This window comes from Pseudoalteromonas sp. MB47 (assembly GCF_011319765.1).
Classification (GTDB): domain Bacteria; phylum Pseudomonadota; class Gammaproteobacteria; order Enterobacterales; family Alteromonadaceae; genus Pseudoalteromonas; species Pseudoalteromonas simplex.
The window spans coordinates 1-57,671 of record NZ_VFBD01000003.1; the positions used below are offsets into that span (position 1 = coordinate 1).

46 protein-coding genes and 1 rRNA gene (1 of these 47 running past the window's edge) are annotated in these 57,671 nt (G+C 41.5%); 18 read left to right on the forward strand and 29 right to left on the reverse strand.

Annotation, left to right across the window (positions count from 1 at the left end; all coding sequences use genetic code 11):
* Positions 1-307 (reverse strand): 16S ribosomal RNA (locus IMPJCBKJ_RS00300); the annotation flags it as partial.
* 599 nt (positions 308-906) lie between these two features.
* Positions 907-1,764: a tetratricopeptide repeat protein gene (locus IMPJCBKJ_RS00305; RefSeq protein ID WP_166338109.1), complete on the reverse strand. Its 858-nt coding sequence runs from the start codon at positions 1,762-1,764 to the stop codon at positions 907-909.
* A gap of 83 nt (positions 1,765-1,847) precedes the next feature.
* Here IMPJCBKJ_RS00305 and IMPJCBKJ_RS00310 point away from each other — a divergent pair, with 83 nt between their 5' ends.
* Positions 1,848-3,161: an amidohydrolase gene (locus IMPJCBKJ_RS00310; RefSeq protein WP_166338111.1), complete on the forward strand. Its 1,314-nt coding sequence runs from the start codon at positions 1,848-1,850 to the stop codon at positions 3,159-3,161.
* A gap of 1 nt (position 3,162) precedes the next feature.
* Here the strand turns inward: IMPJCBKJ_RS00310 and IMPJCBKJ_RS00315 are convergent, their stop codons facing one another.
* From IMPJCBKJ_RS00315 to pomA, 4 genes are all read right to left on the reverse strand, one after another.
* Positions 3,163-5,073: a DNA topoisomerase III gene (locus IMPJCBKJ_RS00315; RefSeq protein ID WP_166338113.1), complete on the reverse strand. Its 1,911-nt coding sequence runs from the start codon at positions 5,071-5,073 to the stop codon at positions 3,163-3,165.
* A gap of 66 nt (positions 5,074-5,139) precedes the next feature.
* Entirely contained in the window at positions 5,140-5,616 is a 477-nt protein-coding gene (locus tag IMPJCBKJ_RS00320) for a hypothetical protein (RefSeq protein WP_138600416.1), read from the reverse strand.
* A 130-nt stretch (positions 5,617-5,746) separates the two neighbouring features.
* Entirely contained in the window at positions 5,747-6,670 is a 924-nt protein-coding gene (locus tag IMPJCBKJ_RS00325) for a flagellar motor protein MotB (protein WP_054552563.1), read from the reverse strand.
* A gap of 3 nt (positions 6,671-6,673) precedes the next feature.
* Positions 6,674-7,441 (reverse strand): flagellar motor protein PomA, encoded by a 768-nt coding sequence (gene pomA, locus IMPJCBKJ_RS00330; RefSeq protein WP_054552564.1) that lies wholly within the window; start codon positions 7,439-7,441, stop codon positions 6,674-6,676.
* A gap of 272 nt (positions 7,442-7,713) precedes the next feature.
* On the opposite strand from pomA, the gene xseB reads away from it, so the two are divergent.
* From xseB to IMPJCBKJ_RS00350, 4 genes are all read left to right on the forward strand, one after another.
* Positions 7,714-7,956, forward strand: a complete 243-nt coding sequence (gene xseB / locus IMPJCBKJ_RS00335; protein WP_054552565.1) for an exodeoxyribonuclease VII small subunit — start codon at positions 7,714-7,716, stop codon at positions 7,954-7,956.
* Positions 7,957-7,960: 4 nt separating this feature from the next.
* Positions 7,961-8,848 carry a (2E,6E)-farnesyl diphosphate synthase gene (gene ispA, locus IMPJCBKJ_RS00340; protein ID WP_054552566.1) on the forward strand — a complete coding sequence of 296 codons (888 nt, stop codon included), beginning with the start codon at positions 7,961-7,963 and terminating at the stop codon, positions 8,846-8,848.
* 88 nt (positions 8,849-8,936) lie between these two features.
* Positions 8,937-10,799 carry a 1-deoxy-D-xylulose-5-phosphate synthase gene (gene dxs, locus IMPJCBKJ_RS00345; protein WP_166338115.1) on the forward strand — a complete coding sequence of 621 codons (1,863 nt, stop codon included), beginning with the start codon at positions 8,937-8,939 and terminating at the stop codon, positions 10,797-10,799.
* Positions 10,800-11,018: 219 nt separating this feature from the next.
* Complete coding sequence (locus IMPJCBKJ_RS00350; protein WP_166338117.1) at positions 11,019-13,187, forward strand: collagen-like protein; 2,169 nt, start codon at positions 11,019-11,021, stop codon at positions 13,185-13,187.
* A gap of 76 nt (positions 13,188-13,263) precedes the next feature.
* Here IMPJCBKJ_RS00350 and IMPJCBKJ_RS00355 read toward each other — a convergent pair whose 3' ends face one another.
* The 11 genes from IMPJCBKJ_RS00355 to glyA all read right to left on the reverse strand — a co-directional run bounded on the left by IMPJCBKJ_RS00355 (position 13,264) and on the right by glyA (position 24,840).
* Positions 13,264-14,376 carry a hypothetical protein gene (locus IMPJCBKJ_RS00355; RefSeq protein ID WP_166338119.1) on the reverse strand — a complete coding sequence of 371 codons (1,113 nt, stop codon included), beginning with the start codon at positions 14,374-14,376 and terminating at the stop codon, positions 13,264-13,266.
* Between the two features lie 76 nt (positions 14,377-14,452).
* Positions 14,453-17,539: a ligand-binding sensor domain-containing diguanylate cyclase gene (locus IMPJCBKJ_RS00360; protein ID WP_166338128.1), complete on the reverse strand. Its 3,087-nt coding sequence runs from the start codon at positions 17,537-17,539 to the stop codon at positions 14,453-14,455.
* A gap of 33 nt (positions 17,540-17,572) precedes the next feature.
* On the reverse strand, positions 17,573-18,058 hold the full coding sequence (locus IMPJCBKJ_RS00365; RefSeq protein ID WP_054552569.1) for a phosphatidylglycerophosphatase A: 486 nt from the start codon (positions 18,056-18,058) through the stop codon (positions 17,573-17,575).
* Positions 18,055-19,029 (reverse strand): thiamine-phosphate kinase, encoded by a 975-nt coding sequence (thiL, locus tag IMPJCBKJ_RS00370; RefSeq protein ID WP_166338130.1) that lies wholly within the window; start codon positions 19,027-19,029, stop codon positions 18,055-18,057. The genes IMPJCBKJ_RS00365 and thiL overlap by 4 nt, the downstream gene beginning before the upstream one ends.
* A gap of 44 nt (positions 19,030-19,073) precedes the next feature.
* The gene (nusB, locus tag IMPJCBKJ_RS00375; protein WP_054552571.1) at positions 19,074-19,484 is read right to left on the reverse strand and encodes a transcription antitermination factor NusB; all 411 of its coding nucleotides are present in this window, start codon (positions 19,482-19,484) and stop codon (positions 19,074-19,076) included.
* A gap of 15 nt (positions 19,485-19,499) precedes the next feature.
* A complete protein-coding gene (ribE, locus tag IMPJCBKJ_RS00380; protein ID WP_054562661.1) occupies positions 19,500-19,964 on the reverse strand; it encodes a 6,7-dimethyl-8-ribityllumazine synthase in 465 nt (154 codons plus the stop codon).
* Between the two features lie 105 nt (positions 19,965-20,069).
* Positions 20,070-21,185: a bifunctional 3,4-dihydroxy-2-butanone-4-phosphate synthase/GTP cyclohydrolase II gene (gene ribBA / locus IMPJCBKJ_RS00385; protein ID WP_138615817.1), complete on the reverse strand. Its 1,116-nt coding sequence runs from the start codon at positions 21,183-21,185 to the stop codon at positions 20,070-20,072.
* Between the two features lie 42 nt (positions 21,186-21,227).
* Positions 21,228-21,881, reverse strand: coding sequence for a riboflavin synthase (locus IMPJCBKJ_RS00390; RefSeq protein ID WP_054552574.1), 654 nt, complete (start codon positions 21,879-21,881; stop codon positions 21,228-21,230).
* A 4-nt stretch (positions 21,882-21,885) separates the two neighbouring features.
* Positions 21,886-23,025 (reverse strand): bifunctional diaminohydroxyphosphoribosylaminopyrimidine deaminase/5-amino-6-(5-phosphoribosylamino)uracil reductase RibD, encoded by a 1,140-nt coding sequence (ribD, locus tag IMPJCBKJ_RS00395; protein WP_166338132.1) that lies wholly within the window; start codon positions 23,023-23,025, stop codon positions 21,886-21,888.
* 2 nt (positions 23,026-23,027) lie between these two features.
* Positions 23,028-23,477 carry a transcriptional regulator NrdR gene (gene nrdR, locus IMPJCBKJ_RS00400; RefSeq protein WP_054552576.1) on the reverse strand — a complete coding sequence of 150 codons (450 nt, stop codon included), beginning with the start codon at positions 23,475-23,477 and terminating at the stop codon, positions 23,028-23,030.
* Between the two features lie 106 nt (positions 23,478-23,583).
* A complete protein-coding gene (gene glyA, locus IMPJCBKJ_RS00405) occupies positions 23,584-24,840 on the reverse strand; it encodes a serine hydroxymethyltransferase (protein WP_054552577.1) in 1,257 nt (418 codons plus the stop codon).
* A 360-nt stretch (positions 24,841-25,200) separates the two neighbouring features.
* On the opposite strand from glyA, the gene IMPJCBKJ_RS00410 reads away from it, so the two are divergent.
* Entirely contained in the window at positions 25,201-25,500 is a 300-nt protein-coding gene (locus IMPJCBKJ_RS00410) for a hypothetical protein (RefSeq protein ID WP_166338134.1), read from the forward strand.
* Between the two features lie 64 nt (positions 25,501-25,564).
* Here IMPJCBKJ_RS00410 and thrC read toward each other — a convergent pair whose 3' ends face one another.
* The 4 genes from thrC to IMPJCBKJ_RS00430 all read right to left on the reverse strand — a co-directional run bounded on the left by thrC (position 25,565) and on the right by IMPJCBKJ_RS00430 (position 30,822).
* Positions 25,565-26,848, reverse strand: coding sequence for a threonine synthase (thrC, locus tag IMPJCBKJ_RS00415; protein WP_166338136.1), 1,284 nt, complete (start codon positions 26,846-26,848; stop codon positions 25,565-25,567).
* Positions 26,849-26,866: 18 nt separating this feature from the next.
* Positions 26,867-27,793, reverse strand: a complete 927-nt coding sequence (gene thrB / locus IMPJCBKJ_RS00420; protein WP_138615806.1) for a homoserine kinase — start codon at positions 27,791-27,793, stop codon at positions 26,867-26,869.
* A 9-nt stretch (positions 27,794-27,802) separates the two neighbouring features.
* Entirely contained in the window at positions 27,803-30,220 is a 2,418-nt protein-coding gene (gene thrA, locus IMPJCBKJ_RS00425; RefSeq protein ID WP_166338138.1) for a bifunctional aspartate kinase/homoserine dehydrogenase I, read from the reverse strand.
* A 227-nt stretch (positions 30,221-30,447) separates the two neighbouring features.
* Complete coding sequence (locus IMPJCBKJ_RS00430; protein ID WP_138600400.1) at positions 30,448-30,822, reverse strand: response regulator; 375 nt, start codon at positions 30,820-30,822, stop codon at positions 30,448-30,450.
* Between the two features lie 238 nt (positions 30,823-31,060).
* Between IMPJCBKJ_RS00430 and IMPJCBKJ_RS00435 the strand changes: the two genes are divergently transcribed.
* Together IMPJCBKJ_RS00435 and rdgC are read left to right on the forward strand one after the other, a co-directional pair.
* Complete coding sequence (locus tag IMPJCBKJ_RS00435; protein WP_054552582.1) at positions 31,061-32,824, forward strand: HAMP domain-containing sensor histidine kinase; 1,764 nt, start codon at positions 31,061-31,063, stop codon at positions 32,822-32,824.
* 90 nt (positions 32,825-32,914) lie between these two features.
* Complete coding sequence (rdgC, locus tag IMPJCBKJ_RS00440; protein WP_054552583.1) at positions 32,915-33,823, forward strand: recombination-associated protein RdgC; 909 nt, start codon at positions 32,915-32,917, stop codon at positions 33,821-33,823.
* A gap of 58 nt (positions 33,824-33,881) precedes the next feature.
* On the opposite strand, the gene IMPJCBKJ_RS00445 is transcribed toward rdgC, so the two are convergent.
* Positions 33,882-34,724, reverse strand: a complete 843-nt coding sequence (locus IMPJCBKJ_RS00445; protein ID WP_054552584.1) for an HDOD domain-containing protein — start codon at positions 34,722-34,724, stop codon at positions 33,882-33,884.
* A gap of 273 nt (positions 34,725-34,997) precedes the next feature.
* Here IMPJCBKJ_RS00445 and IMPJCBKJ_RS00450 point away from each other — a divergent pair, with 273 nt between their 5' ends.
* Positions 34,998-36,698: a Zn-dependent hydrolase gene (locus IMPJCBKJ_RS00450; protein WP_166338140.1), complete on the forward strand. Its 1,701-nt coding sequence runs from the start codon at positions 34,998-35,000 to the stop codon at positions 36,696-36,698.
* A gap of 48 nt (positions 36,699-36,746) precedes the next feature.
* Here IMPJCBKJ_RS00450 and IMPJCBKJ_RS00455 read toward each other — a convergent pair whose 3' ends face one another.
* Together IMPJCBKJ_RS00455 and IMPJCBKJ_RS00460 are read right to left on the reverse strand one after the other, a co-directional pair.
* Positions 36,747-37,499, reverse strand: a complete 753-nt coding sequence (locus IMPJCBKJ_RS00455) for a transporter substrate-binding domain-containing protein (protein ID WP_054552586.1) — start codon at positions 37,497-37,499, stop codon at positions 36,747-36,749.
* Between the two features lie 58 nt (positions 37,500-37,557).
* Entirely contained in the window at positions 37,558-37,962 is a 405-nt protein-coding gene (locus IMPJCBKJ_RS00460) for an HIT domain-containing protein (RefSeq protein WP_138600394.1), read from the reverse strand.
* A 112-nt stretch (positions 37,963-38,074) separates the two neighbouring features.
* Between IMPJCBKJ_RS00460 and IMPJCBKJ_RS00465 the strand changes: the two genes are divergently transcribed.
* The 3 genes from IMPJCBKJ_RS00465 (at position 38,075) to IMPJCBKJ_RS00475 (ending at position 44,521) form a co-directional block, all read left to right on the forward strand.
* Entirely contained in the window at positions 38,075-40,300 is a 2,226-nt protein-coding gene (locus tag IMPJCBKJ_RS00465; protein WP_138600392.1) for a S9 family peptidase, read from the forward strand.
* A 149-nt stretch (positions 40,301-40,449) separates the two neighbouring features.
* Positions 40,450-42,087 (forward strand): methyl-accepting chemotaxis protein, encoded by a 1,638-nt coding sequence (locus IMPJCBKJ_RS00470; protein WP_138616072.1) that lies wholly within the window; start codon positions 40,450-40,452, stop codon positions 42,085-42,087.
* 313 nt (positions 42,088-42,400) lie between these two features.
* Complete coding sequence (locus IMPJCBKJ_RS00475; protein ID WP_054552590.1) at positions 42,401-44,521, forward strand: Calx-beta domain-containing protein; 2,121 nt, start codon at positions 42,401-42,403, stop codon at positions 44,519-44,521.
* A gap of 67 nt (positions 44,522-44,588) precedes the next feature.
* Here the strand turns inward: IMPJCBKJ_RS00475 and IMPJCBKJ_RS00480 are convergent, their stop codons facing one another.
* From IMPJCBKJ_RS00480 to IMPJCBKJ_RS00495, 4 genes are all read right to left on the reverse strand, one after another.
* Entirely contained in the window at positions 44,589-46,112 is a 1,524-nt protein-coding gene (locus IMPJCBKJ_RS00480) for a leucyl aminopeptidase family protein (protein WP_138600386.1), read from the reverse strand.
* 103 nt (positions 46,113-46,215) lie between these two features.
* On the reverse strand, positions 46,216-47,898 hold the full coding sequence (locus IMPJCBKJ_RS00485; protein ID WP_138600384.1) for a carbon starvation protein A: 1,683 nt from the start codon (positions 47,896-47,898) through the stop codon (positions 46,216-46,218).
* Positions 47,899-48,004: 106 nt separating this feature from the next.
* Positions 48,005-49,057, reverse strand: a complete 1,053-nt coding sequence (gene dinB / locus IMPJCBKJ_RS00490; RefSeq protein WP_054552593.1) for a DNA polymerase IV — start codon at positions 49,055-49,057, stop codon at positions 48,005-48,007.
* A gap of 61 nt (positions 49,058-49,118) precedes the next feature.
* The gene (locus tag IMPJCBKJ_RS00495) at positions 49,119-49,325 is read right to left on the reverse strand and encodes a hypothetical protein (protein WP_138616066.1); all 207 of its coding nucleotides are present in this window, start codon (positions 49,323-49,325) and stop codon (positions 49,119-49,121) included.
* A gap of 153 nt (positions 49,326-49,478) precedes the next feature.
* Here IMPJCBKJ_RS00495 and IMPJCBKJ_RS00500 point away from each other — a divergent pair, with 153 nt between their 5' ends.
* The 3 genes from IMPJCBKJ_RS00500 to IMPJCBKJ_RS00510 all read left to right on the forward strand — a co-directional run bounded on the left by IMPJCBKJ_RS00500 (position 49,479) and on the right by IMPJCBKJ_RS00510 (position 52,036).
* Entirely contained in the window at positions 49,479-49,907 is a 429-nt protein-coding gene (locus IMPJCBKJ_RS00500) for a thioesterase family protein (RefSeq protein ID WP_054552595.1), read from the forward strand.
* 12 nt (positions 49,908-49,919) lie between these two features.
* Positions 49,920-50,972: an aldo/keto reductase gene (locus IMPJCBKJ_RS00505; RefSeq protein ID WP_054552596.1), complete on the forward strand. Its 1,053-nt coding sequence runs from the start codon at positions 49,920-49,922 to the stop codon at positions 50,970-50,972.
* A 182-nt stretch (positions 50,973-51,154) separates the two neighbouring features.
* Complete coding sequence (locus IMPJCBKJ_RS00510) at positions 51,155-52,036, forward strand: ABC transporter substrate-binding protein (protein ID WP_166338142.1); 882 nt, start codon at positions 51,155-51,157, stop codon at positions 52,034-52,036.
* Here IMPJCBKJ_RS00510 and IMPJCBKJ_RS00515 read toward each other — a convergent pair.
* Positions 51,987-52,598, reverse strand: coding sequence for a fumarylacetoacetate hydrolase family protein (locus IMPJCBKJ_RS00515; protein ID WP_054552598.1), 612 nt, complete (start codon positions 52,596-52,598; stop codon positions 51,987-51,989). The genes IMPJCBKJ_RS00510 and IMPJCBKJ_RS00515 overlap by 50 nt on opposite strands.
* 300 nt (positions 52,599-52,898) lie before the next feature.
* On the opposite strand from IMPJCBKJ_RS00515, the gene IMPJCBKJ_RS00520 reads away from it, so the two are divergent.
* The 3 genes from IMPJCBKJ_RS00520 to IMPJCBKJ_RS00530 form a co-directional block, all read left to right on the forward strand.
* Entirely contained in the window at positions 52,899-55,847 is a 2,949-nt protein-coding gene (locus IMPJCBKJ_RS00520; protein WP_235377146.1) for a TonB-dependent receptor, read from the forward strand.
* 90 nt (positions 55,848-55,937) lie between these two features.
* Positions 55,938-57,479: a tryptophan halogenase family protein gene (locus IMPJCBKJ_RS00525; protein ID WP_166338144.1), complete on the forward strand. Its 1,542-nt coding sequence runs from the start codon at positions 55,938-55,940 to the stop codon at positions 57,477-57,479.
* Between the two features lie 20 nt (positions 57,480-57,499).
* Positions 57,500-57,671 carry the 5' end (the start) of a SapC family protein gene (locus IMPJCBKJ_RS00530; RefSeq protein ID WP_166338145.1) on the forward strand. The gene runs 551 nt beyond the window's last position, so only the first 172 of its 723 coding nucleotides appear in the window; it begins with the start codon at positions 57,500-57,502; its stop codon lies beyond the right edge, outside the window.

A 57,671-nucleotide genomic window follows, 5' to 3' on the forward strand; every position in this document is an offset into this window, starting at 1 on the left:
ATCATCCTCTCAAACCAGCTAGGGATCGTCGCCTTGGTGAGCCATTACCTCACCAACTAGCTAATCCCACTTGGGCTAATCTTATGGCGTGAGGCCCGAAGGTCCCCCACTTTGGTCCGTAGACATCATGCGGTATTAGCAGTCGTTTCCAACTGTTGTCCCCCACCATAAGGCATATTCCCAAGCATTACTCACCCGTCCGCCGCTCGTCAGCAGAGTAGCAAGCTACTCTCTGTTACCGCTCGACTTGCATGTGTTAGGCCTGCCGCCAGCGTTCAATCTGAGCCATGATCAAACTCTTCAATTAAAAGTTTTTTGTTTGAAGTAAACTTCAAACCATGCTCAATGAATTCTGATTTTGATATCTTTCGATATCGAATTGACTATGAAGTCACTCAGTTACATTTGAGACTCTAAATTTGTTTGCGTTACTTAGTAAACTAAGCTTCGCTGTTAGAACTCAACCTGTACGAGTGCCCACACAGATGATTGCTTTATATTGTTAAAGAACGTTGCGACGTTGTCGCTAGGGATGCGTATAATACATCCTTAATTTTTCGAGTCAACACTTAATTTTAAACTTTCTTTTTAGACCGTTTTAAACCGAAGTTTTACTTAACCCTCTGTCACTTTGTTCAGCCTTTTTCATTGCTGCCCGCCGTGTCAGTGGATGCGCATTATAGGGATGCGAAGAATTAACGCAAGCACTTTTTGTAGAAAACTACTAAAAACTTACCTTTCGCGCAAAAAACAAGCTAAAGGCAGTAAAAAACACAGTTTACTGTACAAAATACAGCCAACTTTTCTCGAGAGGATCTTAAGTATTATCGAAATTAGGTAATACGCAAGTTTTTAAATAAAAAAAGCGCCACAATCTTAGTGGCGCTTTTATCAATCAACTCTTAATTAGTACAAGATACTATATAACTTACGACGATACTTAGATGCCAAGGCATCGCCATCAGGTAAAGAAGCGATAATTTCTAGATAGGTTGGTTTTGCATCTGCGTAGTTAAGATCTTTTTTAAGTACATTAAATAACATCTCTAGTGCTTCTTCTTTACGACCCGCGCTATTAAGAGCATTACTTAGTTCTACTTTTATCTCTAAATCATTTGGGTATTTTTCAACTTTATCCTGCAGTGCTTTTATCTCTGGCGAATCAGTGGCAGCTAATGCTTGTTCACATTTTGCTTGAATATTTGTGAAATACGCATCACGTTCGTTTTCTGCAACCGAATCTAATAATGCTTGTGCATCTTCTAATTTATGAATTTGAATACAGATATCAGCTAAAACTAACTTTACACGTGTGTGATTTGGATCAAGTTCATAAGCCTGCTTTGCATAGTTAAAGGCATTATTTAGATCTTGATTAATTAACGCTTGCTTAGCTTGCTCTAATAATAACTCGTATTGAGCTGGTAAATGTTTAGCTAGCGCATCGCGAATTTGCTGTTCTGTTTGAGCACCCGGTAACATATCGACAGGTGCTGAATCTTTTAACATCACAAGCGTTGGTAATGCTTGTAAACCAATTTGCTGCGCAAGTTGCCCTGCAAGAGCTTGCTCAACATCGCAATCTAATGTCGCTACTAATAAATGCTCACCATACTCATTTGCTATTTTCTCTAAAATTACAGCTTGCTGATGGCACTCTGGGTTTTGCGCAGAGTAAAAAGTAAGTAGCACTAGCTTTTCAGCTGACGTTTCACCCAATGCTTGCTGCAAATTTTGTGGGGTAAGGTTTATCATATTATTCATTTGATTGATTGCACTATATAAGTATTTAGGTTTTTATATAGTGACAAACATAACAATTACAAGCCCCACGGGTCGAGGTCATTATGAAATTATCTGCTATTTCTGCAGCTTTATTACTTCTTAGTCCATTCGCACAAGCAACAACGCTCGATTTAAACCTTCAAAAGACTATGCCTGAAATTGAAAAGCTCTATTTAGACTTACATCAATCTCCTGAGCTGTCTTACCATGAAAAAGAAACGGGCCAAAAGCTTGCAAAGCAATTAAAACAACTGGGCTTTACTGTTACAGATAATGTAGGTGGTTATGGCGTTGTTGGTATTTATGAAAACGGTGATGGCCCTACAGTAATGATCCGCACTGATACTGATGGACTACCAATTGTTGAGCAAACTGGAAAACCTTACGCTTCTAAAGTGACTGTAACAAATGATGCTGGTGCAACCGTTGGCGTAATGCATGGTTGTGGTCATGATATTCACATGAGCTCATTTATTGGCACAGCACAACAGTTAATGACACATAAAGATCAGTGGCAAGGTACGTTAATGATGGTCGCACAACCTGCAGAGGAAGTTGGCGGTGGTGCAAAAGCAATGCTTAAAGAAGGGCTTTTCACTAAGTACCCTACTCCAGATCATGTTATTGGTTTGCATGTAAGTGCAAGTGTTCCTGCTGGTAAAGTTAGCATGAAAACTGAATATACAATGGCAAGTGTTGACTCTGTTGATATTACAGTAAAGGGCAAAGGCGGTCACGGTGCCTACCCACACACAACAATAGACCCAGTTGTGATTGCTTCACGTATTGTATTGGCACTGCAAACTATTACTAGTCGCGAATTGTCACCACTCGAGCCGTCAGTGATCACCGTTGGCTCAATCCATGGAGGCTCTAAACACAATGTCATTTCAGATGAAGTAAAACTACAACTTACATTGCGTAGCTATAACCCTGAAGTTCGTTTACAACAAATCGCGGCAATTAAACGAATTACTAAAGGCATCGCATTAAGTGCTGGGCTTGACGAAAGCTTAGCACCAGAAGTCTATGTGCATGAAGATGAGTCAATTCCTTCAACTTATAACAATCCTGCACAAACCAATGTAGTGCGTTCAGCAATTGCTAAGGCTATTGGTGAAGACAATGTACTTGAAACTGAAGCAGTCATGGCCGGTGAAGACTTTGGCCTTTATGGCCGTACAGAACAAAATGTGCCGATTACTTTGTTTTGGTTAGGCGGTGTTGAACCGAGTCAATATGACTCAGCAATGCAATCTGGCGCAACATTACCTTCTTTACACTCAAGTAAGTTTGCACCTGATTACAAAAAAGCACTTCCTACTGGAATTACAGCAATGAGTAACGCCGCGGTTGCCCTATTCAACAAAAAGTAGTTTAGGCTGACTTAGCTCTGGGCTTAGCCTTCCTTTTAAAACGTCGCTTTTGCGGCGTTTTTGGTAACTGGGCAAAGACTTGGCTATCGCATTGCTTGGCTTGCTCAACTAAAGCATGTAACTCTTCCAACAATGGTGTTAAAAATTGCTGATAACTCATATGCTGTTCAGCGATATTACCTAACGATGCTTCCCACTTAGCTGTTAAGTCAGGGCTAGCAAGCTGTTCTGGTAATGTACTTATGAGTGCTTTACCTGTTGCGGTAGCCAGAATGTTTTTACCCTGACGTTTTAAAAAACGGCGTTTAAATAAAAGCTCAAGAATACCGGCTCGCGTAGCTTCAGTACCAAGACCATCTGTTTCCTTAAGGATCTTTTTAATTTCTGGGTCTTTCACATACCGACTGATGCCTGTCATGGCACTTAATAAGGTCGCATCAGTAAAATGCGCTGGCGGTGTCGTCATTTTGTCTACTACTTCACCTTGATTGCAATGCAGCTGTTGACCTTTTTCAAGTGGTGGTAAGGTTTGCTCATCTTTTAACTCTGTTTTGCCCATTAATATTTTAAAGCCTAAGCTAACATCTTGCTTAGCTGCTGCTTTAAAAAGCCCACCCGCAATTTCAACCGTTATTTTGGTTTCGTTAAATAGATAGTCTGGATAAAATTGGATTAAATAATGACGACAGATCAAGCGATAGATTTTTTGTTCATCACTATTTAAGGACGCTGAGCGAAGTTGTTTTTCGGTAGGAACAATAGCGTGGTGAGCTGCCACTTTGCTGTCATTAAAACATTTACTCCGCTTACTGCTATCAGCTTGCTTACAAGCTTTAATTGCTTGACCTTCATTATTAGCGATGGCGGCAATAATACTCGCGGCATCTTTATGATGATCTTTTGGTAAATAGCGATTATCTGAACGAGGGTACGTAATTAACTTATGACGCTCATACAAGTTTTGGCAAGTATCTAGCACTTTTTGTGCAGGCATTGAAAACGCCTTTGCCGCATCAATCTGTAAAGCGGATAAATTATAAGGTAGCGGTGCCTGTTGTTTTTTTTGCTTTTGCTCAAGCTCAACCACTTTAGCTGGTTGATTAGTTATGCGTGACACAACATTTTCAGCAAGCCCCCTATGCAATACTCGCCCTTCTTCATCTTGATAAGGTTCACATGCTTTACTTGGTTGCCACTTTGCAGCAAATGTTTGCTGCTGCTGAGTTGCAAGGTGCGCTAAAACTTCGTAAAAAGGTTTTGCTACAAAATTAGCGATTTCATTATCACGATTAACGACTAAACCTAAAATAGGCGTTTGAACACGCCCAACAGATAGCACATTGCCAAATCCAGCTTTTTGCCCAGCAAGCGTATAGGCTCGAGTTAAATTCATGCCAAATAACCAATCGGCACGTGATCGAGCTAAGGCAGACACACTCAAAGGAATAAAATCGCGGTTCGATTTCAAATTATTCAGTGCTTTTTTAACTGCACTTAAGTTTAAGTCGCTGATCAAGAGTCGTTGAATTTGCTGTTTTTTGGCTTGGCTAAGTTTAACCTGTTCGATCACTTCATCAACCAATAGCTGGCCTTCCCTATCAGGGTCGCCAGCATGAATTATTGTACTTGCCTGCTTAATGAGCTTTTTTAGTACAGTAAGTTGTTTGCGTGTTTTTGCTTTAGGTTTTAATTGCCATTGTTCTGGCACGATAGGTAAATGCTCAAATCGCCATTTTTTAAAACTTGCATCGTAATCATCGGGCTCTGCTTGCTCAAGTAAATGACCAATACACCAAGAGACACAATCTCCATTACCAAGCTCTATATAACCATCATGTTTTTTTTGTGGTTTTGGTAGAGCATCTGCAATGGCTCGTGCCAAGGATGGTTTTTCGGCAATGTAAAGTTTCATAACGCAACACTAAATACTGTTTTTATAAACAGTAGTCTAGCACAGGATTTTTAACGAAGAAACGCCTTAAGCTTGCTGGCTTCGTCGAGTAAAAAGATAGATAAGTGGTAGGTAACATACGACCACAGTACCAATATTGATTAGCGGTAGCAGGGTCTTATACATGTAAGTGCTGTAAGACAAATCCCAAAGGTGGCGGTCAACTAAACGGAACAGTTGCAAAATAGGCGCCATTATCACAACCAACTGCCCTAAAACACTTTGCCATAAGTAGACTTTATCTTTAATACCTAAGTAAGCAATGATTGCCATCCAAGCAATATCATTAAAAGCCCAAACGACATAGCGCCAAATATAAATGTCATCAAATTCACGTAAGCCGCTATGAATTAAGGTACCGTATAAAAAGAAACATGCTGTTATTACGGTAAAGTGGAATGCCTGCCAATCTTTGCGGAGGTAGAAAACGAAAATAGCAGGGCTCAGAATGAACACCCAGCTATTATTCAAAATTGAGATGGTATATACAAACCAATCAGGCAAAATTAACTAACCTTAATCTGTTTTACCATCATCGTCGCCACTACCATTACCAGGCATGTAGCTATATTTATCAACTTTTTTCATTTTTATTCTCTATTACATTTGTTAATGAGGCTTAACTTTAATTGATTTACTGCCTTACATCAATAGGTTCAGATTCGTGTGCTTTACCTTGCATAATAGAGATTTCAACACGGCGATTTCGCTTGCGATCTTCGTCGGTTACATTCGGTACTAGAGGCCTCGTTTCTGCGTGGCCGACTACCATCATACGGGACTTATCAAACCCTGGCGCTTTTTCCATTTCACTGGCAACTGCCACCGCACGTTTTGATGATAAATCCCAATTATTAGTATAAAGCTCATTCGATACTTGGAAGTCATCAGTGTGACCTGACACGGTTATTTCACCCGGCACATCTTTTAACAGCGTAGCAATATCACGAATAATAGGTTTAAATTTTGGCTGTAAAAAAGCACTACCCGATGGGAATGAACCATTCTCACGAATGCGAATAATAATTTGCTGGCCTAATGACTCGAGCTCAATCGCACCATCCATAATTTGCTGTTCTAGTTGCTGAGCAATTTTCTTCACAAGTTCATTTGTTTGTTCTTGATCAGCCGCAGAAATTGACTGTTCTAAAGCTTGTTGCTGAGCCGTACTTTGCGATTCACCACCACGTTTATTACCGCGCTGTTCTTGTCGACCACCGGCGGAGCTTTCGTCGCCAGCCTGAAACTCAAGCATTTGTTGCGTCATTTCTACGGTTTGTTGTTGAATCGTTTCAATAGGAGTAGGTTCAGGTTTACCCGGAGTGAACTCCATGGCAATGACAGAGGTTCCCTTTGGAATATCTTTTACTTCAATTTTATTTTGTACACCAAAAGCAAACTTCATGGAGCCGGCAATTTGCTTAAACTTCAGTACGTCCATTTCTGAGAAAGCAAGCAAGAGTACAAAGAAGCACATTAATAATGACATTAAATCTGCGAAGGTTCCCATCCAGGCGGGTAAACCCGGTGGTGGACATTTGCACTCTTCATCTGACATGCTCTACTCCTCGGTATCAACTTTACGTTTTGATTCGGCTAAGTAGTTTTTCAAAATACCTTCAATTACTTTCGGGTTCTGACCGTCTTGAATACCTAGCACCGCGTCAAGAATTAAGCGTTGATTAAGGGCTTCTTCGTCTTTACGCAGTTCTAGTTTTACCTGAATTGGAATAGCGACAACGTTTGCTAAGAAAGCACCATAGAGAGTTGTTAAAAGGGCAACTGCCATTGCTGGGCCGATTGCCTTTGGGTCATCCATGTTTGATAACATAGCAACCAGACCGATTAGCGTACCGATCATACCCATTGCAGGAGCAATATCGGCAAGTGATTTGAATAAACCAGCACCGAGTTCATGACGGTTAGCAGTAAGAGAAATATCTTTTTGCAGCGTGGCGCGAACGACATCAGCATCATGACCATCCACTAACATATCGACCCCTTTACGCATAAAACCGTTAGGGATTTCAGCTTCTTCTAATGCTAAGAAGCCACCTTTACGTGCTGAATCAGCTAATTCTACTGCTTTTTCAATTAATTCTTCCGGAGATTCGATTTTGAACATAAAAGCTTTTGCTGCCACTTTACCTATGCCCAAAAATTGCCCCATGGTGAAATTTGATAATACAATAAAAATCGAACCACCAAATACAATGACCACCGAAGGCGTGTTGTAAAACATTGCAACTTGGCCATCACTACTTAACACCATCGACATAGCAATTAAGCCTATGGCACCAAGAATACCTATTATGGTTGCTAAATCCACATACCCCTCCAGAGGAACAATTACACGATACACTCAAGTATCAAATTTTTATTATTAACTGCTTATCGGCAAGCAGTTGAAATACTTAAATCATTAAATGAATTAATTTTATTTTAATGTAAGATTTTTAAGCTACAAGTTTAAGCTGTATTTAAAATCGTAAAAATAGCATACTAAAAATGAATTATGCGTAAAAAAACACATCATTCTTTGACCTAGTTTAGCATTCCCCCTAAAATTGGCCTCACTTTCTAACAGCTATCGAGGCCACAATGGCAACAAAGAAACCAGAAAACTTAAGCTTTGAAGAAGCACTGGATGAATTATCTCAAATTGTTGCACAAATGGAGCAAGGTGAATTGTCACTGGAACAATCACTAAAACAATTTGAACGCGGCATTGCGCTAGCAAACGCTTCGTCTGGTAAGTTACAACAAGCCGAACAAAAAGTTGCCATTTTAATGGGTAACGATAGCCAAGCGCCTCTTAGCAATTTTGATTCAAACTTGGACTAATTAAGTGCAATTAAAAGAACAATTACAACGCGCTCGTGAAGACGTTGAAGCACATTTAAATCGCTATTTTGAACAGCCACTTAATACCGAAAAAAACATCAAAGAAGCCACCCACTACGGTGTTCTAAATGGTGGTAAACGCTTACGTCCTTACCTTGTATATGCAACGGGCCGGATGATGGGCGCGGACAAGGCCGATCTTGATATTCTTGCCGCCGCTATTGAGTGTATTCATAGCTATTCTTTAGTTCATGATGACTTACCAGCAATGGATGATGATGACTTAAGACGTGGCCGCCCTACCTGTCATATTGTCTATGGCGAAGCACAAGCCATACTCGCAGGTGATGCCTTACAAACACTGGCATTTGATTTAATTGCCAATCATCAATTTGCTGTTTCTGCGAGCCAGCAAGTAAAAATGATTGCCTCATTAAGCAAAGCCTCAGGTATTGAAGGTATGGTAGGTGGGCAAGCACTGGATATTGAAGCGACCGATAAAGAAATTACAGTTGCTCAGCTAGAGCGCATTCATCAGCTAAAAACGGGTGCCTTGCTTAATTGTGCAATTACACTCGGTGCATTGAGTGCAAAAAGCTGTGATGAACATACACTCGCGCAATTAAACATGTTTGGCCAAGCAATTGGACTGGCTTTTCAGGTACAAGACGATATCCTTGATGTAGAAGCTGATACTGAAACATTAGGTAAGCCACAGGGTTCCGATGTTGCTGCAAACAAAGCAACCTACCCTGCTTTATTAGGGATGGCAGGCGCAAAGCAAAAAGCACAAGATTTGCTGGCTCAAGCCCATCAAGCTCTTGAGGCTATTGATTACGACACCAGCGAATTGGCGAGTCTTGCAAGCTATATTGTTGAACGCAATTATTAATACCTAAAAAGAAAGACAAAATAACTAAAAAATCGGAGCGGCAATCGGCTATAATGCACTCTGGTTAGCGAAGGATGTATAAAAAATCATGACACTTGATAGTAGCAAGTATCCATTATTAAGTTTGGTTGACGAACCAGCACAACTGCGTGATTTAGCGCAAGACAAGTTACCTGCGTTTAGTAAAGAGTTACGCAAATACCTACTTAACTCGGTTTCGCAAAGTAGTGGTCATCTAGCATCAGGTTTAGGCACTGTTGAGTTAACAGTTGCACTGCATTATGTTTATAACACTCCTGAAGATCGTTTAGTATGGGATGTGGGTCATCAAGCATACCCGCATAAAATCTTAACGGGTCGTCGTGACCAAATGCATACTATTCGTCAAAAAGACGGTTTGCACCCATTCCCATTCCGTGAAGAAAGCCCATACGATACTTTCAGTGTTGGTCATTCGAGCACCTCAATTTCAGCAGCCTTAGGTATGGCCATTGCTGCAGAAAAAGAAGGTAAAGATCGTAAAACCGTTGCTGTTATTGGCGATGGTGCGATCACTGCTGGTATGGCATTTGAAGCAATGAATCACATGGGTGATGTTAATCCTAATGTGTTAATTATCTTAAACGATAATGAAATGTCGATTTCAGAAAACGTAGGTGCACTCAATAACCACTTTGCCCGAATTTTATCTGGCAGCTTCTACACCAATATTCGTGAAGGCAGTAAAAAGCTCCTTTCTGGTTTACCGCCTGTGAAAGAACTTGCTAGCCGCATGGAAGAGCACCTAAAAGGAATGGTCATTCCGGGTACGTTCTTTGAAGAGTTAGGCCTAAATTACATCGGCCCAATTGATGGTCATGATGTAAATATGTTGGTTGATACCTTACGTAATATGCGTAACCTTAAAGGCCCACAGTTACTACATATTAAAACGCAAAAAGGTAAAGGTTATAAGCCTGCTGAAGCGGATCCAATTGGCTACCACGGCGTACCAAAATTTGATCCGAGCATGTCGAAATTACCAAAATCAAAACCGGGTGCTGCCACATTCTCAAATGTGTTTGGTGACTGGTTATGCGATATGGCAGCCCAAGACGACAAGCTAATGGCAATTACCCCTGCGATGCGTGAAGGTTCAGGCATGGTGCGTTTTTCAAAAGAGTATCCTGCGCAATACTTTGATGTGGCGATTGCTGAACAACATGCTGTAACGCTTGCAGCAGGCCTTGCTTGTGAAGGGTTGAAGCCTGTTGTTGCTATTTATTCAAGCTTTTTACAACGCGCTTACGATCAACTTATCCACGATGTAGCATTACAAAACTTACCTGTTTTATTCGCTATTGACCGTGCAGGTATTGTTGGTGCTGATGGTGAAACTCACCAAGGCGCCTATGACTTAAGTTTTATGCGCTGTATTCCTAATATGATTATTATGGCGCCAAGCGACACTAACGAGTGCCGCCAAATGCTTTACACTGGCTACCAATGCAATCAACCTGTCGCTGTTCGTTACCCACGTGGTAGTGCCGGCAATTGTGATGTTGAATCAACAATGAGTGCGATTGAAATCGGTAAAGCGCGTAGTATCAAACAAGGTAGTAAAGTGGCCATCTTGTCGTTTGGTACGCTGTTAGAGAGCGCCAAAGTAGCCGCAGATGAGCTAAATGCAACAGTGATTGATATGCGCTTTATCAAACCACTTGATACTGAAGCTATTAATGAGTTACTTAGCAGCCATGATGTCATTGTTACTTTAGAAGACAATGCCATTGCAGGCGGTGCTGGTTCTGCTGTGAATGAATATTTGGCTGCAATCAAAGCCGATGTGACTATCTTAAATTTAGGTATTCCAGATGAGTTCATTAAGCATGGCACACAAGATGAAATGCACGCTGAGATGGGCCTAGATGCCAATGGCATCTTAACTCGCATTAAAGAGTTCATGGCTTAAAAACTATACGCAATTCATTAAAAAGGAGCCTCATGGCTCCTTTTTTATTATTTAAAACCATACACATAAAAAATAACTTACCTATTTTCTATTTTCTTGCATCCAATATCTTTAGCTAGCCGTTTATTCATTGAGGTTAACTCGTGAGCACGTATTTTGTCGTTAAACAATACAGGTTGTTTGTTCACATTTGATGGAATATTTAAAAGGTATAGACAAATGAATACGATTAAAAGTAAAGCTATTAAAGATCAACAACTCGCTAATTCAAAACTATCTAAGGTCATGTTTTCTGCCATTGCTCTTGCTGTGATGCTGGGTATTACAGGGTGTGATGGAGATGATGGTAAAGATGGTGCTATGGGAGCTCAAGGTGCAGCAGGGCTAGATGGTACTAATGGTGTCGATGGCCAAAATGGCGCTGATGGTCAAAATGGCGCTGATGGTATGAATGGCAACGATGGCGCTCCTGGCTTTGCATCAGCAACATTTATATTAGCGAACAATGGCTCAGATAATGCGGGCACTATCAACCTCATTGATCAAAATGCCGCTAAACTCACAACATTTAATACTGGTGCTAATGAAGGTGTTGTTTTCGATAGCTTAGGTAATTTAGTGCAAGCTGCTGATTCTGGAAATGGAGCACTGAGTACCGTATGCCAAGTGTTAAACCGTGCAGATGGCATGTACACCAATAATATTGATCGTACATTAACTGGCACAAACACCACACTTGTAAATCCGAAGGGCATACATATCTCTAATAAATATGGTCTTGTTTTTATTGCTGATTTCAATGCTATGCAAGTAACTGTATTTGGTAAAGAAGCTGCAGGCGATGTAGCACCATTAGCAACAACGGTAACTGATGCAACACCATGGGATCTTACGTACGATGAAAATAATGATCGTCTTTACGTCGCACTAACTAATGGTGATGTTGCTGTTTACGACAGTTATGTAATGGGTGGTTTTGCTGCAACACCAACTCGAACCATTACACCAAGTGATGAAACTGGTACAAAAATCTCAGTCAATATTCATGGTATTGCTTTAGATATGACTAGTAACAAGCTTGTGCTGTCTGATGTAGGTAGTGCATCTGATGCAACAGATGGTGCACTCTTTGTCATTTCAAATGCTGCTCAAGCAGATGGTATGGTAGCGGTTGACCGTCATATAGCAGGCCCAATGTCTATGCTCGGTAACCCTGTGGATATAAGTCTTACTGGCAGCGACTTGCGTGTGGCTGAAAAATCAAATGATGCAGTTTTAGTATTTAGTAATATATTTGCAGGCGAAAGTGGTGATGTATCACCAGATCTCATCACGCCAACAACAAAACCTGAATCAATAACAGAAACCGTTATGCATAATAATATGCAAGATAGCTCTGATAGTATTATGGTTAACATGCCCCTGCTCGGTGTAGCTGTTAGTAGTAATCCAGGAACAGTAGGTCCGACAACAGGTCAAATTAGTCGTTTAAACGCACCTTTAACAGCCGAACTGGCAACGTATAATGCAAATCAAACAATTGAAAGTGTGGCATTTGATAAGTCTGGCACCAGCTATGCAACATTTGATGATGCAGTTACATCGATGGGTGGTATCGTTATTTCAAACAAGGTTGCAACACAGCGTAACGGCGAAAGTTACGCAACCAACCAAGATAGAACAATCATGGGAGCAAGTACTGGTATTATCTCACCAAAAGGTATTGATATAGCTTCAGATACGGGCATGATTTTTGTTGCTGAATTTAATGCAACAACGCCTGGTGTTCTCATTTTCTCTAGCTGCGCAACAGGTGATGTAAGCCCATTAATGACCCTAACACCCAGTGCTAGTGCACGCCCTTGGGATGTAGACTATGATCCATCAACTGACAGAGCATTTGTTGCACTTACCAATGGCACTATTGCTGTTTTTGATGAAGTGAAAAGCAAGTGGATGTCAGGTATGACAACCATTACAGGTGAAGATCGTTTAATTACCCCAGCATCCGACGGCACTGCATTTGCTGCACCAACCAATATTCATGGTATTGATTACGACCCATTAAGTGACTCACTAATAGTTTCTGATGTTGGTTCTGCAGCCGATGCCACCGACGGGAAAATTTATGTGATTAATAGTGCCGCTATGGCCAGTGGTTTAACCAATGTAAGTGTAAATATCGCAGGTCCTGCAAGCCAATTAGGTAACCCTGTCGATATTATGTATACGGGTAATGATTTATATGTTGCCGAAAAATCAAATGGCCTAGTTATGCGCTTTGATAATATTTTAAATAGCCCTAGCGGTGACATTGCAGCAACGGTGAGCTACTCCTTTACCGCCCCAGAGTCTGTGGCTGTTTTACCAGCTTGGCTTAATCACTAACCATCAAAAGGTGTTTAGGTAACGAACGCCTCTGTTGGCCTCCAATGCCTTATCTAGCCCTAGATAAGGCATTTTTCTAATTACACATTGATCTAGGAACACGGAATACTATTGATTGACCAGTTCCATGTTGCTCAAAAAAGATCGTGCAAGTTTCACCACCACCACCACTACCGTTGATAATAGTGTTAGTAGCTCCAGATGAACCATTGAATCCTACAACACCTCCGTTCGAATTGGTAAACGCCCCTGTTTCATTCAATTCTGCTAACTTATCAAGAGTGCATTCATTATCAATGAGTGCAGGTCCTGTATCACTACCTTTTAGAGCAGACAAGGTCATTCCGGCAACTCTTGATGCTTCATCAATTACAGTGTAACGAGTACGTGGAGCACCATTAGAGTCATAAAGGTAGATTTCATAGTCAAAAACTAAACCATCTTTGAATGAGCTTTCTTTTTCACTTTGTTCAAACTCCCAAATCAAAACAGGCTTTTTCGTTTCTTCAGTGTATTTCACATTGTAACTGACACCATTTAAGTTGACTCCAACACTTGAAGGGCTAACTCGCCCTGAGTTGTTAATGCGGTTTACTACCTCTCCGGTCGGAGCACCTTCTAAGTTGAACATTAGAGATAAATTCATTAACTCTTTAAGATGATTCATTTTATTTGGATCAACTAACATCGATAGAGCTGTATTATCAGGGCAAGTATCTGATGATGAAGTCATTGGCACTGAATTAAAAACCATTGTATTTTGAATATTATTCGCCTCATAATTCTGAATATTACTTATCGCATAACTAAGAGCTTCATTATAATCAACAACAGCTTGATAGCCTTCAATTTGATCCTGAGTTAGTGTCCTATCTAATGCTTGAGCAGAAAATGTTGGAGCAACTTTGCTATGCCCTAATAAAAAGCTATAAACTGTTTTTGTGACAGGATTTACTAAAACTACATTTTTCTGAACAGAGCCACATATCATATTATCAATGCTCATTGGGCGATTAGGATCTTCTGGATAACATTTCTTAGGGTTAATGTACTCATTTTTGGCAATTGTCCTAGCAACCTCTTTACTAGTACATTGTTTGCAAAAAAAAGCCTCCGATTGAATATCAGCTACACCGTTTGATGAATAAAAACCCAATATGCTAATGAACATTACAATTATTTTTTTCATATCCTTCCCTTTTTATAAAAAACTTAATCACCAAAAAATTAACACCCCCCGAAACATCATGTCAACAACACTATATTTAACGCATCCAAATTTTAATATCGGCTAAACCATTAGCTTGTAGTGCGCTGAGCTGCTGATCAACATTGTTGCTTTGCTCGAACTCAAAAGCATCTAATTGCTCGTCAAAGCTAATATTTGCTACACCATCGCCACCGCGCTTTTTAACTTGATGCAGTGCGATATCGGCAAGGTTAACTGAGGTTTCCCAACCAATAACTTGGCCACCCAGTAAAGGTAACGGATAAAAAGACCAACCAATCGACGCAGTGATAGTGGTCGACTGCCCATTCGGTAATCTAAATGGGTTTGCTGCAATTGCTTCACATAAATCGGCCACATAATTGTCTATTGCTGTGCGTTTGAAATCACGTAGTAAGAGTAAAAACTCGTCACCACTCCAACGCGCAACATAGTCAGAACCTTGAGTACGGCTATTCAACAAAGTCGCCATTTGCTGTAAACAGCTATCGCCTGCAAGTGGGCCATACGCATCATTAATGCGGCTGAAGTTATCAAAGTTTATTATTAATAGCACTAGCGACTTACCCTGCGCTTGCAATGACTGTGAGTTACGCTGGAAGTGTTCGATATCTTTAGGGAGCTGATCAAACAAGAAGCGACGGCTACGTAAGCCTGTAAGCTCATCTGAGTGACTAACTAGCTTAAGCTGTGAGTTCACTTGGTTAAGCTTATCGTTAGCTTCTCGAAGCTCTACGGTACGTTCTGTTACTAAGCTTTCAAGGGCTAATTGCTTACGTTTCTCTTGCGCTCTAAATACCCAAAACACGAGGTAGAACAGTAAAATAAAGCTGCTGGTGATCAAGAGTCTAAAATAAATAGTCTCATCAAAACGACGCGGCACTACAAAGCTGTACTCGGTACGACGTGCTTTTTGCCAATCTTCACCACGACGCTTTGCTTCAAGTTGGAACAAAAACGACCCCGGCGGTAAGTTGGTATAGATTGCCTCACGACGAGTATTGGCATAACGCCAGTCACTGTCTAAGCCACTTAAACGGTAACGGAACTCGATACTTGAAGGGGCATAATAATCAATCGCGGTATATTTTAACGTTACATCGCGTTCATCAATTTGTAGCTCAGGCTTATTACCTAAAGTTGCGGTACTTAAATGACGAAGCGGCGTGATCAAGCTTTCAATGCGAGGCTTAAGTGCTTGTACACCAAACAGCTCAACGCTCTTTGGTATTTCTACCACACCTTGCAGACTTGGGTACCAAATAGAGTTGCCTGTGTCTGCTACAGCATCATGGCCAAGGCCTGCACAACATTGACTGGCTTTACCGTCAAGTTGACGGTCAAACGATGAGATCACTTGTTCTACTTTTAAACTTTCGATATCAGTACCAAACTGCTCTACAGGCATACGGTATACGCCTTTCATAGTACTGACCCAAATACGTTTTAATTGCTTGTCGTAAACTAGACTGAAAATAGAGCCATACGGTAGACCATCGGTGGCATCTAACTGACGCCACTGCCCTTTGGTACTGCGATAAAATAAGCCATCGTTAAGTGAACCAATTAATATTCCCACTCCTTCGATATTCAAAATACTGGTGACGTAAGCACTTTCTAAACTAGTTTGGTCGCCAATTTTTTCAATCCCGCGGTCGGTAAAGTAATAAGCTCCTTTACTGGTACCTATTAAGCCAAAATTCTGCTCATCATGAACATAAGTAATAAATTTGCTGCTTAAGAAGGCATTGTATGCAAAAGGTGTTAAACCACCATAACTTAAGCGGTACATACCGCGGCCAGTACCGAGCCAAAATCCACCTTTGCTAGAACGGCTAATTGCAAATACTGGGTTATCGCGCAGCGCTCGCCCAGGCACCGTATACAGGTTTTGGTTTTCGTAATAAAACACACCGCGCCCTGTTGCGATGTACAAACGATCACCATCAAATTGTAAGTCGTGCACTGCTGCTCGACCAAACTGATTACTCGGAATTTGATTTACAAAATTCTTGTTGTAGTCGAAGTAGCCAACACCGCTACGGTTAGCCACCCATAATTTGCCATCAGGCGCTTGGCTAATCGCCATCACCGCTTCGGTCATATTTGAGATAGCTGAGTGACGTTCAATACGCCCTTCGTGAGCAAGCCATAAGCCTTCACTGAAGCTTGCTAGCCAAATGTTATTTTGATTGTCACGGAAAATATCGGCAAACCAAATGCTTTGATCGAGCTGGCTAGGTTCAACCCATTGCCAATCTCCTGAATTATTACGGAATAACAGTCGGCCGTAAGTCGAAATCCATAGCGCGCCATCGGAGTCGCTCATAAACTTATAAACGGCAGAGTTACTGGCATTTGGCAGTGGGAATGGACGCAGCTCGTCATCTAAATCAAGAAAGTAGGCACCCAGCTCTGAGGCAAGATACAAGTTACCTTCAAGCCACGCCATATCATGAATAATGGTTTGTGCTAAACGCTCAGGTAATGAAACCTTGGCAGTCAGCTCTAATCGTAATTTCGCAAAATCAGAAGAGGTATTAGTTAAACGCAATAAATGGCGCTCATTGACCAGCCAAATGCCTTCTGGCGACAATGCCATTTGACTCACCGAACCAACAATTTGCGTAATAGCAGTGGCATTAGATACAGGTACAATTAACGCGGAGTTTTGATTGAGTGTGACTTGATTTCGAGCAACATAATAAAGGCCGTTGGCTGCAATCCAGATACTGCCTTTGGAGTCTTCAAGAATATCGCGCACCGGACCTTTAACGTTAAAGGTTTGCGACATCATGGTTTTAGGATCAAGTGTTACTAAACCATTCTTGGTACCAACCCAAAGTAATCCTGTGCTATCGACTAGTAATTTATTGATACCATTACTTGGCAGGAAGTCGCTGTTTTGCGTATTGAAGTTAGTGAACGTATTACCATCAAAGCGGCTTAAGCCAAACTGAGTACCCAGCCACATATAGCCTTGCTCATCTTGAGCAATACTTTTTAATGATTGCGATGGCAAGCCATTTTGGATGTTCCACTGTTTGACGACATAGTCAGTAATAGATGCAAACGCAGGCATGCTGCAAAGCATCAACAAACAGACAACTAGAAATCGCATCATATACTTGCCACCAAGTAACACTTAACTCATCGTTTAAAAAGGCAAATAGCCTGCTTTAAACAAGGCTTGAACACAAATTAATGAAAAAACACCTGCTAAAATATCATCAGCCATGATGCCCAAGCCCCCGTGTAAACGTCTATCTAAAATTCTGATAGGACCTGGTTTAGCGATATCAAAAAAGCGGAACAATAAAAAACCAACCAACAGTGACTGCCAACTCAGTGCAGCACCAATCATGGTGATATAATAACCAGCAACTTCATCCCAAACAATGGCTGGATGATCATGCACCCCTAAGTCATCTGCTGTTTTACCACATGCCCAAATACCAAACACGCTGATTACGACAGCAAATACAATTTGTAACCAAAGCGGAAAATACATTGTGGTGAAAATAAATGGCAAGGCAGCAAAGGTACCAAAGGTGCCTGGCGCTTTAGGGGCAAGGCCTAAGCCAAAACCCAGACCAAAAAATTGGTGTGGGCGTTTTAAATTGAATAAACGGTTACTGCTCAAACCGGCTCCTTTGTAAAGTGCTGAAAGCCTTTTCCTTGGTAGTTAAACTTTTCGCCATCAATCAATAGCTCAATCTCACCTTCGCCACTTTTAATTTGACCTACACAGCTTGCTTCTACACCATATTGGCGCAGTTTCATATCAACCATGCTTTTATTGCTTTCTGGCACAGTAAACAGCAACTCATAGTCGTCACCGTAATTTAAGATATAGTCAAATTGCTCAGCACGTGGAATCGACGAATTTAATGCATCAGAAACAGGCACTTTATCAACATTGATCACCGCACTAACTTGCGATAGCGCTAAAATATGGCCTAAATCAGCTAATAAGCCATCGGAGATATCAATTGCTGAAGAGGCTGCGCCTCGCAAAACTTGCCCCGCTGCTACACGTGGCGTCGGATAATCAAAACGATTATTTAAATAGCTTAAGTGTTCAGGGGCGATATCGAGGCCTTGTTTACGGGCTTCAATGGCTACACCAGCATCTCCTAATGGACCTGTTACATAAATCCAATCGCCCACTTTAGCACCGCTACGGCGCAGTGCTTTGCCTTCAGGCACGATGCCTTTAGCACAAATCGTAATAGTTAAAGGACCTTGAGTGGTATCACCACCAATGATTTGCACATTGAAGTACTCAGCAATTTCATGCATGCCTTCAGTGAACTCTTCAAGCCACTCTATATTTGCTTCAGGCAAAGTTAGGCCTACCGAAATCCACGTAGGTTCAGCGCCCATTGCCGCAAGATCACTTAAGTTAACAGCTAAAGCTCGATGCCCAAGAGCACGCGCAGAGATGTCATCAAAAAAGTGTACGCCCGCAACTAAAGTATCTGTTGTTACCGCCAATTGACAGTTTTCAGGCACAGTTACTAAGGCACAATCGTCACCAATACCTAGGTTCACATCACGGCGAATAATGCCACGGCCCTTAAAGTAACGATTGATTAATTCAAATTCCTTCATACACAAAAAAGCCGGCCCAAGCCGGCTCTCCTTTACGGGGTTACTTACTTACGCAGTTCTTTCACTGCTTTATCAAGTACACCGTTGACAAACTTATGGCTGTCTTCAGCACCAAACATCTTAGCAAGCTCAATGCCTTCATTGATTGCCACTTTGTAAGGTACGTCTTCACGGAATTTCAGCTCATAGCCAGACAGACGTAAAATTGCTTTTTCGACCATGTCTAACTCATCAGCTGGGCGTGCTAAATGTGGTGCAACGATTTCATCTAATTGCTTACAGTTAACAACAACACCGCGTGCTAGGTCTTTGAAATATTCGACGTCGATCTTAGTCACATCATTTTCAATTAACATTTGCTGTTCAATATCAGCAATTGGGTTGCCGCTTAACTGCCAAGAGTATACGGCTTGAAGTGCTAAGATACGTGCTTTACGTCTTGCTGCTGGTTTCACAGAGATTCCTTAAACTTAAATTTTGTCTAACACATTAACCATTTCAAGCGCACCTAAAGCAGCTTCGCCGCCTTTATTACCCATTTTGGTACCTGCGCGCTCAATTGCTTGCTCAATGCTTTCAGTGGTTAATACGCCAAATGCAACCGGGATATCGTACTCAAGAGATACTTGTGCAAGACCTTTGTTTGATTCGCCAGCGACTAAATCAAAGTGTGGCGTACCACCTCTGATCACGACACCTAGAGCGATGATTGCATCGTGTTCTTTCTTTGCTGCAACGCGTTTCGCTGCTAAAGGTAATTCAACGGCACCTGGTACGTAAACAACAGTAATGTCGTCTTCAGAAACACCACCTGTGCGCTTAAGCTCATCAACAGCACCTGCTAATAGGCTGCTACCAATAAAGTCATTAAAGCGAGAAATGACAATGGCAAATTTTTTGCCCGGTGCGTATTTGTTACCTTCAATAATTTTCATTTAATAACCCTAAAAAATAAGTTTAAGCGGTTGCGATTGCGCAAAAATTACGGCGCATAATACCACAAAAATATAAAAGTAGCCTAGTAAATCTATTTTCCCAAATTAAGAGCGAGGCTCAACATAGTCAACCACTTCTAAGTGGAAACCAGATAGCGCGTGGTACTTCTTAGGACGGCTCATTAAGCGCATCTTTTCAATACCTAAATCAGCCAAAATTTGCGAACCAACACCCACAGTACGCGAGGTACCTTGGAATTTACGATGACTGACATTTTCGCCCGCATCTTCAGCGGCAAAGGCTTTAACGGTTGCTTCTAAATCTTCAGTTGATTCTTGTTTACCTAAAATAACCAGCACGCCGTTATGCTCAGCGATATAAGCCATAGCATCTGATAAGCCCCAGCTACGATCAGCACTTCTATCTGATAATAGAATATCGTTAAAGGTGCTTTGTAAGTGAACTCGTACTAACGTTGGCTCATCTTTCGATACTTCACCTTTTTGTAAAACATAGTGAAGCTGACCATCAATGGTGTCTTTGTAGGTCACTAAATCAAACTCACCATGATCCGTTGGTAGTTTACATTTAGCAACACGCTCAATGGTGGTTTCGTTTAGGTTTCGGTATTCGATTAAATCTGCAATAGTGCCAATCTTTAAGTCATGCTCTTTAGCAAATACTTCAAGATCTGGGCGACGGGCCATAGTGCCATCTGCATTTAGAATTTCAACAATCACAGATGAAGGTTCAAGACCTGCTAAACGTGCTAAATCACAACCCGCTTCAGTATGACCAGCACGTGTTAACACGCCACCAGGCTGCGCCATAATTGGGAAAATATGCCCTGGCTGTACGATATCGCTCGGTACGGCACCTTTAGCGATTGCGGCTTGTACGGTACGTGCGCGGTCGGCTGCTGAAATACCTGTAGTTACGCCTTTCGCCGCTTCAATCGACATAGTGAAGTTAGTTGAAAAAGCTGCACCGTTATTTTTAACCATCAGTGGTAATTCTAACTGCTGACAACGCTCTTGTGTCATTGTTAAACAAATTAAACCACGGCCGTGTGTTGCCATAAAGTTGATGGCATCAGCACTGATATGTTCTGCCGCGATAATTAAATCGCCTTCATTTTCTCGGTCTTCATCGTCCATTAAAATAACCATTTTACCGGCTTTAATGTCATCGATAATTTCTTGCGCGCTGTGTAAATTCATAATGTGCCCATGAGAGTATGATTAATAGTGACGTATCTTTGCTTACTTAATAAAGCCAGCTTGTGCGAGCAAGCTCATTGATATGTCTGAACGGGAAGGTTGTTCAGCCCCTTTAATTAGGCGCTCTAAATAGCGAGCAATCTGGTCAACTTCTAAGTTCACCTGAGTACCCACCTGAAATTCTGCAATCGTTGTTTGCTCAGCAGTATGTGGAACAATCGTCAGCTTAAAGCGATTTTGCTCAACCTCGTTGACGGTTAGGCTAATGCCATCAATACACACCGAGCCTTTGTACGGAATGTACTTCATTAAATCATTGTCAGTACTTAACCAATACTCAGTTGCACGAGCATTAGGACTAATACTTTCGACAGTCGCAATACCATCAACATGGCCTGACACTAAGTGCCCACCTAGGCGAGAAACCGGTTGCATAGCTTTTTCGAGGTTAACTGTTTGCCCTTTTTTATAATGTGCAAACCCAGTTAAGCTAATTGTTTCGTTTGATAAGTCAGCACTAAAACCATCGCTATGTTTAGCGACAACCGTTAAACACACACCATTGGTGGCAATACTGTCACCGAGCTTGACGTCTTCCATATCCAAATTAGCGCTTTGAATACGAATAGCTAGATCGCCTTGCTTTTGTGTTAGTTCAACAATTTTACCTGTTGCTTCAATAATTCCAGTAAACATAGTGCTACTCTTTATTTTCAATTTTTGAGGCTTGCTTTGCTTTTGTCGCTGTTAAGCGAATATCGTCGCCAATCATCACTGTGTCAGTAAAGGTCAGTTCAGTGATATCACTCATCATGGTGACTTCTGCAAAGTTTAGTAAGCTTTTGCCCATATCACCTACTAACTTAGGGGCAATATAAACAATATATTCGTCAATTAAATCTTGCTCGGCAAACACCCCAGCAAGGGTTGCCCCCGCTTCGAGCCAAATATGATTAAATTGTAGTTCAGCAAGACGCTTTAAAACCGCCGATAAATCAACTTTATTGTTAACTGCTGGCACCACTTCGTGTTTAACAAAGTGAGGCCACTTGGTGTGATTATCAAGCGAAGTGGTAAAAATTATTACCGGGCTCTCGATGCTGAATAACGCAAGCTCAGGCGTTAACCTGTTTTGTGAGTCAATAATGATTCGGGTTGGTTGGCGCAAAGGCAGCGAGGTTGGCATGGTAAATGGCAACTCATCAACACGGACATTGAGTTTTGCATTATCAGTAATAACGGTGTCTGCACCGGTTAAGATACCGCAGCTTTGCGCACGAAATGCTTGCACATCTTGGCGCGCTTGAGGGCCTGTTATCCATTTACTTTGACCGTTATTTAGCGCAGTTTTACCATCTAAACTACACGCCATTTTACAGGTTACATATGGCAACCCAGTTTCCATACGCTTTAAAAAGCCTTTGTTTAAGTTGCGCGCTTGTTGCTCAAGTAAGCCAGATGCCACACTAATACCAGCGTCAGCTAATATCTGCAGGCCGCGACCACTTACCGCAGGGTTTGGGTCAACCATAGCAGCAATCACCTTGCTTACACCCGCAGCTTTTAAACCTTCGGCACAAGGCGGAGTGCGTCCATAATGACTACAAGGCTCTAAAGTGACATAGGCAGTGGCGCCCTTTGCTTTATCGCCAGCTACAGCCAACGCATTCACTTCAGCATGGCCCTGCCCTGCGATTTGATGAAACCCTTCGCCGACTATTTCGTCATCTTTAACCAGTACACAGCCAACATTCGGGTTTGGCGTGGTAGTAAAACGGCCGTGTTTAGCAAGCTCAATGGCACGCGCCATGTAAACAGTATCAAGTTCTGTAAACGACATGATTAATCACCTAAACGAGCGATTTCTTCTCCAAACTCGCGAATGTCTTCAAATGAACGATAAACCGATGCAAAGCGCACATAGGCTACTTTGTCGAGTTTTTTCAACGACTCCATGATGCATTCGCCAATTAAATGGCTAGAGATTTCACGCTCACCGGTAGCACGAAGTTGAGATTTAATGATGTTAACGACTTCGTCGACCTGCTCAGTGCTCACTGGGCGTTTCTCTAAAGCGCGATGCAAGCCATTCAGTAACTTGTCTTCGTTAAATGGTTCGCGGCTACCGTCTTGCTTGATGACTCTTGGCATCACAAGTTCAGCGCCTTCAAAGGTGGTAAAGCGCTCATGGCATTCGTTACATTCACGTCGACGTCTCACTTGGTGACCACCGCCAACAAGTCGAGAATCAATTACTTTAGTATCTTTTGCGGTGCAAAAAGGGCAATGCATAGGGTTCTAGTTCCGTTTATAAAAAACAAAAAGGCCGCTTAGTAAGCGGCCTTTATGATAGCAAAAAACAACGCTATTGTTATCTTAATTACGGTTTAACCAGTAATTAAGCGTAAACTGGTAATTTTTTACAGATAGCTTTAACTTTCTCTTTTACTTCTGCTTGTACTGACTCATCGTTGATGTTGTCTAGTACGTCACAGATCCAGCCAGCAAGCTCTTTTGACTCAGCTTCTTTGAAACCACGGCGAGTAATAGCCGGAGAACCAATACGAAGACCAGACGTTACGAACGGTGAACGTGGGTCGTTTGGTACTGAGTTTTTATTTACAGTGATGTTAGCGTTACCCAGAGCAGCGTCAGCATCTTTACCTGTGATATCTTTATCGATTAGGTCTAGAAGGAATAAGTGGTTGTCTGTTTTACCAGAAACAACTTTGTAGCCACGCTCTTGCAGTACTTCAACCATAGCTTGAGCGTTCTTAACAACTTGTGCTTGGTACGCTTTGAATTCTGGTTGTAAAGCTTCTTTGAAAGCAACCGCTTTAGCAGCGATGATGTGGCATAAAGGACCACCTTGACCGCCAGGGAATACAGCGCTGTTTAGTTTTTTGTAGATCTCTTCATCACCACATGCAGAAACGATTAGACCGCCACGAGGACCCGCTAATGTTTTGTGAGTTGTTGTTGTAACAACGTGTGCGTGAGGGATTGGACTTGGGTATACACCCGCTGCGATAAGACCAGCAACGTGAGCCATATCTACGAATAAGTATGCGCCAACTTTATCAGCGATTTCACGGAATTTAGCCCAGTCAACAACGCCTGAGTATGCAGAGAAACCAGCGATGATCATTTTTGGCTTGTGCTCTAATGCAAGCGCTTCAACTTGAGCATAATCAATTTCACCTGTTTCGTCGTTTAGGCCGTATTGAATTGCATTGTACGTTTTACCAGAAAAGTTAACGTGTGAACCGTGAGTTAAGTGACCACCATGAGCTAAGCTCATACCTAGTACTGTATCGTGCGGCTGAAGAAGTGCTTGGAAAACAGCTGCGTTTGCTTGTGAGCCCGCATGCGGTTGAACGTTAGCGTAATCTGTGCCGAATAATTCGTTTGCACGGTCAATTGCTAATTGCTCAACAACATCAACATGCTCACAACCGCCATAGTAACGTTTGCCTGGGTAACCTTCAGCGTATTTGTTGGTAAGCTGAGAACCCTGCGCTTCAAGTACGCGTGGGCTACAATAGTTTTCAGACGCGATCAGTTCGATATGCTCTTCTTGACGAGCCGTCTCTTTAGTGATGGCTGCAAATAACTCTGGATCGAAATCCGAAATATTCATGCTACGTTCTAACATGGGGTCTCCTAAGGCAACGTGTATGGTGTTTTTTGAAGGCTGTATTGTACGCTTAAAACGCACTTTTGCCTATCTTGTAAAGATGAACATATTTAAACAGGGATTGAATTTATTTCACAGTGTTTTAATAATGATATTTTTTTATTGATACATAATAAAAATTTATAGATTTAAAATATTTCATAGATATTTAAAATGTTATTTCAACGAAAAACCGCCCGATTAAATTGCGTTTTTATAGGGACAAACTAAGCTTATAGGACTAGTCAATATCAAGGATGGTATAAGTACATGTTAGCTAAACCAATATACGAATTAGTCCCCTACGGATATTTTTTTCTTGGCATAAGCTGTATCGCATTGGCAAATAATTATGTGCCAACTCTCATCGGTGTAATCTTATTTTTATTAGGTGCTAATATTTGGCGGATGCGTTCAGAAGCCAGAAGAACCGATCATTCAAGCCAGCGTGTTAAACAAAAAAAACGTCGCTATTACTATGAATTTAAACCTTTTATCATTTTTATTTCGGCTTTCACCTTGATGCAATGGACGCAAAATGAGCTCGTCTCGGTGATCAGCATTTTGCTATGTATTTCGGCCGTGGTCATTCTTATCATGCGGGTTTTAAACCGACATAGTCACTCGTTACTTCATTAAAGGCTTCATTAAAAGACTGCATTAAAAAGAGCGGCTTAGCCGCTCTTTATACCTTTATTAAGCACTAAGCTAATTTATTTAACAGCTCAGTTCGAAGCAATTGATAATCAAACTTAATATCTTCAGCTAAACACTGTTTTGCTAATGCATCTGCTAGTGGTTTCGGCATAGGCAATTCGATGTCTAAAATTTGCTCTACGCTGTCTTTGAATTTAGCTGGGTGTGCAGTCGCTAAAAAGATACCTGCACTGCCATCAGCTAGATTTTCTTTCAAGCCCTGATAAGCAATTGCAGTATGAGGCTCTGCGATGTAACCTGTTTGATGAATTTTTTTCATCACTTCTTTTGTTTCTTCTTCACCAACACAGCTTGAATAAAAGTCATTATAACTAAACCATTCGTTATCCAACATAAACTGAACACGCGGCCAGTTATTCGGTTTACTTACATCCATCGCGTTCGATAGTGACTCAAGCGTATCATTCGGTGCCCACTCTTTATTTTGTAAGAAACGTGGCACCGTGTCGTTTTGGTTAGTTGTAGCGCTTAATTTCGCTACTGGCATACCAAGCACAGCACCGATCATCGCGGCACACACATTACCAAAGTTACCACTTGGAACTGAGATATGCGCTTTACTACGCTGCTCTTTTGGTAATTGAGCAATCGCTTCAAAGTAATAGCAAACCTGTGCAACTAAACGGCTGATATTAATTGAATTTGCTGAATTCAGACCAAGCTTTTGTTTCACTTCATCATCTAAAAACGCCTGTTTTACCATGCTTTGACAATCATCAAAGCTACCATCAACCGCATAGCAATGAATGTTGTTGCCTAACGTTGTGAATAGCTTTTGCTGCGCTAATGAAATTTTACCTTTCGGGTATAAGATCACGACATCGATATTTGGCTTATTATAAAATGCATGGGCAACTGCAGCCCCTGTATCGCCTGATGTAGCCGTTAAAATCGTGACTTTTTCACCCTGATTAAATTGCGCTAGACACTCAGCCATAAAACGGCCACCAAAGTCTTTAAACGCAAGCGTTGGGCCATGAAATAATTCAAGGCAATAAATATCTTTTTCTACTTCAACTAATTTCACATCAAAGTTAAACGCATTTTGCACCATCTGTGCAACGGTATCGGCAGGAAGCTCGTCACCAATCAGGTGCGATAAAATCTTACTGCTACGGCTCACAAAGTCTAAATCAAGTAACTTATCAATGTCTTGAATTGGTGTAAGGCTATTAGGGAAGAATACACCTTGATTACGCCCTAAACCCGTTTTTACCGCTTCAACAAACGACACCTGTTGTGTTTCATCTTTTAAATTATGTAATTGCATGTTTATTCCTTAAATTCTTTAAAGCTGTCGTGTGCCAAGCTGATCAAGTTGGCAGATGTGGCAGAAGCCCTGCTCATTGATGTAATTATCATTCAGCCAAGCTGCACACTGCTTAGCAGCTTCCAGGCTCTTACACACGGTAAATAATGTTGGGCCCGCACCAGAAATGCTGACAATCTCTGCACCAAGCTCTGGCAAGGCACTCTTTGCTTCGGCAAAGCCTTGAATGAGCGGTGCGCGATGTGGCTCAGCGATTTCATCACTCATAATGGAAAGCGCTGCGTCAAAGCGACCTGTAAGCAATAAGCTGCTAAATGCAGAAAGTCGCTGAGCGAACTCAACACTGTCGTGCATTGATAATTGCGTTGGCAAGACCGAACGCGCTTTTGCGGTATTCAGTGAAAATCCCGGAAAAGCCGCTACGTAATACCATTGATTATCAACAGGTAACGAAATTGACTTGTTGGGAATGAGTTCACCAGTTAATTGCAAGCCACCTAAATAACAGGGTGTGATGTTATCGTAATGACGACCGCCACTAACAATGGCTTCAAAATCAGCCATCAACTCGATAAGTTGCTCTTGAGATAAGTTGGTTTCAGCGAACTTATCAAGGGCTGCAAACGCAGCCACCACAGAACAGGCACTCGAACCTAAACCTGAACCAATTGGTAGGTTCTTTTTAAGCTCAAGTTTTACCGCTGGCATAGTCGGTGCAACGTGTTCTTTAAAATGAATTAAGCATTGATAAGCCAAGTTTTCTTCAGCATTAGCAGGCAGTTTATGGGCATAGTCGCCAGAGCAGACAAAAGTATCTTGCTCAGCGGCACTCACCTCTACAACATCGCCTAATAAGGTGCCATCGATTGGTGCTAGCGCAGCACCTAACGCATCAAAGCCTACAGCAAAATTCCCGATTGAAGCGGGTGCATATACACGGATCATGACCAGCTCCTAACGTGTTAACGTTTTTAAAATGTCGGCAAATACACCTGCAGCCGTTACTTCAGCACCTGCGCCATAACCACGGATAACAAACGGACGAGGTTGATAATATTGACTTAAGATGGCCAGTGCATTTTCACCGTCACGGATATCATAAAGAGCATGGTTACTATCTACGGCTTCAATGCCTACTTTACATTGACCGTTTTCAATAGTACCCACATAACGAAGTACTTTACCTTCGCTTGCAGCACTTTGTATACGGTCGTTAAACTGTGCATCAAGTGATGGTAGTTTTGCCATGAAATCTGCTACAGAATCACCTTCTGCAAACCCTTTTGGTAAAACAGATTCAACTTCGATATCGCTTAGTTCTAACTCAAGACCCGATTCACGAGCAATGATCAGTAGTTTTCGAGCAACATCAGTGCCTGATAAATCATCACGCGGATCTGGTTCTGTAAAACCACTTTCTTTTGCTTTTAACGTGGCTTCGCTAAGTGATAAACCATCTTGTAGCGCACCAAACATATACGATAATGAACCCGACAAGATACCGCTGAACTTAATAAGTTCATCACCGGCACCAAAGAGTGATTTCAGGTTATCAAGTACTGGTAAGCCTGCACCTACGTTTGTTTCGTATAAAAACTTACGATTATTCTTCTGTGTCGCTGCAACTAAATCTTGGTAGTAAGCATACGAGCTAGTATTGGCCTTTTTGTTTGCCGCAACAACGTGGAAACCGGCATTCAAGAAATCAACATATTGCCCAGCAAGCTTATCGGCTGAGCTACAATCTACGATCACAGGGTTAATTAAATGGTTTTGTTTAACAAATTGCTCGACCAAATTTAAATCAAATGCCTGCTCTGACACGGCTAATTTGTCTTGCCAACCATCAAAAGCAATGCCTTCGCTATCTAGATAAAGCTGCCTTGAATTAGCAACACCGTACAAGTTCAGTTTAATATTACGTTTTTCAAGCCATGCTTGTTGACGCTTTAACTGCTGGATAAGTTCTTGACCTACTAAGCCACAGCCAAGTAAAAACACATCGATTGAAGGAATGTGAGTAAAGAAGTTCTCATGGCACACTTTCACTGCGTCGTTGCATAGTTCACCATCGATAACCGCTGAAATAGCACTCTCAGTCGAGTCTTGTGCAATAGCAACAATGTTAACCTGCGCTTGAGCTAATGAAGCAAAGAACTTAGCTGCTAAGCCTTTGTGCGCACGCATGTTATCACCAACTAGGGTTACAATCGCAAGGTTACGCTGTACTTGAACTGGTTCGATTAAACCGGCTTGTGATTCTAATTCGAAAGCAGTTTGTAATGCTTCTAGAGCAAGTGATAGGTCGCTCTCATGCACACAGAAACTGATACTAAATTCACACGAAGATTGTGTGATTAGTACAATTGACACATTATCATGCGCCAATGCATTAAATACTTTTGATGCCATACCCACTTTGCCTTTCATACCTGGGCCAGACACGGTTAACATAGCGAGGTTTTGTAAACTTGATAGCGCTTTAACAGGCTCGTTCGACACACTGTCGTTACTGATCACTGAACCTTCAGCGCGTGGGTTATGAGTATTTTTGATCTCACACGGCACACCCGCTTTGGCACAAGGTAAAATCGTTTTCGGGTGTAATACTTTCGCACCAAAGTAAGACAGCTCCATTGCTTCTTTATAAGATAACGAATCAACCTTAGATGCTTTTTTGATATAACGCGGGTCAGCATTGTAAACACCGTCAACATCAGTCCAGATCTGGCATACATCAGCTTCTAGGCATGCTGCCGCAATAGCTGCTGAGTAATCTGAACCATTGCGACCAAGTGTTGTTAGTTCCCCCTGCTCATTGGCAGCAGTGAAACCCGGCATGATATAAATTGTGCTCGGTGCCGCTTTTAATGCAGCTTGAAAACGTAACTTACTTGCGGCCAAGTCAGCTTCAGCATCAATGTAGCCACCCACTGAAGCTATACAGTCTGTTGCTTCTAAATAACGAGCATTACTTTCGTTAAGCATACACTCCATCAAGGCAACACTAACGCGCTCACCAAAACTAATTGCATAAGCACGTACTTGGTCTGGGCAACACTTCAAAAGTGCAACACCATCCAGTTTATTCTTAAGTTCGTTTAAATCAGGCCAATTCACTACCTGACCAAAGTCAGCTTCAACAGCAGCTTTTAATTGTTCACAGCGCGCAACCAATGCTTGCCATAACTCACTAAAATCTTGCCCCTGCTCTGCGGCGCTTGCTAATGCTACTAATGAATCTGTCATGCCACCTGGTGCTGACAGCACTAACAGCATTTCATCGCGTAATTCTTCTTTGACTAACTGAGCTACCTGTTGCAAACATGCGTAGTCGGCCAAGGACGACCCACCAAATTTTAATACTCGCATTATTTATGTTTCCTCATTCCATAAACGAAAAAGGCCTGTGTTCTAGTGAACACAGGCCTATAAATTTGTTGCACCGACCTATGCCACTATCCCGTAAGGATGATGGTTGTAATAATAATGGTCGTTGCGTGATTAAATGTTTTCATAGCCTTTAGACTGCCTTAAATGTAGCCAAGCTGTCAACCCTTAAAGAAAAGATAAATTATGCGCTTTTGTTATAAAAAATATTAATGAATACCAAATTTATGCAAAGTTGCTTTCAGTCGAACAATATCTATTGGCTTATCGATGAAATCAATGGCTCCCAAACTAACTACTTTTTGCTTCATTTGCGCTTGAATATCAGCTGAAATCACTATAACAAAGCACTCTATTTTCTCTGCTTTGATCGTTTCAAGTACAGCAACACCATCTAGCTCTGGCATAGTTAAATCCAAACACAATAGATCAAAGTTTTGCTCGCGTAGTAAAGCAAGTGCTTCTCGACCATTGGTTGCTTGTTGAATATCAGCACTTAAACAGTTACCTAAGCACCGAACTACTTGTTTGCGAGCTATACTTGAATCATCACAAACCAGTATTGAAAAATTAGGGTTATTCATGAATATAAAAATCTTCGCTGTAGCAAATACAACATCTAAAAAGGCTAAAGTAAAAGACGAGCGAAATTTATAACACACTTTTATTGGTGCAGTAAGGTTAAGTTTTTTTAAAAAATAGTAACAATTTATAAATACTCCAGTAAAAAAGGATTTATTTATTTATTTTTAACCGTTTATTAGCTAACTTTAGAACTAATTGAATGTATTACAAATGTAACCAAGGAGCTATGGGTATTCTATGTTACAGAAAAGCCTATCAAAAGAATTGTTAACAAATGTGCTCTCGGTCTACTTCTTACTCACTTTTGTAGTGACCTGTGGGCAGGTTATTGCTGAATATGTAAACACTAAAGATTACATTCGTGACGAATTAACCACTTTACAAAAAACATTTAGCCGTAGTTTAACCCGTGCAATTTGGGAACTTAACGATAAACAAACCATCACAACAGCTGAAGGCTTACTCGCAATCCCTATGATCGAAGGCATTATTGTGCGCGATGATAGTGGCGAGGTACTCTCACAATTAGGTCGCTCATTAGATATTCACGAGCTATATAGCCAGCAGTTAGTGCAAGAAGAAGCGATAATTGAAGATACACCATCCGGTTTATTCGGCTATACATTTCCGCTTATTTTTGAGTTTTCGGGTAAAACAACTCAAGTAGGCGATGTAACCTTATTCTCAAGCCGAGAAGTGGTATTTAGCCGCATCATGATCTCTATTTATTTTCTAATCGGTAACGCAATGATCAAAACCACCTTTTTGATCATACTTTTCTTACTAGCGTTTAGAAAACGCTTAACTGAACCACTTGCGCAATTTACAGAACAAATTGAAGATCTTGAACTAAACGATTTAGAAGGCCGCCATATCGAGATCCACACAACTGAACACAACGAATTAAAAGTAATGGAAGAATCTTTTAACCGTTTAATAGATAAAGTTGTTCTCTACCGAGAAGAACTGGAACATACTCAGAAAGAGCTTGTACTTAGTAATGAAAAACTCGACCAACATAATTTACAGTTAGAGCAAGAAGTCGCGCGCAAAACATCTAACCTTAGCCAAGCGATGATGGATTTGCAGCAACAGAAATATGAATTAGAAAAACAAAAGCTAACACTGACTGAAGAGATAGACCTTCGTAAACAAACTGAACAAGAACTCATAACCAAGCAAACTGAGTTACAGCGCTATGTTGATGAGTTGAACTTAGCACAGGAGCGCCTAGTCGGCTCCGAGAAAATGGCTGCTTTAGGCGGCTTAGTTGCAGGTATTACCCATGATGTAAATACACCAATCGGGATTGGTGTGACTGCGACTTCATTTTTACAAGAACGTTTAGATCAGATTGAAGCGGCATACAAAGAAAAAACCCTATCACCAAAAGCGCTTGAAGAGTTTATTAATGACGCCAAGCAAAGCACTAGCTTACTTACTAGTAATTTAGACCGTGCATCAGAGTTGGTTGCAAGTTTCAAACAAATTGCAGTCGATCAAGCCAGTGAAGCAGTACGTACGATTAATTTCAAAGAGTATTTAGGTGAAGTGATCCGCTCTTTACATCCAAAACTAAAGAAAACATCTCATCATATCAATTTAGATTGCCCTGAAGATTTAACACTCAACCTGCCTGCAGGCGCTATTAGCCAAATTTTTACAAACTTGATCATGAACGCACTTATTCATGGCTTTGAAGGTATTGAAAGTGGCATCATAGATATCATAATTAAAGACGAAGAAGATGAAGTCGTTATCGACTTTAAAGATAATGGTAATGGTGTATCCGAACATCAGCTAGAAAAACTGTTTGATCCGTTCTTCACAACCAAGCGTGATCAGGGTGGCAGTGGGTTAGGTACTCATATCACTTTAAACTTAGTGAAGCAAACCCTTGGCGGTGATATAGAAGTAACAAGCGAAGTTGGAAAAGGCTTGCATTACCATATTAGTTTCCCAAAAAACATGCCTAAACCGCTTTCAATGTTTAACTCATAAGCAATTCGTACTGATGGCGAAATGATTCATTTCGGCATCAGTTTTTTATTGTTATGATTGGGCAAATTTATTGAAAGGATTAGCCTAATTATGTGGTTTAGTAACCTTATCTGCTACCGTTTTAAACAAGACGTTTCATACTCTCAAGAAGACTTCGACAAAGCCCTAGAACAAGATCTGTTCCGCTCATGTACAGGCCAAGAGCTTTCAACATTTGGTTGGACAAAAGCCTTTGGTAAGCATGGTCAAACTCTATCTCACTTCTCTCAAGACAGCATTTTAGTATGCGCTAAGCGTGAAGAAAAAGTACTGCCTGCGGCCGTTATCAACGAATTGGTTGCAGAGAAAGTTGAGCAAATCGAAGCGGAAGAAAACCGTCCGGTAAAGAAAAAAGAAAAAGACGAACTAAAAGAAAATATTCTGCACACTTTACTGCCTCAAGCATTTAAAAAGTCGAGCCTACAGTTTGCGTTTATTGACCAAAAGAATGGCTGGGTTGTCGTTAACAGCGCAAGCTTTAATAAAGCAGAAGAGCTTTTAGCCCTACTTCGTAAATCACTTGGCACGCTACCTGTCGTACCTGCATTTGCTAATTATGATTTAGATGTATTTTTAACAGATTGGTTAACTAACTTCAGCACTCCTGAAGGCTTCTCTATCGGTAACGATGCAGAGCTTGAAGAAGCCGATGACAGTGGTGCTCAGGTTAAATTGAAAGGCCATGACTTATCATGTGACGAAGTAAAGTCACACCTAGAAAATGGTAAGCGCGTAACTAAACTGGCTCTTGATTGGCAAGAACGCGTTAAGTTCATGCTACAAAACGATGGCTCGATTAAGCGTCTAAGCTATTCAGAAACATTAAAAGAAGAAAACGCCGACATTCCAAAAGAAGATATGGCGGTAAAACTTGATGCAGACTTCATCTTAGCGTCAGAAGAAATTAAACAGTTGCTAGAAGAGCTGACCCAAGGCTTAGGCGACGCTGAAGATTTATAAAATTAACCTAAATGTTAATTAACAAAAAGCGCGACTTGGTCGCGCTTTGTGTTTTTAGCTATTCAGTAAAAATGGCTTTGACCTCATCAAGCATATCGTGATATTCGTCTTCATTAAATAACTCAAGCGATTCTATTACGCCTTTATCTACATATGTTTGCAATGCTGCCGATTTGTCAGAAACCTGCAAGATGCCTTCTAAAATCGCGCCAATACGAATAAAGTCAACATAGCATATATGCTCTGGACGATAGTTTGGATTTGCCCAGCTTTCAGCAACTTCGACGAACTCATCAGTAAAGCCCCAAGCACGCATAATTGCGCCACCTACTTTGCCTCCTAACTTTTGGATAGCGTGTGCCAAAAAACTTGGATTTGCAAAAACTTCAGGGTGCTTTTCAGCCTCAGTCAAAATTGGCAACACGCCTATGTTATAGACTAATGAAGCTAGCGTAATGGTATCTCGGTTCAGTGATGTTTGCTTATTTCGACGTAAGAAAAAGTCCATTAGAGTAATTGAGTGACATGCAACTTTAAGGGTTTTTTGCCATGCTTTATCCATATACCCTTTTATCAGCTCATTATGCGATACAAACAATTGTTCCATCGCCATTGCGGTGGCAATATTTTTGATTTGACGTAGACCAATTCGTGTGACGGCTTGATGAAGATTGGTGACTTTAACTGAGCGCCCCATAAATGCACTGTTGGCCACTTTAATCATTCGTGCCGATAACGCTGGATCATGGGAGATAACATCTGCCATATCCATCAAGTTTACTTCTGGGTTATCTGCTGCTTGCCTCACTTTTACTGCAACTTCAGGTAATGTCGGTAACACTAAAGTGTCATTATTTATTCTGTCGACCAATATGGTCAGTAATGCATTCTCTGTTGACATATGCGTGCCATCCTCTTGGGTTAGTTTGCCAAAATAAAGACAAACTAATGACTGACATTATTAGATTAGTTCTTGTTTTAGTATTGTCTAACTTAACGCTAAAGTTAAGAAAATCACAGAAATTATCTCTTTTTATGCTTTTTAATCATGTAACTGATAAATAAATATCGCTTCTAGCGCTGTATACTTGCCATGTATATGGCAGGTTTGCTTTAATGCATACACTTTTTGTTTTAATAACAATGACTCTCACTAAAATCGGGAACGGGCAAAATGACATTAAATAAAATTAGCCAAGCACTTATCTTATCAGGTGCTGTTTTTCTTGGTGCATGTTCTGATCAGCAAGCAACCACTTCTCAAACTCAGCCTGCTGCAGAGCAAACAAAGCAAAGTATTGAACAGAACAACCCACAACTTATCAATGCAGATGAAAACCGTTTAGACATTTACACAGACTTCACACTTACTTCTGATCTTAGCCACCTGAGTGATAACCAAAAGCAAATGGTTGGTAAGTTGATCGATGCCTCAAAAATTATGGATGAGCTATTCTGGCGCCAAGCATTTGGTGAGAACAAAGACGCTTTCTTAGCAAAAATCAATGATGAAAAAGTTCAGAAGTTTGCAGATATCAACTACGGCCCTTGGGATCGCTTAAACGGCGACCAAGTTTTCTTATCAGGTTATGAAGAAAAGCCTCTAGGCGCTGAATTTTACCCAAGCGATATCACTAAAGAAGAATTAAACAACGCAATCGTTGATGACAAAACAGGTCTTTACTCAGTGATCAAACGTGACGAGAAAGGCCTTCTTTACAGTGTGGCTTACTCTGTTGAGTACGCACAAGAGCTAGAAAAAGCAGCCAACTTGTTACGTGAAGCAAGCAAGCTAGCTGATGATAAAGAATTCGCTAACTACTTAAGCATGCGTGCAGATGCACTAGTAAATGATGACTTTCAACCATCTGATTTTGCATGGATGGATATGAAAAATAACCCTATTGATGTGGTTATTGGTCCTATTGAAACCTATGAAGATCAACTATTTGGTTACCGTGCGGCGTATGAATCTTATGTACTAATCAAAGACTTGGCATGGAGCGAGCGTTTAGCTAAATTCGCTGCTTTCTTACCAGAGCTACAAAAAGGTTTACCTGTAGACGAAAAATATAAGCAAGAAGTCCCAGGTTCAGACGCTGACTTAAATGCTTATGATGTCGTTTATTACGCAGGCCACTCAAATGCGGGTAGTAAAACAATTGCTATCAACTTGCCAAATGATGAGCAAGTACAGCTAGAAAAAGGAACACGTCGTTTACAGCTTAAAAACGCAATGCGTGCTAAGTTCGATAAAATCTTAGTGCCTATTTCAGAGCAGCTAATTGTTCCTGAGCAACGTAAACACATTACCTTTGACGCTTTCTTCGCAAACACTATGTTCCACGAAGTAGCGCACGGTTTAGGCATTAAAAACACCATTACGGGTAAGGGTACTGTTCGCCAATCATTGCAAGAGCATGCAAGTGCCCTTGAAGAAGGTAAAGCGGATATCTTAGGTCTTTACATGGTTGAGCAATTACTTAAGAAAGGCGAGATCACTGACGGTACATTAGAAGATTACTACATCACCTTTATGGCTGGTATCTTCCGTTCAGTGCGTTTTGGTGCTTCAAGCGCACATGGTAAAGCGAATATGATCCGCTTTAACTTCTTCGCTGAAGAAGGCGCATTTTCTAAAAATGCTGACGGCTTATACAGCGTTAACATGGAGAAAATGAGCCAAGCAATGGAAAAACTATCGCGCTTAATCTTAACGATTCAAGGTGACGGTGATTACCAAAAAGTTGATCAGCTAATCGCAACTCATGGTGAGATCAAAGCAGAGCTAGCGAAAGATTTAGAAAAATTAAGCCAAGCTAATATCCCAGTTGATGTTACTTTCAAACAAGGCAAAGAAGTATTAGACCTTTAATACCAGCCTTGTCTGATATAAAAAACGCTGCAATTGCAGCGTTTTTTATTATTCTCGTGCGACAAAACTTAATCCATATTTGCTATTCAGCTGGACTATATCACCACTAATCAACATCTTATTAAACTCTGAATTAAAGTCATCTATAAACTCATTAAGCTCCCGTTGCTTAGTGAAACCATAATAGCCTTGATTCACCGTAATGATTGGCGACAGCATGATAACCTTACTAGAAATTGATAAATCATCAATAATCGGAAGAGCAGCTCGCGGGTGAGTCATCACTAGATCAACTCGATTGTGCATTAACTGTAAAAAACTAGCTTTAACACTCGCCACTTCTGACAAAGTTAAACTTGATTTATTGCGTTTAAATTCTGAACCATAATTCCAACCCCGAGTAATACCAATCACGTCTTTACGTAAGCTTGCGAAATTACCAGCCCAAGTTACATCGCTATTTTTTTTGGTAAAAAAGACAATAGGATCTTCATAAAATGGCAAGGCACTAAATTGCATATATTGTTGACGTTGAAGAGACTTATAAGGACCGATAATGGCATCTGCATGGCCTTGCTCAACCATTTTTAAAGCACGCTTTAGTGGCATGATATCGATGACGAGTTCATGCCCAAGGCGTCGACAAATTTCATGAGCAATATCAGCACCTAAACCAATCACTGTACCTTGTTGATCTTGTTCTAAGATTGCGGGGAAATGGCTCCCAACAAAGTAATAACTTTTTGCTGTTACGGAAAATGAACATAGAAAAGCCAATACGGCTATTACTGTGCTTTTCACTTTTATTAGTCTCTTATTTTTCGCATCTACTTAGCTTAGCGCAATTTAATATGATTGATTAAAAATGTGCTCTTAGTTGCTCTATTTGTTCATCGCTATATGGAACTGCCGGTAATTTACCCCAAATAGGCGCAGGCCAAGCCGGATCGGTAGTGAAGCGTGCAATATGATGAACATGTAATTGCGGCACCATATTACCCAATGCTGCTATATTGAGTTTGTCTGGGCTGAATACCTGTTGTAACAACTTACTCAGTTTGCCTGACTCTTGTAATAAGGTAATTTGTAGCTCTTCAGACAGATCGATAATCTCTTTAACGTCTGCAACTCTTGGCACTAAGATAAACCAAGGGTATTGGCTATCATTCATCAGCAATACTTTACACAGTGGCCAATCCGCAAGTTCAATGCAGTCGCGTTGTAGTTCTGGGGCCAGAGAAAACGACGTATCAGTATTTTTCATCAATAAATCCTTTGATATTGGGTAATCAAATCCTACTTTATAGCATTTTGTTGCAGTTGCCTAAGCTTACCATTAACATCATGGCAGTTTTTATTCGAGCGAAGGTACTCCTGTGCTAAAAAAAATTAAATCTCTCTCACTTGCTCTGCCAGTGGTGGCCACTGCATTTAGTGTGACTGCTGAACCACTCACACTTGAGCGTATTTTTGACGATCCAAGCTTAGCAGGCAAAGCGCCTGTACAACTTAAATTCTCTCCAGACGGCAGTCGTGTCACTTACCTGCAAGGTAAAACCGATGATTACAACCGCTACGATCTATGGGAATACAACTTAAAAGATAACAAAAACCGCTTATTAGTTGACTCTGCTGCGCTATTTTCTGGTCCAGAAAACTTATCTGATGAAGAAAAAGCACGCCGTGAGCGCCAACGTATTTTTGGTAAAGGGATCTTAGAATATAAATGGTCTAAAGATGGTAAAGCGCTTTTATTCCCACTTAATGGCGACCTTTACTATTACGAGCTTGCCTCAGCTAAAAGCCGCAAATTAACCGACACAGACGCATTTGAAACCGATGCACGCTTCTCACCTAAAGGGCACTTCGTATCGTTTATTCGTGAGCAAAACCTATACGCACTTAACTTAAAAACGGGTCAAGAAATCCAATTAAGTAAAGATGGTGGCGGTGTTATTAAAAACGGTATGGCCGAGTTTGTTGCGCAAGAAGAAATGGGCCGTATGACTGGCTACTGGTGGTCTGGTGATGAGTCTAAAATCGCTTATACCCGTGTTGATGAAAGCCCAGTAAAAGAAGCGATCCGTAATGAGATTTACGCCGATGAAGTAAAGCTTTTTAACCAACGCTACCCGTTTACAGGTACCGACAACGTTAAAATTCAGTTAGGTGTTGTAAGCATCAACAATCAAAAAACTGACTGGGTTGATTTAGGCGACGATCAAGATATCTATATCGCTCGCGCAAAATGGTTAAAAGATAACAAAACGCTTTCTTATCAGTGGCAAGACCGCTCGCAACATAACTTAGAGTTACGTTTTTATAATAGCGACACTAAAAAACAAACGGTTGCCCTAACAGAAACCAGTGATACTTGGATTAACCTACACTTTGATTTGCAATTCTTAAACGATAAAAAGCATTTCGTTTGGGCATCTGAGCGCGACGGTTTTAAACACCTTTATTTATACCGCACAAACGGTGAAATGATCCGTCAAATCACCCAAGGTGAATGGGTTGTTGATAGCTTAAAAGGTATCGATGAGAAAAAAGGCATCGTGTATTTTGCAGGTCGTAAAGACACAGCACTTGAGAGCCACCTTTACAGCGTACCGCTATTCAAAAAAGGCGAAATTAAGCGCGTAACTGAGCTAGGTGCTTACCATAATGTGGTAATTGCTAAAGATAACAAAACCTTTATCGATAACAGCTCATCAGTGAATAAGCCTGGCTCTGCGGCATTACGTAAAATTAATGGCGAATTTATCACTTGGCTTGAAGAAAACAAGTTAGATAAGTCACACCCATTAACGCCTTACCTAGCTGATTTGATCACCCCAGAATACGGCACACTAACGGCTGAAGACGGGCAAATCATGCATTACCGTTTATTCAAGCCAACTAATTACCAAGACGGTAAAAAGCACCCAGTTATTGTTAACGTGTATGGCGGCCCTCATGCTCAGCGTGTAACGAACAGCTGGCGTAGTAAAAACTTATACTTCCAGTACATGGCACAACAAGGCTATGTTATTTTCCAACTTGATAACCGTGGTTCATACAACCGTGGTAAAAAATTTGAAGACGTGATTTATAAGCACTTAGGTGTGGCTGAAGTGGCAGACCAAATCAAAGGTGTCGAGTTCTTACGCACCCTTGATTACGTTGATCCTGAGCGTATTGGTATTTATGGCCACAGCTACGGTGGTTACATGGCGCTTATGACCATGTTTAAAGCGGGCGACTACTTCAAAGCCGGTGTTTCTGGTGCGCCAGTTACTGATTGGGCACTTTACGACACTCACTACACTGAGCGTTATGTAGGTCACCCTGCAACTAACGCGAAAGGTTACGAAGCAAGTGCAGTTTTCCCGTATGCTGAAGGCTTAAAAGGCCCGCTGATGATTTATCACGGTATGGCTGATGATAACGTGTTATTCACTCACGCCACTAAGTTATTCAAACAACTGCAAGATCAAGAAAAACAGTTCGAAATGATGACTTACCCGGGCTCAAAACACAGTTTACGTGGCAAGAGCGTACAAACGCACTTACACCAAACCATCACAAGTTTCTTCAACCGACACTTTAACGTTGAGTAATCACGTTTAATTTCGGTAACTTAGACTAAAGGCTGATTGTTAAATCAGCCTTTTTTTTGTCTCAATGTATTCTACTATTTAACTAGATTTTCGACCTATTTTGGCTACGCTTAATACATTGCTCTTATGAGCATGACGAAGGAACACACATGAATTACTTACGCCGTTTTACAATTTTTCAGCGCCTCGCCATGTTAGTGAGTGTGGTCGTGATAGGGCTGATATTTTTGAGCGTCTCGAGTTTAACGCAGCAATACAGCTCGCTAAAGCAAGAGCAATACATAAAAACCCAAAACCTTGTTGAGTCAGCCTACTCTATTATCGAGCATAACTATGCGTTGTTTGAGCAAGGTAAGCTGAGTGAGCAACAAGCCAAGCAAGCAGCCCTCGAAACAATTTCTGCACTACGTTATGACAATAACAATTACTTTTGGATCAACGATTATGAACCCGTTATGGTCATGCACCCGTTTAAGCCAGAATTAAATGGTAAATCGCTAGCGGGCAGTAAAGATCCAGATGGTGTGTTGTTATTTGTCGATATGGTTAATATCGTCAAAAAACAAGGAGAGGGTTTTATTCCCTATAAGTGGCCAAAGCCAGGTAAAGATCAGCCCGTTGATAAAATTGCCTACGTAAAAGGGTTTGCAAAGTGGCAATGGATTGTTGGCTCTGGTGTCTACATTGATACCATTGAAGAGGCCTTCTCGTCACTTCGTACCCATGTCATTATCACCGCGGTAGTGATTATTGCCCTACTGGTTGCGCTTAGCTACCTAATTGCCAATAGCATTCTTCGTCCGACACAACTTGCCGCAAATATGATGAAAGATATCTCACAAGGTGAAGGTGATTTAACTCAAAAGCTTGATGAAAACGGCAATGATGAAGTGTCTCGTTTGTCGCGCTACTTTAATTTGTACACGGCCAAAATGCGTGAGTCACTAAAACATGTTGCCGACAACGCAGAGCAAGTGAATCAGTTTGCCCACAGCGTTGATGATGCCAGCAAAACCAATCATTCATTTATAGAACTGCAAAACGACAGCTCAACTCAAGTGGCCACGGCGATGGAACAAATGACCCATCAAATTCATGATGTCAGTCAGAATGCTGAACAAGCTGAGCATGCCGCTAACGAAGCTGCACAAAATGCCGAAGCAGGCAAGCAGGTTCTTAACAAGACCATCACCGCCATTGAAACCTTGTCACGTAACATTGAACAAGTGAGTAAGGTTACTGCCGACCTTGCTGCAGAGAGTAACAACATAGGCTCAGTGCTTGATGTTATCCGCAGCATTGCAGAGCAAACCAACTTACTGGCACTCAATGCAGCCATTGAAGCAGCACGTGCTGGTGAGCAAGGTCGAGGCTTTGCCGTTGTAGCTGACGAAGTGAGAACTTTGGCAAGCCGTACAGGTAAAAGTACCGATGAAATTCAAGCTATGATCAGTAAACTACAAACCGGTGCACAAGCTGCTGTTGATGCTGTATCAGCAAGTCAGCAGTTATCAAGTGAAACGGTTTCACAGGCAGGTGAAGCAAATAGCTCCCTTAGTGAAATTGAACGACTAGTCACTATTATCAAAGATATGAACAGCCAAATTGCTCGCGCTACCGAGCAACAAACCAGCGCCGCAGATGAAGTTAACTTGCGGATTAATGAGCTTTCACAATCAACCGAGCAATCACTGTCGAATACCCAAGGACTTTCCAACGCCAGTGATAATTTAAAGCATAGCTCACAAGCATTGAGCGATGTAGTTAACCGTTTCAAACTCGATTGATCACAGCACTTCAAAAGCCCTGCAATGGTTTGCGGGGTTTTTCTATAACCTTTCTTTTTTATCCCCTAGTAATTTTTGAAGCCACTAAAAATTCAACCCACTGATTTAATTAGATCTTTATTAAATAGATAAAAAAAAGATGATAAATAGATATTAACGAGATTTACATAAATAAATTAAAAAGGAACTAATGGGGTGTGCTGAATTAAATTGCCATTGGCATTTAATCACTATTACAAAAATAATAAGGAGCGATACCAAAGTGCCTTCAAGAAACATACACCCCAAAAAGAACACACACTTAAAGCGTACTATGTTAGCTGCAATTTGCACTTACTCGCTACTCGGAGTAACTAATCAAGCGCTGGCAGATACAACTCAAACAAAACAAATTCCATTACACTTTATAGTTGCAGCAACCGATAAAGATGGCGCTAATGCCAAAGTTGACCAAGCCACTATTGAGCAATCAATTGAAAACTTAAATTCACATTATCAAGGTACAGGTTACTCATATCACTATAAATCTACTGACTTCGTAACCAACGAAGAGATGCCTGGTTTTTATGACGACGATTACTCACCAGACAATAGAGTGTTATTTATTGAGCCTTATTTTGATAAATCAGCTTTAAATGTCATGGTCGCAGACTTTGATGGCGTCAATGGTAATGCGTTTTTTCCTTACTTTGGCGTAGATGGTGTGTTAATTGATACAGAAGATCTTGTTACAACGACACTCGCACATGAAATCGGCCATAACCTCAGTTTATTGCATACCTTTGCCGATGGTGATGATGAACCTATTTCAGTGCAAATCGGTGAACGTGGCTACTTGTACGGTGACCAGATAATCGACACCCCTCCTTCTTTTGATGACTTAGATGATGATATTGAAAATTGCGAATACACAGGCTCTGCCGAAGATGAAGAAGGTACTCCCTACGCCCCTGATGCCAAAAACATAATGAGCCAAGGAAAAAATACCTGCCGTACGCACTTTTCTGCACAACAAATAGACCGTATGCAGTACGTTTTGCAAAGAGATAAATACCATCTTTTTAATCAATTTGGTGAAGGTAGAACCGTACCAAACTGCGAAAACTCAATTATAGTTACTCAATTCCCACATATAGATGGCTTTAATTTTAATCAAGAAATAGCGCAGCCATGGGTTCAAGATGTAGCTAATAACGGCTTCTTTTTTAGAACCTCACCTGATTCAAATTCAAGCAGAACAGGTGCTGATGAACCCTTTGAGGGGCACAGCTATTTACAAATTGATAGTAGCAAACGGGATGACACTGATTTTGATGACATTGTATATGCCAAAAAAGGTGACAAATTAAACTACTTAAGCCCTTGCTATGACTTGAGCTTCATCGAAAAACCGACATTGGAGTTTTACTTCAATATGCACGGCAAAGATATGGGAACTAGTATTATCGAGGTATCCGCCGATAATGCGCAAACGTGGGCTGAGTTATGGCGAAAAGAAGGCCAACAACACTCCGACGGCGACATTTGGGAAAAAGTGACGGTTGATCTATCTAACTACAGAACAACTCCCGCACAGCTGAGACTAAGTCATATCATAGAAGGTGAAAAAGGTGATGCGTCATTTGATCTTTTCACTGTTTCGGGCACTCAACCTCAGCAAGATTATGAATTTAATAGTAATACTCTCAATATAGCCGAAGACGAAAATGAAGTAACATTCAAGGTCATTAAAAACTCTGGCTTAGATAGTAGTTCGAAAATACGAATTTACACCGAAGACGTGGATGCTATTGCTGGAGAAGATTATACAGCACTTGATGAGACCCTTACTTTTTCGAGCCAAGAAACTGAAAAAGAACTAGCTATAAATATATTTGATAATAATGAAGTTGATGGTTCTCGCTCTTTTAATATCAAACTAGCATCTGATGAAAGTGACATAATCTTCAATGAATCAATTGTAACGATTGAAGACAACGATGTTGATTTCAGCTATGAATTAGACATTTCAGACACACAAATATCAGAAAATAGCGGCCAACTATTAGTTGGTATAATCAAATCCGATCCAACCGATTTTGAAACAAAAGTTCGTATAAAAACGACGGATGATAGCGCGGTCGGCGGCACTGATTTTACAGCTCTTGATGAAGTACTTACCTTTGCTCAAGGCGAAACACAAAAAGACATTACGATCGACATTATTGATAATTCAGAGGTAGATGGTTCAAGACGCTTCACTCTCGTATTAGAGTCTGAATCATTCAATGAAAAATACGCTGATGAAGTAATCACAATCACCAATGAAGATGGTATTCCAGAGCATGCAACCCCAGATGATAAAGCAAGCGGCAGTGTATCAGGTTACTTTACACTAATGCTCGGCGCACTGTGCTTTATTCGTAGAAACCGAAAGAAGAACATAAAAGACTAAACCTGACCAAGCATAGGCTTTAGAGCACAGGGTTGTGTCTAAAGCTTATGCTTTTTAAACTTACAACTTACAAACAATAACGAGCGAATAAGCTGCTTACTGTTGCGGCGGTAGGCTTGCCATGTTGCCAATCACCACCTTCTACACCACTGCCAGCGATATCCATATGAACATACGGTAATGGCTGCGCTGATTCAGTACCATGCTTATCTAAACCACCAACAATCGCTAAGAATGCCATCGGGAACTGATGACCACGTGCAGTTACAGCAGAAGCTGCATTGTTACTTGATAGTACGTCATCAGCTAATGTGCGAGGGCGAATGAAGTCATAATCTTCACGGCGGCTACGAGATACTTCTGCGGCATCTGCCCACAAATCGCCTAAGTCAGCAATTTGGCGCGAAATTTTCGCCGCGCGAGCTGGACCATTTTCAACATACGCACTGTAAGGACCCATAGCACGTGCTGCGTGGCCTGTTAGTGTTGCAACAGTGAATAGCTCTGGATTCACTTCGTTTAAAGCGCGATCTTTCATTTCGCTTAGTAAGTCGCCCATAGCTAAACGGCCTTCAGCATCTGTGTTACCGATACGAACACGCACACCTTCGCGGCTAGTAATGATTTCATCAGGAACAAAACAATCAGAACCAATTGAGTTACGAACTACGGCTAAGTAAGCAATCACTTTTACGCCTTTTGGTGCAAAGTCAGCCACTGATTTCATAAAGCCAGCAACCGAAGCAGCACCGCCTTTATCGCGGCTCATACCTGCCATAAAGCCACCCACTTTAAGGTCTGCACCACCGGTATCGTAAACTAAACCTTTACCAACAAACATTAAGGTACGCTCAACATCGCCTTCAGGCACGTATTCTAGTTTTACAACACGTGGGTGATGACGCTCAACAGCATAAGATGCGCGCGCTACGGTGCTCATCATTGGGTAATCTTTATCGATAGTGTTGATATCTGAAATCACTTCAACAGACACCTTACTACCAGCAAATAACTCAACGCAGTAGTCTGCAAAACGAGGTGGTGCCATACGCTCAGGCTCTGTACCACATAAATCACGTGCAGCGTATTGACCTGCAGCAATAGCATTAAGCGCTTTGCTCATTGCCTCGTCTGCACCCACTAGGCTAATTTGGCTAACTGGTTCAATCGCTTGGCCGTGGAACTCACGTGCCTCAAGTGGTTGCCAAAGCGCTTGGCAAGCACCTAAATAAGCCACTTCAAGGGCATGCTTGTAACGGCTATCTTGATTTACGTTAGCAAGTAAAATTGCAGGCTGAGTGCTACCCGATGCTTTCGCTTCTAGTACACCTTGCTTTGCTGCATCAAAGTAACGACGTACATCATCATAATCACGGTTTAGAGGGCCTGTAGGCGCTAAAATAACGCGTTTAGAGTCAATTACAAGTAATGTCACTTGTTTGCCAATACGTGCGTCTACAGCTTGTTGAGCGCTAATAGCTTGACTTAAGCTTGCGTCTGCTAAAGAAGAAAAATCATCACCGATAATAATCAATGCATCGTGATTTGCATCCGCTAGTTGAGGGGCTGCAACTGCATGAGGGTATGCCATAAAAAAGGTCCTGCTGTTAAAAACATAGGACCTTATTATCATTGATTTAGGGCGCTATTGCCAGCCAAGTAAGATAGCTTACTATAAGGCTGGCAAGCTAAGTTTACTGCTCTGTAATGTCTGCTGAGTCTTTACGATGCTTAACAATTACAGACCAAGCTTCAAGCATAACCAGTACGCTCACAACCAGTACTAACAAATCAAGTGTCACCAGTAACCAGTTACCTTGTTGATAGTACTCGCCCAGTTTAATAACCCCAGCAAAGAACGCCATGACGAGTACAAAACTCATTGGTATAAGCGTGTATTTAGCTGGGCGATTCGCTTTAATTAACATTACCGAAATCACCAGTAAGGTTAAGCTTGCTAAGATTTGGTTAGTCGAACCGAATAACGGCCAAATGATCATACCGCCGCTACCGTCAGCGCCACCAGCACCAAAAGCAAGCAGTAAACAGCTAAGTACTGCAATGAGTGTAGCTACAATACCATTACGAATGATGCTGATATTATAAATATCACCCCACTCTTGAATGATATAACGCTGCAGGCGCACGCCAGAGTCCATGGTAGTCCCCGCAAACAAGACCACCATCACGGCAAGTAAGGTTGATGCCACCTCTTGCGAGATACCCCAACCACTTTCAATTAAGTTAGCGCCACCATTAATAAAGGCGCTGACACTACCTGCACCTAAGTGACTATAAATTTCATGCCATTCTTCAGGTGATACAGCAAGTGCAACACCACTAACTGCAACGAGTGTTATAAGTGCAAGCATACCTTCGCCTACCGCACCTAAGTAACCCACAAAGCGGCCATCAGTTTCCTTGTTCAGCTGCTTAGAACTGGTACCTGAAGACACAATACCGTGGAAACCCGATACCGCACCACAAGCTATGGTCACAAATAGCAATGGAATAATACTTGGTGTATCAACCGCCGTTTGCGTATTAAACGCAGGCGCTGTGATATCTGGCATTGACACAAACACCGCACCGTAAAGAAGCACTAAGCCAACTAATAACTGCATACCGTTGATAAAGTCACGAGGCTGTAACAGCATCCATACTGGCAATAACGAAGCAATGGCTGCATAGATAAATAAGATAATGATCCAGTTCGCATTCGCACTTAGACCAAACATTTCATCAGGTAATGAAATTGGCATACCACTACCAAGGTAAATGGTGTAATACAGAATTCCCACACCAACTAAACAAAGCGGAATTAACGACACTTTACGGCGTAGTAACTGGCCAATAACTAAGGCCACTACAATCGCTGACCAAGCGGGGAATACCGCGTTAGGTTGCGATACAAATGACTTGGCAATAACCACACCAAATACCGCATTCACCATCAGCAGCACTAAGAACACCACAATCATAAATAGCGCACGGGTACGCTTACCAATTACGCTTTCAGATAAAGCGCCCATTGATTTGCCTTTGTTACGCGCGCTGGCCCAAAGAGCCCCCATGTCGTGAACACCAGCAAAAAAGATAGTACCAAATACCACCCAAAGTACCGCAGGCACCCAGCCCCAATAAACGGCAATAGCAGGGCCAACAATTGGCGCAGCACCTGCAACAGAAGTGAAATGGTGGCCCCACAACACAACTTTGTTAGTTGGCACATAATCCACCCCATCCTCAAGTTCATGAGCTGGCGTGACAAAATTATCATCCATTTTAAATATTTTTTCGGCGATGAATTTCGAATAAAAGAACCATCCGAACAACATACCGACTATTCCGAGCAGCACGATTACGACCGATTGCATAGTCATCTCTCTTATTAAGTTATAATGTTGTCTAAGGTGTTGAACTAGGCAGGCCTAGCACCCCAACTAGACACTAACAAACTTTCAAGCACCAAGGTGTTAACCTTTAGTCTAATATACTCAGCTGAAAATGCTCGTGAGCCTGACTCTTTATTCCGACACCTATCCCTAACAGGCGTACTGGCTGGTTATTACCTCGCTCATAGGCTTTGCTCATTAACTCAGCAAAAATGCGTTCGTCTAATTGATGGTGGCTTTGATCGGCACTGGTCACGACAAAATTGGCAAATTTTACTTTTACCGATAATTTATTGATGCGGTTGTTTAATTGTTGTTTATCAAGACGGCGGGTTAATTCATCCATCAAGCGGGGTAACTGGCTTAAACACTCGTCTAAATTATTTTTGTTGTATTCATAGGTGTGCTCAACACTGAGTGACTTTCGTACTCGCTCAGTTGACACTTTGCCAACGTACTCGCCTGCACACTTTTGATATAAAGAGACGCCAAAATTACCAATGTGCTGCTGCATCCAATTAACCCCTTTCGCACGCACATCAGCCCCTGTGTAAAGCCCTTTAAGTTGCAGCTTTTCTAAGGTCACCTTGCCAACGCCGGGAATTTTGCCAAGCGGTAAACTCGCCAAAAAGTCATCAACTTGATCGGGTAATACCACAAATTGACCATTAGGCTTATTTTCATCGCTAGCTATTTTGGCAATAAACTTAATTGGCGCAACGCCCGCTGAGGCTGTCAGCCCAGTGGTGTCATAGATTTCTTGGCGGATTTGCTGTGCCATGAGTGTTGCACTGCCTTTGCATGCGGTACTGTCGGTTACATCAAGGTAGGCTTCATCTAACGATAACGGCTCAATAAGGTCTGTGTACTTTGCAAAAATGGCGCGAATTTGCGTGGAGATTTCTTTATAAACCTGCATTCGTCCGGGCACGATAACCAGATCGGGGCACAATTGTTTGGCGTGATAGTTGGACATCGCCGAGCGCACACCATATTTACGGGCAATATAGTTGGCTGTTGAAAGCACCCCGCGACGACTATTACCACCTATAGCCAGAGGCACATTGGCAAGCGCGGGATTATCACGCATCTCTACAGCTGCATAAAAGCAGTCCATATCGATGTGAATGAATTTTTTCATCAGGAACACAACAACTGTTTATATATACAGTTATTATATTTAAACTTCCTGAGAGTGCAAGCTAAGAGGTTTGGCTTGTTTGTTGGTTTGGTTTTTTGCGACTGAAAAGCCGTGCGCCAAATAACCAAAACGCGGCTTCGAATAACAAGCCCACGACAATTAAAGCGATAAATCCTGACATTGTGCCCATGCTATAACAGAGCAAAGCTAGAGCAAGTAAGATGAAAAGTGCAATCCACTTTATCACCCTCAAGGTTAGTTGCTGCATAATTAAGGTCCTTTAATGTGTGTTCATTTTACTCACACTTTACGTAAGCGTGAACTTATAAATCTAGCACGATTTACTGAGATTTCTAATTTCCTTGAGCTAAAAGCATCATATTGCTAACCTAAGTTTTCTCACAATCAATGAAGATTTACTATGCAATCGTTTATAGAACAACACCCTATCAGAACCAAAATAAATGTCGCATGGGGTGAAATGGATGCCCTACAACACGTTAATAATGTGGTGTACTTTCGCTACTTCGAAACAGCTCGTATCGATTTTTTCACTCAACTAGGCTTTCTTAAAGATTTACAAGTAACAGGTGTGGGTCCGGTGATCAGCGAGAACAATGCTCGCTATAAACGCCCAGTAACATTTCCTGATACGGTGCATGTTGGTGTTAAGATTAGTGACATTGAACACGATCGCTTTATGATGCATTACACTGTATTTAGTGAAAGCCAAGACGCAGTAACAACCATTGGCTCATCACAAGTGGTTATGTTTAATTTTAAAACGGGTAAAAAAGCTCAGTTAAATGATGAGTTATTAACTGCACTTAAAGCCCATTCTAGCGATTAACAAGGATCTATTATGCTTTATAGCCCACTTGGTCGAAGTGGTATTGATGTATCTCGTGTCTGCTTAGGTAGCATGACATGGGGTATGCAAAACAACCAAGCCGATGCCGATGAACAAATCGCCTATGCGTTAGATAAAGGCGTTAACTTTATTGATACCGCCGAAATGTATGCCGTTCCACCTTCTCCTGACACCTACGGTAAAACAGAAGAGATCATCGGTAATTGGTTAGCGCGAAATAAAGACAAACGCGATGATCTTGTCATTGCCACTAAAATAGCAGGTAACGGCTTACCGTGGGTCCGCGATGCAGGCGATATTACTCGCCAAGCAGTGGTTGAAGCCGTTGATGCATCTCTTAAACGCTTACAAACTGAGGTTATCGATTTATACCAATTACATTGGCCTAACCGTACATCACCGCACTTTGGTAAACAGTGGCCAGGTAAAGTATGTTTCTCAGAAGCTGACACTGAACAAAATATCGCGGGTATGTTAGATATTCTTGAAGGTCTAAATGACTGTATCAAGGCTGGCAAAATTAAGCATTGTGGTTTATCAGACGATACACCTTGGGGCATTAGCCAGTACTTGCGTTTAAGTGAGCAGCATAACCTTCCGCGTATGGTTTCTATTCAAAACGAATTTAGTCTCCTGCACGCCAAAGATTGGCCGTATTTGATTGAACAATGTATTCATGAAGATATTGCTTACCTACCTTGGTCACCGCTAGGTGGCGGCATGTTAAGCGGTAAGTACTTAAATGGTGCTCGCCCTGAAGGTAGTCGTTGGACGCTAGTGCAACGTAATGGTTTATTTAGAGACACAGTACAATCTCGCGCTGCGATTGCTGAATATGTTGAAATTGCTAACGCCTTTAATTTAACCCCTTCACAACTTGCATTGGCTTGGTGTAATCAAGTGGATGGCGTAAGCTCAACAATCATAGGCGCTACATCTATGGCGCAGTTAAAAGAAAATATCGATGCTTTTTCTGTGCAATTAAGCGATGAAGCTAACGATAAAATCGCTGACGTATTTAACCGTTATCCAATGCCTTTTTGAGCATCTCCCTGCAATATTAATAAGTCTATTAAATGATAGGCTTATTAATACTTATTCATCATTTTTACCTTTCTTCTACAACTTCACCAATACTTTAGTGTATGGTAATTCACAGCATTTAACTTTTTTGGTTGTTAATGAGTAAATACGTAAAACATATATTATGCATGATAATGGTGATAGTGCTTGTTCCTATAACCTATGCTTCAGAGCGGCTTTCTATAACTTGGCTCGAAACAGATAACAAACCTTTCTTTGTTGATAAATCTAAGCAATATCCTTTAGGTGGCTTGTGCAACAACATAACCGACTTACTGATTGAAGCAATGCCAAATTTTAAGCATCAAAAGTCACTATTGCCACCTAAGCGATTAAGCAAATATCTCGATGATGGACACTTAGCGTGTTACGCGTGCATGATCCATCGAGATAAAAAAACTAACCGTGCCACTTACTCTATTCCAACTGCAGTTTATCCATCCTTTAGCGTGTTAAGTACTGAAGAAAGAGCGCTAAAGATTAAGCAAAAACACGGTAATCCAGTGTCATTAATTTCATTATTGACTGATGCCAATTTTATTTATGGCCAAAATGATGCGCGAAAATTTGGCAGTAAACTGGACGCAATAGCTAAAAATACTAAGCTTTATGAGAGTGCTGCATTAAGTGGCACCGGCAGCCATGCAAACCAAGCGCTACTATCGCAGTTAGAGCATGGCTACATTGATTACACAATTGATTACCCATTTGTTGCTGATTATTACAATCAACAAAACCAACAGAATATTCAAAAGCTCAGCATTGCTAATCCAACTCAAAATGTGGTTTTTGGTGCCATTGGTTGCTCAACAAATGCGCCTAATAATTATGCCGAAAAAGTACTTGCAGAAATCAATGAGGCGCTGAAAAACAAAGTACTGCCGAGTGAAAAATACCAGCAAAGCCAACGAATTTGGCTCGAACAAAGCTTTCCTGAGTTTTCAACTTATTATCAGCGCTCTATTTTAGACCCGCTTAAAGAGCCTGCCACTGATGAGATAACAGCTCCTGTTGATCATCCATAAGTGTTACAGCAAAGCTCGAATTTGCGACAACCTTCCCTACCCCTTCAGGCGTGCCAGTCATAATGATGTCGCCATCTTCTAGGTCCATAAAATCACTAATTTCAGCTAAGATTTGCTCTGCGTTATGCAGCATTAACCTTGTATCGCCTAGTTGAGTGTCTATTCCATCAATCTTTAGACTAAATTGATAATGACAACTGGCATTAACCGCAACAAATTCAGTAAAAAGCGCTGAACCATTAAATGCTTTTGCGCGCTCCCAAGGCAGGCCTTTTTCTTTAAGTGTGCTTTGTAAGCCTCGTTTGGTTAAATCAAGCCCAAGCGCAACCGCTGCCAGCTGTTTATCTTTAACTAAAAAGCAAAGCTCAGTTTCGTAATGTAGAGCCTCACCTAAGTGTTCGCTATTAAGAGAATCAGTGATGGCGCTATTTGGTTTTGCAAACAGCACCATATTTGTTGGTGTTTCATTGTTAAGCTCTGCAATATGCGCAGCATAATTACGACCTACGCAAATAATTTTGCTTGGGGTGAATACTTCTTTATTCCATTTCACTGATTGCACGCAAATACCTCTCATTTTAACAAATGTAAAAGACTCAATTTTTTATTTTTAGCATTAACATGCCAATTTCGTACCTAAAATAAGTAAATTCATTGGTAGAATAATTCTCATAATAACATAAACATAGATATTACCTTTCACTATAAGCGTTATTTATGTTGACGATTGTTTTACTTTCTAATAACTTAATGTAAGCGGTTACATTTTAAAAATCGGGTTCGGCGATTTTTTTTGGAAAGAAATGTAAGCGCTTACAAAAATAGACAACAACATAAAATAAAACCAAATCTGGAGATTTGCATGAACCACACACTTTTCAAGAAAAAGCAGCTTGCTATTAGCCTGTCTATGGCAATGGGTTTAAGCGCGCTAGTTCCTCACTCAGCTGTCGCCGAAGAACAGCCCGACAAAGCAAGTGATATTGAAGTAATACAAGTATCAGGTATTCGCGGAAGCCTAGTAAAATCAATGGATATCAAGCGTCAATCTGCGGGGGTTGTTGATGCAATTACCTCTGAAGACATTGGTAAATTCCCTGATACCAACCTAGCTGAATCTTTGCAACGTATTACCGGTGTGTCTATTGACCGTAGTAATGGTGAAGGTAGCAAAATTACGGTTCGTGGTTTTGGTCCTGAATTTAACTTAGTAACCCTTAACAATCGCCAAATGCCAACAACTGGCGGTCGTTCATTTGATTTTGGTGACATCGCAACAGAAAGTGTGAGCGGTGTTGAAGTATATAAAACAGCACGTTCTGATATCCCTAGCGGGGGTATTGGTGCAACAGTTAATATCACTACAGCTAAACCACTTTCTAATCCTGGTTTGCACGCTTCGATTGGTGCAAAAGCAGTTCACGACACATCAAACGAAACAGGTGATGATGTAACGCCTGAGCTTTCAGGTATCTACAGCAACACATTCAACGATGACAAATTCGGGATTTTAATTTCAGGCTCAGTTCAAGAACGTGATAACCGCGAACAATCAATGGCAGTTGATAACTGGATCCCAGATGTTGATATTTCATCGTCTCCTGATTTAGCACTGACAGATAACAACCAGCGCGCAGATGGCGCAACCTGGTATCCGCAAAATGCAGGTTACGCGTTTTCAGACAATTCACGCAAACGTACCAATGGTCAACTTGTGCTGCAATACGCACCGAATGACCGCATTACTGCAACCGTTGATTACACTTACTCAAAACTCGAGTTTGAAAAAGATGGCCGTAGCTTTGGTGTATGGTTCAATAATGGTGGTAATGTCAGCGCAGCAACTATCAATGAAAAAGGTACTTACACGCAGGTAACTGAAATTGGTGGTGACTACTCTACAAACTTAAACCGTGGTGCAACAACCAACGAAAATAAATCGCTTGGTTTAAACATTGATTGGCAAGTAACAGACAATTTAAACATTGAGTTTGATGCGCATAACTCATCGGCTGAAAGTGCCGGTGTAGGTATTGGCCACGATGCGTTTATGATCATTGGTAACACATCATGTTCATGGTGTGAAAACCCAACGGTTAATATCGACGAAAAAATGGCTGACTTTAGCCAAGGCGAAATTCCGCTTATTGATATGACCTTAACCAATGGCCAAGCAGAAATTTTACCGAGCGATATGGGAACCCTTTTCGCCGGTGTAAACAAAGATACCAACACTAACGATCTTGACCAATACCAGTTAAAAGGTACGTGGTATAACGAAGACAGCGGTGCTCTATCGAGCATTAACTTTGGTGTATCACACACTAAAATCGATTTCCGTACGACAACAGCCTACTCAGGTCAGCTTGCTGCTGGTTGGTGGTTGAACTCTGCGGATTGGTACGATGACAGCATGTTCACTCGTGTCGACAGCTCAGGTTTACTTGATGGCTTCTCTGGTGGTGGTAGCGATAAGTTATTAAATTACTACTACGATGCTGATTTTGATGAGATTGTCGCGATTGCCGAAAGCATTGACTGTGATCACCCTGATGGCGGTATTGGCGCATGTAGCTGGCCTGCTGATGTAAATGGCATGGTGCAAGCGGGTCCAATCGATGACGACCACCGTGTAAGCGAAGAAACAACGGCGGTATACGCACAAGCTAACTTCGAAACAGAATTTAACGGTATGCCAGTGAACATCACTGCGGGTTTACGTTACGAATCAACAGATGTTACAGCAAACAGCTTAGAGCGCCCTGCTGTTGCAATGGAATGGGTTAACGGTAACGAATGGTCTTACATTTACGCTGATGAACGCTCATTCTCAAACGGTGAAGGTAGTAGCAAAGAGTTTCTACCTAGCATCGATATGAATATCGAAGTAGTTGAAGACGTTATTGCACGTTTCTCTTACAGCCGCAGCCTTGCTCGTCCTCCTGTAGGCGCGCTTCGCTCAACAACGTCATTCTTAGGTAACCCGAAAGTGGGTCAACGTAAAGTGGCTGTGGGTAACCCGAACTTAAAACCTTATACTTCAGATAATATCGACCTATCACTTGAATACTACTACGGTGAAGGCAGCTATATGTCTGCGGGTTACTATCGTAAGCAAGTTGATAACTTCCTTGTAAATATCACAACCGAAGAGACGATTGACGGTATTACAGACCCATTCATCGGTGATCGTGCTGAACAAGCGCGTGACGATTTAGCGGCAGCGGGTGAGCAACCATCTGACCAAGCAATTCACGATAAGATCAACGAAAACCAAGGCACAGAAGAAGGCACACCTATCGTTGGTAACGATACAGATCCTCTAGCAAACTTCTTCGTATCGCGTGATAACAACGTTGAAACAGCAAATCTATGGGGCTGGGAACTAGCAGCGCAACATATGTTTGGTGATTCTGGCTTTGGTATTGCCGCTAACGCGACTTTCGTATTTGGTGATGTTGAAGCAGACCGAGATGCTATCGGCTATCAATTTGCCCTACCGGGTTTAAGTGATTCAGCTAACTTCTCTGCGATTTATGATTTAAATGGTTTATCGGCTCGTATTTCTTATAACTGGCGTGATGAGTTCTTAACAGGCTTTGACCAACATGCTTCACCTATCTTTACTGAGTCTTATGGCCAGTGGGATATCAACGTGAACTATTCAGTTAACGAGAACCTAACTGTGTTTGTTGAAGGCCTTAACCTGACAGATGAAACGCAACGTACTTACGTTCGTTACTCTGAGCAGCTGTTACGTGCAAACCAATACGGTGCGCGCTACAACATCGGCTTCCGCTACTCGTTCTAGCATTTTGTTGTCAAAAAAGCCGCTCAACAGCGGCTTTTTTTTTCATAATTATGCTAGTTTGTCTACATAGCATTTGAGATGGCCTTAAACATGCAAAAGAATGAAGTAAAAAAAGTCGTCATTTTAGGTGGTGGTACAGCAGGTTGGTTATCTGCAGGTTTAATTGCTGCCCAGCCTCATTTAACTCACAACGCACAAATTACCCTGATTGAGTCGCCCGATATTGCCACCATTGGTGTCGGTGAAGGTACTTGGCCGACCATGCGACAAACCTTAAAAACCATCGGCATTAGCGAAAGTGAATTTATTCAACGTTGTGATGCGTCTTTTAAACAAGGCTCACGTTTTGATGGCTGGTGCGACGATGAAGGCGACGCACATTATTACCACCCGTTCAGCTTACCGGTGACGTATCAGCAATTAAATATTGCACCTTACTGGTTTGCCAACAAAGATGCCGTGAGTTTCAGCCACGCGGTGGCAAGCCAAACCTACTTATGCGATCACCATAAAGCACCGAAAAACCACTTACATAGTGCCTATCAAGGTGAAGCAAACTATGGCTATCATTTAGATGCTGGTAAGTTTGCCATGCTGCTACAACAACACTGCACTACCAAACTAAACGTTGAGCATATCGTCAGTCATGTTGAATGCATCAATAGTGATGAAGATGGCTATATTAGTTCATTGCAAACTCGCGATCATGGTACTATTGCGGGTGATTTATTTATTGATTGCTCTGGCACCCACGCAAAGCTGTTACATCAACATTACGGGATAGAGCTAATTGAGCAACACGATGTGTTATTTAACGATCGAGCCGTTGCCGTACAGGTGCCCTATTTAAACCCGCAGCAAGAGATCCTTTCTTATACCAAAGCCACGGCGCAAGATGCTGGTTGGATTTGGGATATCGGCTTACAAAGCCGCCGTGGTCTAGGTATGGTGTACTCAAGTCGTTTTGCCAATAGCGAAGATGCGAAACAAGCGCTTAGCCAGTACATTGCAAAAACCCAGCCTGGCACAGCACAAAATGAACTGATATTTCGTGAAATCAGTTTTACGCCCGGCTATAGACGCCGTTTTTGGTATAAAAACTGTTTAGCTATTGGTATGTCTGCAGGCTTTATTGAGCCACTTGAAGCCTCAGCGTTAGTCATGGTGGAGCTTGGCCTTAATAACTTACTTGCTAATTTCCCAACACATCGTGCTGCAATGCCGACACTGGCAAAACGTTTTGATGAGCAGTGCCATTATCGCTGGCAACGTATCATTGAGTTTTTAAAGCTGCATTATGTGTTGTCAAAGCGCACAAGCCTTTATTGGCAAGCTCATAAAGAGGCAAACTCAATTCCTCTGCAACTTCAAGAAAACTTAGCACTTTGGCAATATCAAAGTCCGTGGTTAAACGACTTTGACCGCGCTCAAGAGGTCTTCTCTGCAGCCAGTTACCAGTATGTACTTTATGGCATGAAGCAATTGCCACAATTTCCTGTACTTGCAATGCCTGCGGCAATTATTGAGCATTTTAGTGCTAACCAACAACAAGCCAAACGCGGATTACAACAACTACCCACTAACCGCGAGCTGTTAAATCATATTCAGCAATTTGGTATACAACCTATTTAATCTCAGTATTAGGAGGCCCAATGGCCAATCATGTCTTACTTGATAACATCAGCCATAAAGACCTAAAAGTGATCACCACACGCGGTGCTAACTGGGGCGACAATATTAGCTGCACTACCGTGTTTCCTAGTGAGTTTGCTAAAGTTCAAGCAAATCAACCTATCGTATTTCGTAAGCACCCGCAAACAGGTC

Bases quoted from the DNA above. Each gene is read 5' to 3' on its own strand.
- IMPJCBKJ_RS00305 (WP_166338109.1), bottom strand. From the start codon at position 1,764: ATGAATAATATGATAAACCTTACCCCACAAAATTTGCAGCAAGCATTG.
- IMPJCBKJ_RS00310 (WP_166338111.1), top strand. From the start codon at position 1,848: ATGAAATTATCTGCTATTTCTGCAGCTTTATTACTTCTTAGTCCATTC.
- IMPJCBKJ_RS00315 (WP_166338113.1), bottom strand. From the start codon at position 5,073: ATGAAACTTTACATTGCCGAAAAACCATCCTTGGCACGAGCCATTGCA.
- IMPJCBKJ_RS00325 (WP_054552563.1), bottom strand. From the start codon at position 6,670: ATGTCAGATGAAGAGTGCAAATGTCCACCACCGGGTTTACCCGCCTGG.
- xseB (WP_054552565.1), top strand. From the start codon at position 7,714: ATGGCAACAAAGAAACCAGAAAACTTAAGCTTTGAAGAAGCACTGGAT.
- dxs (WP_166338115.1), top strand. From the start codon at position 8,937: ATGACACTTGATAGTAGCAAGTATCCATTATTAAGTTTGGTTGACGAA.
- IMPJCBKJ_RS00350 (WP_166338117.1), top strand. From the start codon at position 11,019: ATGAATACGATTAAAAGTAAAGCTATTAAAGATCAACAACTCGCTAAT.
- IMPJCBKJ_RS00355 (WP_166338119.1), bottom strand. From the start codon at position 14,376: ATGAAAAAAATAATTGTAATGTTCATTAGCATATTGGGTTTTTATTCA.
- IMPJCBKJ_RS00360 (WP_166338128.1), bottom strand. From the start codon at position 17,539: ATGATGCGATTTCTAGTTGTCTGTTTGTTGATGCTTTGCAGCATGCCT.
- thiL (WP_166338130.1), bottom strand. From the start codon at position 19,029: ATGAAGGAATTTGAATTAATCAATCGTTACTTTAAGGGCCGTGGCATT.
- ribE (WP_054562661.1), bottom strand. From the start codon at position 19,964: ATGAAAATTATTGAAGGTAACAAATACGCACCGGGCAAAAAATTTGCC.
- ribBA (WP_138615817.1), bottom strand. From the start codon at position 21,185: ATGAATTTACACAGCGCGCAAGAAATTATCGATGACATTAAAGCCGGT.
- IMPJCBKJ_RS00390 (WP_054552574.1), bottom strand. From the start codon at position 21,881: ATGTTTACTGGAATTATTGAAGCAACAGGTAAAATTGTTGAACTAACA.
- ribD (WP_166338132.1), bottom strand. From the start codon at position 23,025: ATGTCGTTTACAGAACTTGATACTGTTTACATGGCGCGTGCCATTGAG.
- nrdR (WP_054552576.1), bottom strand. From the start codon at position 23,477: ATGCATTGCCCTTTTTGCACCGCAAAAGATACTAAAGTAATTGATTCT.
- glyA (WP_054552577.1), bottom strand. From the start codon at position 24,840: ATGTTAGAACGTAGCATGAATATTTCGGATTTCGATCCAGAGTTATTT.
- thrC (WP_166338136.1), bottom strand. From the start codon at position 26,848: ATGCAATTACATAATTTAAAAGATGAAACACAACAGGTGTCGTTTGTT.
- thrB (WP_138615806.1), bottom strand. From the start codon at position 27,793: ATGATCCGTGTATATGCACCCGCTTCAATCGGGAATTTTGCTGTAGGC.
- thrA (WP_166338138.1), bottom strand. From the start codon at position 30,220: ATGCGAGTATTAAAATTTGGTGGGTCGTCCTTGGCCGACTACGCATGT.
- IMPJCBKJ_RS00430 (WP_138600400.1), bottom strand. From the start codon at position 30,822: ATGAATAACCCTAATTTTTCAATACTGGTTTGTGATGATTCAAGTATA.
- IMPJCBKJ_RS00435 (WP_054552582.1), top strand. From the start codon at position 31,061: ATGTTACAGAAAAGCCTATCAAAAGAATTGTTAACAAATGTGCTCTCG.
- rdgC (WP_054552583.1), top strand. From the start codon at position 32,915: ATGTGGTTTAGTAACCTTATCTGCTACCGTTTTAAACAAGACGTTTCA.
- IMPJCBKJ_RS00445 (WP_054552584.1), bottom strand. From the start codon at position 34,724: ATGTCAACAGAGAATGCATTACTGACCATATTGGTCGACAGAATAAAT.
- IMPJCBKJ_RS00450 (WP_166338140.1), top strand. From the start codon at position 34,998: ATGACATTAAATAAAATTAGCCAAGCACTTATCTTATCAGGTGCTGTT.
- IMPJCBKJ_RS00460 (WP_138600394.1), bottom strand. From the start codon at position 37,962: ATGAAAAATACTGATACGTCGTTTTCTCTGGCCCCAGAACTACAACGC.
- IMPJCBKJ_RS00470 (WP_138616072.1), top strand. From the start codon at position 40,450: ATGAATTACTTACGCCGTTTTACAATTTTTCAGCGCCTCGCCATGTTA.
- IMPJCBKJ_RS00475 (WP_054552590.1), top strand. From the start codon at position 42,401: ATGTTAGCTGCAATTTGCACTTACTCGCTACTCGGAGTAACTAATCAA.
- IMPJCBKJ_RS00480 (WP_138600386.1), bottom strand. From the start codon at position 46,112: ATGGCATACCCTCATGCAGTTGCAGCCCCTCAACTAGCGGATGCAAAT.
- IMPJCBKJ_RS00485 (WP_138600384.1), bottom strand. From the start codon at position 47,898: ATGCAATCGGTCGTAATCGTGCTGCTCGGAATAGTCGGTATGTTGTTC.
- dinB (WP_054552593.1), bottom strand. From the start codon at position 49,057: ATGAAAAAATTCATTCACATCGATATGGACTGCTTTTATGCAGCTGTA.
- IMPJCBKJ_RS00495 (WP_138616066.1), bottom strand. From the start codon at position 49,325: ATGCAGCAACTAACCTTGAGGGTGATAAAGTGGATTGCACTTTTCATC.
- IMPJCBKJ_RS00500 (WP_054552595.1), top strand. From the start codon at position 49,479: ATGCAATCGTTTATAGAACAACACCCTATCAGAACCAAAATAAATGTC.
- IMPJCBKJ_RS00505 (WP_054552596.1), top strand. From the start codon at position 49,920: ATGCTTTATAGCCCACTTGGTCGAAGTGGTATTGATGTATCTCGTGTC.
- IMPJCBKJ_RS00520 (WP_235377146.1), top strand. From the start codon at position 52,899: ATGAACCACACACTTTTCAAGAAAAAGCAGCTTGCTATTAGCCTGTCT.
- IMPJCBKJ_RS00525 (WP_166338144.1), top strand. From the start codon at position 55,938: ATGCAAAAGAATGAAGTAAAAAAAGTCGTCATTTTAGGTGGTGGTACA.